This window comes from Flintibacter sp. SJQ-8 (assembly GCF_054108085.1).
The window spans coordinates 112,441-170,111 of sequence record NZ_JBPJWR010000001.1 but is presented as its reverse complement, the minus strand read 5'-3'; the positions used below and the strand labels follow the sequence as shown (position 1 = coordinate 170,111).

Genomic DNA, 57,671 nt, shown 5'->3' with positions numbered 1-57,671 from the left:
GTCTGTTCCAAGCAGCTCTACAAGGAAGCCTTGAACCATGCCTTTGACGAACCGAAGCAATGGGAAATCCGGGAAATCAACGAGATTATGAACCAGTGCATTTCCGGCTGGCGGTACTTCCCGAACCCAAGAATGTTTTCAGAATATGGCAGACAAAAGGGCTGGGAGCGTGAAAACCCGGCAACGGACTCCGGCAACCCGTCTGAAAAAACGATGGATGGTTTTGTGGAGGTCACAGAACAGATGGAGCTTCCATTCTGAAAATGACAGCCCGTTGCACCCCCTGTTGCTATCCCGTTGCCGAGCCGGTTGCCGGGGAAAACCCCTTATTTCCGGGCTTTTCTCCCTTATAACAACCAAAACAACAGAAAAATAAAAGAAAAGTATAAATAGTAACCATCGCCAGATTGAGATTGTTTGCAAGGTCTTTTGAAGCCCGTTGCCGGACTTCGTTGCCGACACCCTCTGTCTGGCTATTTTCATGTATGGAGGATAACTGCCTATGGCAAAAAACAAAACAGAGATTCATGTGACCACTGTATTTGACGGGGAGCTGGACGCAACCGATGTGTTCGTCAGCCTGATTTCCCAGAAATACGGAAAGACAAATACGAAAGAATATCTTGCTAAAAAGAAAGATTTGAAGTATAATGAAGATGAGGTTCAAAAGAGCCAGATACCGTCTGGATTGTGTGGGTAAATGGCTATGATGAATGAAATGGAATACAGAACAATAGGTTCGGCACTTGCCAGGGGTTATCGTGCAGCGGTCTATTGCAGACTGTCAAAGGACGATGACCTGCAAGGCGAAAGTGCCAGTATCGCAAACCAGCGTGATATGCTGGAAAAATACTGCGAAAAGCAGGGATGGGAGGTTGTGGCAGTCTATCAGGACGATGGCTTCACAGGTCTTAATATGGAGCGTCCTGATTTACAGAGAATGTTGAGAGCCATTGAGCGCAGGCAAATCAACCTTGTCATCACGAAAGACCTCAGCCGACTGGGGCGTAACTATCTGCAAACCGGGCATTTGATTGAGGACTTTTTCCCAAGAAACGGTGTCCGCTATATTGCCATGAATGACGGTATCGACACCCTGCGGGATAACAACGACATCGCCCCGTTCAAGAATATCCTGAACGAGATGTACAGTAAGGATATTTCCAAGAAAGTCCATTCCTCTTATCTTCTGAAAGCGCAGAAAGGACAGTTTACCGGGTGTCTTGCCCCGTTCGGGTATCGGAAAGACCCGGAGGACAAAAACCATCTGCTCATTGACGAGGAAACCGCCCCGATTGTGCGGCTGATTTTCGGATATGCCCTAAACGGTCATGGTCCGAACTATATCCGCAGACGGCTGGAGGAAGAAAAAATCCCCTGCCCCACATGGTGGAACCGGGAACGGGGGCTTCGCAATACCCGCACCAAATGGGAAAAGAAAGACCCGGAAAACGGGCGGTATATGTGGGACTTCTCCGTTATCAAAGACCTTTTGATGAATCCCGTCTACACCGGGGCGATTGCTTCCCAGAAAAAGGACTACCGTTTCAAAATCGGCACGATTGGGGAAAAGAAGCCGGAGGACTGGATTGTGGTGGAGGGACAGCATGAACCGCTGATTGACCGCATGAGCTTTGACATTGTGCAGAACAAGCTGAAATCCCGCCAGCGTCCGGGGCAGACCAATGAAATCAGCCTGTTTGCCGGACTGATAAAATGCGGTGAGTGTGGGAAGTCACTGACGGTACGCTACACAAACGCAAAACATCCCCAGCAGATTTACTCCTGCAAAACCTACAATGCCTTTGGAAAGAACCACTGCACCCAGCACCGGATTGATTATGACACCCTTTACAGCCATGTGCTGCGGAAAATCCGGGAATGTGCCAGAGCCGCCCTGATGGACGGGGAAGCGGTTGCCGACCGCTTGACCAATACCTGTGAAGCCGAGCAGCGGGAACAGCGGGAAGCAATGGAACGCTCCCTCACAAGGGACGAGGAACGGATTGAGGTTCTGGACAAAATGGTAATGCGGCTTTATGAGGATATGATTGCAGGGCGTATCAGTGAACAGAATTTCAACACCATGCTGGAAAAGACACAGACCGAGCAGACGGAGCTTAAAACCAGAGTATCCGAGGGCAGAAAGCGGCTGTCCGATGAAGTCCAACTTGCCAATGACGCAAAGCAATGGGTGGAAGCCATTCAGGAATACGCCAACATCACAGAGCTGGACGCAGCCACCCTCAACCGCTTAATCAAAGAAATCGTCGTGCATGAGCGCATTGACGAAGATAAAACAAGACACATTTCTATCGAAATTCATTTTAATCTCAAACCCATCCCGGAGGTGGAACAGGTCACTGCCTGACCTGTCCCGCCGGGACGGTTCTCTTAAAAACACCATATAGATTCTTTGTACGCCGCCGCCCGCCATCGAGCAGAGTTTTACACCTAATTGGGGATAAAACAGCTCATGGCGGGCGGCGGCGTTGCCCTCATCGGCATCACCCTGATCCCTCTGCTGTCCGGTCTGCTGTCCACCACCTAATGATTCTCCAAAACCGGCGGGGGCTTTCGCTTGATAGCGGGAGCCCCCGCAAAGGAGGTGATCTCCCTTGATATTGGATATGATCCAGGAGTGGTTCAAGGAACTGCTCATTGACGGTATCATTTCAAACCTGACCGGGATGTTTGATACCCTGAATACAAAGGTGGGCGAGATCGCCGGGGAGGTCGGCATGACGCCCGCCGCCTGGAACAGCAGCATCTTCAACATGATCCGAAACCTCTCGGAAACGGTGATTGTCCCCATCGCTGGCATCATCCTCACCTTCGTCATGTGCTACGAGCTGATCCAGCTCATCATCGAGAAAAATAACCTCCACGACTTTGACACCTGGATTTTCTTCAAGTGGATTTTCAAGACCTTCTGCGCGGTGCTGATCGTCACCAACACCTGGAACATCGTCATGGCGGTGTTCGATGTGGCGCAGAATGTGGTCAGTCAGTCGGCGGGGGTCATCATCTCGGACGCAGGCATCGACATTTCCGGCGTGGTGGGCAATCTGGAGACCCAGCTTGCCGACTGGAGCGTGGGCGCCCTGCTGGGGCTGTGGTTCCAGAGTGTGTTCGTGGGGCTGTGTACGCAGATTCTTTCCATCTGTATCTTCCTGGTGATCTACGGCAGAATGATTGAGGTGTATTTGGTCACCTCCATAGGGCCGATTCCCTTTGCCACGATGGTCAACCGGGAATGGGGCTCCACGGGGCAGAACTACCTTCGCTCCCTGCTGGCCCTGGGCTTCCAGGCCTTCCTCATTATGATCTGCGTGGGCATCTATGCCGTGCTGGTGGAGGGCATCTCCACATCCGGCGACAACATATCCGCTGCCATCTGGGGGTGCATGGGCTATACGGTTCTGCTGTGCTACACATTGTTCAAGACCGGCAGCCTTGCAAAATCCCTGTTCGGCGCCCACTAAAGGAGGCAGATATTTGAGAGTAGGCCTTATTGATGTGGACTCGCACAATTTTCCCAACCTGTGCCTGATGAAGCTCTCGGAGTATCACACCAGACACGGGGATCGGGTGGAATGGTGGGACCCTGCAAAGCAATATGACCTTGTTTATAAAAGCCGGGTATTTACAGACACCTATTCCAAAGACACCATACAGGTGAGCAATGCGGATAAGGTCATCCAGGGCGGTACAGGTTACGGCCCCGGCGAAAACCTCCCGCATGAGATCGAGCATATTCGGCCGGACTATTTTCTATATCCGCGGTTTTTAGGTACAGCCTACGGCTTTTTAAGCCGTGGCTGTCCAAGGAACTGCGGATTTTGTATTGTCAGCAAAAAAGAAGGGCGCAGGAGCGTCCGGGTGGCTGATCTTTCCGAGTTTTGGAATGGTGAGGAAGAAATCAAACTGATGGACCCGAACCTGCTTGCCTGTCCCGACCATGAAAGGCTCATTGAACAGCTAATTGAGAGCCGGGCGCTGGTGGACTTTACCCAGGGGCTCGATATTCGCCTTATCAGCCGTGATAATGTATCTCTACTGAACAAAGTGCGGACAAAAGCGGTGCATTTCGCATGGGATAACCGGACGAGGACCTGACGGAGTATTTCCGTCGCTTTCGTGAACTTACTTCCATAAAGAGCGACCGAAACCGCCGTGTCTATGTCCTGACCAATTACGGCAGCACCCATGAACAGGATTTGTACCGGGTAAACACCTTGCGGGCATTGGGATATGATCCCTATGTGATGATCTATGAGCGTCCCACGGCTCCACGCATTACCCGCCATCTGCAAAGATGGGTAAATAATAAACGGATTTTTCATTCCGTATCAGATTTTAAGGACTATGCGCCGATGAAGAAGGAGGTGTGAAACATTGGCTTATGTAACAATCCCGAAGGACCTGAGTCGGATACAGAGCAAGGTCCTGTTCGGGCTGACCAAACGACAAGTGATCTGTTTCGGAGCGGCGGCGCTGGTAGGCGTGCCGCTTTTCTTTTTGGCAAAGGCGAGCCTGGGAACTACCACGGCGGCGCTGTGCATGATCCTGGTGATGCTGCCCTTTTTCCTGTTCGCCATGTATGAGAAGAACGGGCAGCCGCTGGAAGTGTTCCTGGGGCATCTGATCCAGAACAAATTCATCCGGCCGAAGGTACGCATCTACCAGACAAACAATCTCTATTCCGCCCTGGTGCGGCAATCCCAACTGGAACAGGAGGTGAAGCGGATTGCGAGAAAAGGCAGAAAAACCGGCAAAGCGTAAGCTCACCCGTGCCGAGCGCAAGCAGATCGAGGCGGTGATCCGGCAGGCGAAGGGCGACGGAAAAGCCCATACGGTGCAGGACAGCATCCCGTTTCAGAATATGTTCCCGGACGGTCTGTGCAGGCTGGAGGGCGGCGCCTTCTCCAAGACCATTGCCTTTGAGGATGTGAATTACCGCCTGGCTGGGCCGGAGGACCAGCGGAGCATCTTTGAAAGCCTCTGCGACTTCTACAACGGCTACGACCCCTCCATCGGCGTCCAGGTCACTTTGGACAGCCGCAGCGGAGGCAGCGCCGCCGATGAAATGTTCGGCATCACCCGGCAGGGCAACGACCTGGACCCCATCCGGGACGAGGCGGTGGACATCCTGCGGATGCAGTACCGTCGGGGCAACAACGGCTATGTGAAAACCAAGTATGTCACCCTGACCATCGAGGCGGAGAATCTTCCTGCGGCCCGGGCGCGGTTTGCCCGCATTGAAACCGACACCCTCAACCGCTTCAAGGTCATGGGGGCGGCGGCTCATGTGCTGGACGGAAAGGAACGGCTGGAGCTGCTTTACAACATCCTCCACCCGGAGGGAGGGCAATTCGCCTTTGAATGGGACTGGCTCCCGGCCAGCGGCCTTTCGGTGAAGGACTTCATTTCTCCGTCCTCCTTCCACTTCGGGGAGACCCGCACCTTCCGCATCGGAAAGCGGTATGGGGCGGTGTCCTTCCTGCAAATCCTGGCGCCCGAGATGCACGACCGTATCCTCACCGACTTCATGGAGGCGGACGGAAATATCATGGTGACCATGCACATCCGGGGCATCAACCAGAACGAGGCCATCAAAATGGTCAAGCGGAAGATCACCGACCTGGACGCCATGAAGATACAGGAGCAGAAGCGGGCGGTGCGCAGCGGCTACGATATGGACATCCTTCCTTCGGACCTCTCTACATACGGCGGCGCGGCAAAGGACCTGCTCACCGACCTGCAATCCCGCAACGAGAGAATGTTCAACATGACCTTCCTGGTGCTGCACACGGCGGAGACCCGTCAAAAGCTGGAGATCGCCGTATCCCAGGCGGCCAGCGTCGCCCAGACCTATAACTGCCTTCTGACCCGGCTGGACTTCCAGCAGGAGGACGGGCTTATGAGCAGCCTTCCCCTGGGGCTCAACCGCATCAAGATAGAACGGAGCCTGACCACTTCGGCCCTGGCGGTGTTCGTCCCCTTCGTCACCCAGGAGGTGTTCATGGGCGGCGACGCCATGTACTACGGGCTCAACGCCCTTTCCAATAACATGATCCTGCTGGACCGCAAGCAATCCCGCTGTCCCAACGGTCTTGTGTTCGGCACCCCCGGCAGCGGCAAATCCATGAGCTGCAAGCGGGAGATCACCTTTATCATGCTGATGACCCAGGATAATGTCATCATCTGCGACCCGGAGGACGAGTATTCGCCCCTGGTGAAGCGATTGGGCGGTCAGGTGATCCGGCTGTCCCCGTCCAGCACCGACTATGTGAACCCTCTGGACATCAACCTCAACTACTCCGAGGAAGAAAACCCGCTGGCGCTGAAAAGTGATTTCGTCTTATCCTTCTGCGAGCTCATCATGGGCAGCAAGACGGGGCTGGAGGCCATCGAGAAAACCGTCATTGACCGGGCGGTACAGATGATCTACCAGCCCTACTTTGCCGATCCCCGGCCAGAGAATATGCCCATTCTGGGCGACCTGATGAACGCCCTTCTGTCCCAGCACATCCCGGAGGCCGACCGAGTGGCCCAGGCGCTGGACCTCTATGTGAACGGTTCGCTGAACTTCTTCAACCACCGTACCACCGTGGACATCTCCAACCGCCTTGTCTGCTTTGACATCAAGGGCCTGGGCAAGAACCTGAAAAAGCCGGGGATGCTCATTGTTCAGGATGCGGTGTGGAACACCGTTACCATCAACCGGGCTATCGGGCGCTCCACCTGGTATTTCGTGGACGAGTTCCACCTTTTGCTGAAGGAGGAACAGACCGCCGCATACAGCGCCGAGATTTGGAAACGGTTCAGAAAATGGGGCGGTATCCCTACCGGGGCGACCCAGAACCCCAAAGACCTGCTTTCCTCCCCGGAGATCGAAAACATCCTGGAAAACAGCGACTTCATCTATATGCTCAACCAGGCGGCGGGAGACCGGAAGATACTGGCGGAGCGGCTGAACATTTCATCGGAGCAGCTTGCCTATGTGACCAACTCCGAGCCGGGCCACGGGCTGCTGTTCTTCAACAATGTCATCCTGCCCTTTGCGGATGACTTCCCGAAAGACACCGAGCTCTATAAATTGCTCACCACCAAGCCCAGCGAGGTTGCACACGAAACTGTGGACGACGAAAAGGAGGACCAGAATGGATAACAAGATGGCGGTTTTCAATAACCGCGAATTTGGCAGCATCCGAGTGATCGAAGAAAACGGCAATTATCTGTTTTGCGGATTTGATGTTGCGAAAGCCCTGGGATATGCAAAACCGAGGAACGCCATCAATACGCATTGTAAGGGGGCCCTGAAACGGGGCGCCCTTACAGAAGGAGGCGTACAGGAATTGACATTCATCCCGGAGGGTGATGTGTACCGCCTGATCGTTCATAGTCGGCTGCCTGGTGCGGAACGCTTTGAAAAATGGGTGTTTGACGAAGTTCTCCCCATGATCCGCAAGACGGGCGGGTACATGACTGCCTCCCTTCTGGAGCAGGCGGCGGAAAAACCGGAAATATTGCTGGCTTTTGCCGACCAGCTTCTTGCCGAGCATGAGAAAAACCGGCAGCTCTCCGGCGAGGTGGAACGGCTGCGGCCGAAAGCAGATTTTTATGACGCCTTTGTCCATGAAGAAAACTGCACCAATATCCGAGCCACGGCGAAAGAACTGCAAATCGGGGAGCGTGCGTTTTGCCGTTTCCTGATGGACGCGGGATTTCTGTACCGCTGCCCGGCCGGATACCTTCTGCCCTATGCCAAGCCCTCCAATAACGGATTATTCCGTGTGAAGGACTTCTGGAAATATGGGCATTTTGGACAGCAGACCTTGATTACGCCCCAGGGCAAAAATGTGATCCGTCTGCTGCTGGATGATGGGCAAATGCGGCTGGAATGGAAGGAAAGGATGGGATAAGGATATGGAACAGGAAAAGCTGTATGTCATCGAGGAAAAGACCTATGAGGCACATATCGACGAGGAAGTGCATCTCTACGGGCTGCTTCATCAGCTTGCCTTCCTTGCCGGAAAAATCAAGGACCGGGAGGATGTGGAGGCGTTCATTGCGGCGGCGAAGCGGTACGGCCAGATCGCCGATGACAAGTTTGACGCCTGGAACATTCCCGGCCGTTACCTGGTGTTCGGCGACAAGGCGGACCTTGCCGGGATGAAGGCGCGGGAGCTGTGCGAGCTGGACGCCTTCTATGTGGAGTGTGAGGACGACGAACCCGAACCGGGCGGCGGCCGCCAGGAGGAACACTATCTGATCCCCGGCAGCGGATTCCGGCTGCTGGTGAGCGAACTGCACATGTTCCTGGTAACCTGGTACAGCATCGCCAAGTGTCTGTCGCAGGCACAGAACGAGAAAGATTTTCTCCGACTGCAAAAGAAATACGGGAACTATGAAAAGACGCTGAACAGGCTGCGCCGCAAGCTGGGTCTTTCCGCTGACAGCAACTTTTGTCAGGATGAATTGGAGGCGGCGGTCATCAAGCGGTTCCGGGCGGAGCTGATCCCTGGGGAGCAGATCAGCCATGAATAAGCTCACCCATGTCAGCCTGTTTTCCGGCATCGGCGGGCTGGACCTTGCGGCGGAGGCGGCGGGCTTTGAAACGGTCTGTCAATGCGAGTGGGCGGACTATCCCTATTCCATCCTGCAAAAACATTGGCCGGATGTGCCGAAGTTCCGCGACATCACCACATTCACGAAGGAGGCGTTTTTTGAAAAAACAGGACTTGAAACCATTACCATCCTCTCCGGCGGATTCCCGTGCCAGCCTTTCTCCACCGCAGGAAAACGGCGGGGCTTTGCGGATGAACGCTACCTGTGGCCGGAGATGTGCCGCGTTATTGCCGAACTGCGGCCCCGTTGGGTGCTTGGGGAAAATGTTGCTGGCTTCATCAATATGGGGCTCGACAAAACGATTTTTGACCTGGCAAAAGCGGGATACGCTGTTCTCCCATTCGTATTTCCGGCTTGCGGCGTCGGCGCATGGCATGAGCGCCAGCGAACTTTTATCGTCGCGGCTGATGTTTCCCACACCCCTTGCCTCCGACAAATCCACGGGGCGGGATGCTGCCAGCCTGGATGTGTTCCTGTCGGACAATGGGATATTCCGCAAGCGGAACAAGGACGGGTCGATCTGGAGCCTGTCCCTGTCGGCGGCGGTGTTCTATCTGACCCCGGCAGCATCGGAGGGCTACCGTTCCACCCTGAAACCGGCGGCCTTCCGGGACAAATCCCCGTCCTCCAACCTGTCGGCTCAGGTGATCCGGCAGGAGCAGCCCCTTTCCGAGAAAGCGGCGCTGAACCCGGACTGGGTGGAATGGCTCATGGGATTCCCCCCGAAATGGACGGACGCATCCTTTGGCGTGCCGAGCCCGAAGGAGTCCCCCGCATGACCGAGGACACGGACAACCGGGCGCTGCGGCTGAAAACCCTGGGGAACGCGGTCTGCCCGCCCCAGGCCTATCCCATTTTCCAGTACATCGCCATGATCGAAACCGGGGCGTGTGCCGACATCTGCCCCTATGGAACAGGAGGTGACGCACCTTGAAAGAATGGAAAGCCCCCGAAAAGGAGGCGCAGAAGATGACCCGTGACGGGGCAGTATCCGTCAATCTGGTTACGGGCGAGACGACCTATCCCTCTGACCGGACGCCGGAGCAGGACCATTCCGCCTCCGGCGACACGGCGGGTGCCGCTGGGAAAGTAGTGGATCGTGTGGAACTGCACCGGGAACAGGCAGCAGCCAAGAAGAAGCGCCGGAAACAGCGCAGAACCTATCGGGAGGGCGAGGCGGCAGCGGGCCGTCCATCCTCCCGATTGCAGTTTTCCGAGGCGGACCAGGCCAAGCCGGAGCTGCAAGGGGCCATCCGCAAGTCGGACAAGGCGGCGGACCGGCTGGACGCGGCAAAGACCGCTGTTCCATCCAAACTGCCATCCCCCCAACATGCCAATCCGCTGTCCCGCCCCATCCAGGAGGCAGGCGCAGCCATCCACGGCAAGGTCCGAGAGGTGGAGCAGGAAAATTCCGGCGTCCAGTCGGGCCACCTGGGGGAACGTAGCTTTGAGAAGGCTGTGGGCTACGGAAACCGCCGTGTCCAGAACTGGCGGGCGGAACGCAAGCTGAAACCCTGGCGGGACGCGGCAAAGGCGGAGCAGGCGGCGGTCAAGGCCAATGCGGATTTCTACTATCGGAAAGCCGTGGCGGAGAACCCCCAGCTTGCATCCAATCCCATCTCCCGCCTGTGGCAGAAACGGAAGCTGCAAAAGCAATATGCGGCGGCATACCGGGCGGCGGGCAAGACCGCCCAGGCCGGGAAAACAGCGGAGACCACGGCAAAGGCGGCCAAGAAAACCGCCCAGGAGTCCAAGCGCACCGCCCTTTTCCTGAAACGGCATTGGAAGGGCGCGTTGATCGTGGGCGGCATCGGTCTTCTGCTGGTAATGCTGCTGGGCTCCCTGCAATCCTGTTCCTCCATGTTCGGCGGCGGGGTGTCCAACATTATGGCGTCCTCCTATCTCTCCGAGGATGCCGACATGCTGGCGGCGGAAGAAGCCTACTGCGCCAAAGAGGATGAATTGCGGGAGTATCTGGATACCTACGAGGCCACCCACGACTATGACGAGTATCACTTTGATCTGGACGAGATTGAGCACGACCCCTATGTGCTGATCTCCATTCTGTCGGCACTCCATGAAGGGGTGTTCACCATTGACCAGGTACAGGGCGACCTTCAAACCCTCTTTGACAAGCAATACATTCTCACCGAAACCGTGACCACGGAGACCCGCTATCGGACGGAGACACGGACGGACAGCGAGGGCAACACCTATACGGTTCGGGTGCCCTATACCTGGACCATCTGCACCGTCACGCTGGAAAACTTCGACCTCTCCCATGTGCCTGTCTACATGATGGGCGAGGAACAGCTTTCCTTGTATGCCACCTATATGTCCACCCTGGGCAACCGCCCCGATCTGTTCCCGTCCTCCGGGTATGTGAACAAGTACATCGACAACCCTCCCACCGCCTGGGAGATTCCCGCTGAATACCTGACGGACGAGCGGTTCAACACCCTCATTACCGAGGCGGAAAAATACCTGGGTTATCCCTATGTGTGGGGCGGCAGCAGTCCCAGCACTTCTTTCGATTGCAGCGGATTCGTCAGTTATGTGCTGACCAACAGCGGCCTGTGCAATACCGGGCGGCTGGGCGCACAGGGGCTCTACAATATTTCCACCCCAGTATCCGACCCCCAGCCCGGCGATCTGGTGTTCTTCGTGGGCACCTACGACACAACCGGCGTATCTCATGTAGGCATTTATGTGGGCGACGGGATGATGCTGCATTGCGGCGACCCCATCCAGTATTCCAACCTGAACACGAGCTACTGGCAGTCCCATTTCTACGCATACGGCAGACCGCCGTACAACTGATGGAGGTGATGAAGCATCAATATGGTTTCCTATGGGGGCGGCGCCAACAGCACCGCCCTTTTGATCGGGCTGCACCAGCACCGTATCCCGGTGGACCTGATTCTCTTTGCGGATACGGGGGCAGAGCATCCCCACACCTACGCCTATCTGGAGGTGATGGACCGCTGGCTGAAGGACCACGGGATGCCTCCCATTATCAGAGTGTATAAGACCACCCGTGACGGGAAACGGCTGACGCTGGAGGATGAATGTCTGCAAAGTTGCAGCCTACCGTCCATTGCCTACGGCTTCAAGCGGTGTTCCCTGAAACACAAGATCGGGCCGCAGGAAAAGTTCTGCAACCATTATCCGCCGTGTCAAAAGGTGTGGGCGGCGGGTAAACGGGTGGTCAAATTCATCGGCTACGACGCAGGCGAGGGCTACCGCAGCGACAAGGTGCTGCTGGGAGACCTGGCCGACCGAAAATACAGCAAGTGGTATCCTCTGATGGAATGGGGATGGACACGGGACGATTGCATCCGGCAGATCGAGGCGGCAGGGCTGCCCCAGCCGGGAAAATCGTCCTGTTTTTTCTGCCCCAGCATGAAACCCGACGAGATCACCGCCCTGCGGGAGCAGCATCCCGATTTGTTCCGCCGCGCCCTGGCGCTGGAGGACAACGCCCGGAAAAACCTGAAAACGGTCAAGGGCCTGGGGCGGAACTATTCCTGGAGAGAACGATTTGGAAAGGAGTTTTGCACACATGGCAACGGTTGAGAAGATCCGCAAGGACATTGAAAAGACGAAGGAGAAGATCTCCGCCCAACAGAAGCGCCTTCGGGAACTGGAGGCGCAGCTCACCGAGGAAGAAAACCTGGAGATCGTCCGCATGGTCAAGGCGGTGCGCATGGACAACAAGGAGCTGACCGCCTTCCTGAAGGCCTACGCCAGCGGCCTTATCACCCTGCCCGACGGGATGATGGAGTCAGAGGCAGCGGCGGACCCCGACGACGATATGGAGGACAGCGACCATGAAAGAATAAGAAAGTGATCCGGCTGTTTACGGCGATGCTGGCGGTGGTCCTGTGCATGACGGCCCTCTCCGTCACCGCCTTTGCGAGCGGCGGGGATGGCGACTATTACACCGGGGAGCCCGCCGAGACGACGCCGGAACCCACCGAGGAATCCGCCACCGGGGGCATGGAGCCGGAGGGCCAACCCCTAACCCCAGAGGGCAACGCCACGCTGGTAGATGACTATTACGGCGACAAGCAGCTTATTACCGTGACCACGAAAGCGGGCAACTATTTTTACATCTTGATCGACCGGGCCAACGAGGACAAGGAAACCGCCGTTCACTTCTTGAACCAGGTGGATGAAGCCGACTTGATGGCGCTGATGGAAGATGGGCAGGCGGAGGAAAAACCTGTGGCTTGTACCTGCGCCGAGAAATGCCAGGCCGGTGCGGTGAATACCGCCTGTCCGGTTTGCGCGGTGAATATGAGCGAGTGCGCCGGGAAAGCGCCGGAGGTGGAGCCGGAGCCTGAACCGGAGCCGGAGAAGGAGTCCGGCAGCGGCGGCGCCCTGGTGCTGATCCTGCTGCTGGCGGCTCTGGGCGGTGGCGGAGCCTTCGCCTACATCAAGTTCATCAAGCCCAAGCAGGGCGCAAAGGTCAGCGCCGACCCGGACGACTATGAGTTCGAGGACGAGGAATACGAAAACGAGGACATTCCTGAACAGGGAGAACAGGAGGAGCAGAATTGAGCAAATTGGTGATCTGCGAAAAACCGAGTGTAGCAAAGAGTATCGCATCGGCCCTGGGTGTCACATCCAGGGCCGATGGCTATTTTGAAGGCGGCGGCTGGCTCATTTCCTGGTGCATTGGTCATCTGGTGGGACTGGCGGACGCGGCCGCCTACGATGACCGCTATAAGAAGTGGCGGTATGAGGACCTTCCCATCCTGCCCGCCCCCTTCCACTATGTGGTGTCCGAGGAAAAGGCTGACCAGTTCCACATTCTCCGTTCCCTGATGGAGCGCCCCGATGTGACGGAACTGGTCAACGCCTGCGACGCGGGACGCGAGGGCGAGCTGATCTTCCGGCTGGTCTATGAGGCTGCCGGATGTTCCAAGCCTTTCTCCCGTCTCTGGATTTCTTCGATGGAGGATGCGGCAATCCGGGAGGGCTTTGCCGACCTGCACCCCGGCGCGGACTATGACCCGCTGTATCAATCGGCGCTTTGCCGCCAAAAGGCGGACTGGCTTATTGGTATCAATGCCTCACGGCTCTTTTCGGTGTTGTATCATCGAACGTTAAATATTGGGCGGGTGCAGACGCCCACCCTGGCGATGCTGGCCGACCGGGACAGTAAGATCGTCCTGTTCCGCAAGGAGAAATACCATTATGTGCGGCTGGCGCTGGAGGGGGCCGAGGCGGTCAGCGACCGCATTGTTTCCCCGGAGGACGCCCAGGCCATCCGGGATGCCTGTGACGGGCAGCGGGCCGTGTGTGTATCCCTGGTGCGGGAGAAAAAGACGGAGAACCCGCCCAAACTGTACGACCTGACCACCTTGCAGCGGGAGGCGAACCGGGTGTTCGGTTACACGGCCAAGCAAACCCTGGACTACGCCCAATCGCTCTATGAAAAGAAGCTGCTGACCTATCCCCGCACGGACAGCCGGTATCTGACCGGCGACATGGCGGAGACCGCCTCCGTGGTTCTGCATCTGGCAGCACGGGTGACGCCCTTCGATGCCTGCCCGGAGTTTTTCCCCGATGTTCTGGCGCTGGTGAACGACAAGGAGGTATCTGACCATCACGCGATCCTGCCGACGCTGGAACTGGAGAAAGCGAACGTTCCGGGGCTGCCTGTGGGTGAGCGCAATATCCTTCTGCTGGTCTGCTGCAAGCTGCTGTGTGCGGCGGCGGAGCCTTTCGTGTATGAGGCGGTCACGGCCACCTTTGATTGCGGCGGACATACCTTCACGGCAAAAGGAAAGCAGGTGCTTTCCCAGGGCTGGCGCGCCATCCAGGAGGTGTTCCGTTCCTCCCTGAAGGAGAAGCCGGAGGATGAAGATGCCGAGGGTGTTCTTCCCGCCTTGACCGAGGGGCAGGTCTTTGAGCCGGTCTCCGCCTCCGTCACCGAGCACTTCACTTCGCCCCCCAAGCCCTACACGGAGGACACCCTTCTGTCGGCCATGGAGAATGCGGGCAAGGAAGATATGCCGGACGAGGCAGAACGCAAGGGCCTGGGCACCCCGGCGACAAGGGCGGCCATCATTGAAAAGCTGGTGTCCGGCGGGTTCGTGGAGCGCAAGGGCAAGAACCTGATCCCTACAAAGGCAGGCGTTAACCTGGTCACGGTGCTGCCGGAGCTGCTGACCTCTCCCAAGCTCACAGCGGATTGGGAGCAGCGGTTGAACGAGGTGGCAAAGGGCCAGGCGTCGCCGGAGGACTTCATGGACGGGATCGAGGCAATGGCGGCGGAGCTGGTGCGGAAATACTCCCACATTTCCGAGGATGGGCAAAAGCTGTTCCAGCCGGAGAAAGAGACGGTGGGCCTCTGCCCCCGCTGCGGCAAGCCGGTCTATGAAGGCAAGAAGAATTTCGCCTGTTCGGACCGGGCCTGCCAGTTTGTCATGTGGAAGAATGACCGTTTCTGGACCAGCCGCCGCAAGGAAATGACCCGGAAGATGGCGGCCGACCTTCTGAAAAAAGGCCACACTTCCGTCAAGGGGATGTGGTCGGAGAAGAAAGGTTCCACCTATGACGCCGTGGTGATCCTGGACGATACCGGCGGCAAGTATGTCAATTTCAAGTTGGAGTTTCCCAAACGAAAGGATGGTGTGCATGGCAAAAAGTAAAACCGAGGTCAACTTCATGGAGCATTTGAAGCCGCTGCTCCCCGCAGGCGGTGACGCAAGCGAACTGGAGGCAGCGGCCCAGGCGCTTGCCGGACTTTCCCCGGAGGACCGTGACCTCCTGGCCGCTGTCCAGGAGTCTCCCTTCCGACTGACCACCCTGGAGCAGTTCCGGGAGTTTCCCGCGAATACCGAGTATTTCATTCTGGAGCCCAACATCCGCAAGGTGGAGGATGTGGGCTGGCGCTATCTGGCGCAGCATTTGGATGTCCTTCTGCCCCCGGAGCTGCTGGACGCCATTGATCCCGTTCCTTTCGGCAACCACGCCATGCGGGAGGAACAGGGGTGCTTCACCAGTAAAGGGTATCTCACCCTTTCCGGCGACGAGTGGGAGCATGAGCGTCCCAGGGAGAGGCAGACGGAGAAAAAGCCCTCCATCAAGGAGCGGCTGGAGCAGAGCCGGAAGGAATGTGCCAATCAGAGCAAGGCGCAGCCCCATCGGGAAAAGTCTGCGCCGGAACTGTAAGGAGGTGTCGTTATGCCCCATTATGACTATGACAAAGATTATCCCTTTGCCGCTTTCATCACCAACCTGGGCAAATATAACGAGGGTGCCCTTGTGGGCGAATGGGTGAAGTTCCCCACCACGGCGGAGGAACTGAAAAAGGTCTTTGAGCGTATCGGGATCGGTGCGAAGGACGACTTCGGGCAGACCTATGAGGAATGGTTCATCACGGACTACGACTGCTATGTGGACGGCCTCTATGACCTGCTGGGTGAGTATGCAAACCTGGACGAGCTGAACTACCTGGCTTCCAAACTGGATGATATGAGCCAGGATGAATATGAGCGGTTTCAGGCGGCTATGGAGATCGGCGATCACACGGGCAGCATCCAGGAGCTTATCAACCTGACGGAAAACCTGGACTGTTACGATGTTTACCCCGACATCCATGACCACGATGATCTGGGCCGGTATTATATCGAGGAACTGGACGCCATGCAGGTGCCGGAGCATCTGCGCAATTACATCGACTATGAAGCCTACGGGCGGGACATCGCCCTGGAGGAAAGCGGCCAGTTCACCGACCTGGGCTATGTGCGGGATACCGGGGACAGCTTCCATGAGTATTACGATGGTGAGCGCGGTAGCATCCCGGAGGAATACCGAGTAATGACCTTCCAGGATGACATCCCCGAAGAAGAAATTTCGGAATGGGCCATGGACCTTGCCTACGATATGGACGAGTTTTTCCGGCAGAACGATCCGCAGTATGCCGCCGAGCACCCGGAGGAACACGCGGCAAAGGAAGAAATCTACGAAAACCTGATGGCCGGGCGCATCTCCGCCCTGGACGAGAAACTGGCCGCCCTGGGGCAGACCCAGGAGGACTATCTGCCTTCGGAGATCGAGAAGTTCAAGGACGCCACCGGCTATGAGGAATTTCTGGATGTGGACCCCCAGGCGATCCGGGAGGCCATTGAAAACCCGGATCAGTCCCATGTGGACGAGATGCTGTCCTTTGCGGAGCAGGCAAACCGGGAGTATGAAGCGGAGTTGTACGGGCAGCAAGCGGCGCCCACCCCGGATGACCGAGAGACCGGCGAGACGGTGCGGACTCCCAGGGGCACCTTCCATGTGACGGATATGAGCCGGGAACAGATGGAGGCGGCCGGATACGGTTTCCACCACGAGTCCGAGGACGGAAAGTATCTCATCATGGCCAACGGCAGCCGCGCCTTTGCCATCCCCAGCGGAGACGCACCCGAACATACCGCGCCGGAGAAGTTGACTGTCCTGGTGGTGGAGCCCATGAAGGAACCCTATGTGAAGGAAATCGACCCCGGCCTCCATGCGCTGCAAGCGGAGGTGGGCGGCGACATTGCCGCCTCCTATCCCTTTGACGATCCGGTGGGGCTGGTGCTGAACGACGAGGGCAAGCTCATCGGTCTGGACCTGAACCGCTCTCTCCGGGACGAGCATGGGGAGATTTACGACATTGTGGCGGGCACCTTCTTGGTGGTGGGCCTGGGGCCGGAGAGTTTTGCGTCCCTGCCCCCGGACATGATCCAGAAATACACCGAGCAATTCAAGCGGCCGGAGCTGTTCGCCAGCATCAACGGGCAGATCGTATCCGTTCCCGTGGAGCCGGAAAACCCGCTGCGCACGGCGGAAATGACCCTGGAGGATGACTACGGCATGATCGACGGGATCATCAACAACGGCCGCCGTGGTGAGGAATTGGAGAAAGCCCAGACCGAGGCGCGCAGGACCACGCCGGAGAAAAAGCCTTCCATCCGGGAGCGACTGGAGGACGCAAAACGGGAGTGCGCGGAACGGAAAAGCCCGGACAAGCCTGCCCCGCAGAAGAAGCCCCCGGAGCTGGGCGACTTATGAGCCGGAGCAAGAAATGGCGTCTGGAATGGGCGTTCTTCCTGGGCGAGAACGGCAGACGCCAGTATAACAAGCTATGCAAGGGCTGTATCCATCCCTGCAAGCAGAGTTTCCGGGCGGTGGTGTTGTCCTGTCCGCACTATCTTTCCCTCCGTTCCAAAAAGTGCGGGAATTAGGGTTCAAAACAGTCAAAGAAACCGGCTGTGACGGCTTTTCCGTGTAGGGGCAGTATGATTTCCCATGTGGAGCGGCAGGGCGTTTCTGCATAGGAAAAACGCCGGATTTTCACCTTTTATCAAGCAAAATGGGAGCGTCAACATCGGATGCAGTTATCCGAGGTTGGCGCTCCCATTCTTTTTTTGTTCTGGCTGCGTCGCAGTCGATCAGTCATCCTCTAACAGCTTGGAGGGCGGGATTTTCAGCACTTGGGCGATCTTGAACAATGTTTCAAGAGATACGCCACGAACCGTACCTGTTCCTTCTACCTGACCAACGAAGTTGACACTTTTCCCGATCCTCTCCGCAAGGACCTCCTGTGTCATCCCCGCCTTTTTTCTGTAATATGCGATCTTCAAGCCCAAAGTGATATAGCGTTCTGGAAACTCCGTTTGCATAATATCACCTCCTGATATTATGCTACCAACAAAACAGGTAAATTATAATTGAGACCAATTAAAGAATTATTTACTTTAAGTCAATGTTTGTATATAATGAGAAGTGGATTGTTTACTTTGTTGGAGGGACTGGCTTGAAAATGGCGAAGATAGAACCGTGAACATATTTACTGTTAGTTTTTTTGGACACCGGATCATCCCGGAGTTTCGTGAGGCGGAGGATCGTGTGGAGGCGCTGGTTCATGCGCTGCTTTTGGAAAAGGAGTATGTGGAGTTCCTGGTCGGACGGGACGGAGATTTTGACCAGATCGTTTCCTCCGCTGTCAAACGCCAGCAGCGACTTGTTCGGGATGACAACAGTTCCTTGATTTGGATACTGCCATATCCCACGGCGGAGCTGCGCAACAATATGGAAAACTTTGAAACCTATTATGATGAAATCGAGATATGCGGCAGCGCGGCCAGCAGCCATCCAAAAGGCGCTTTTCAAATTCGCAACCGGCAGATGGTGAAGCGAAGCAATCTCGTTGTATTCTATGTGGACCATACAGGCGGCGGAGCTTATCAGACCATGCGCTATGCGCAGAAAGAAAAAAAGAATATACTAAATCTTGCTGGGGAAGGATACGGAGAAAAAGAATGAGCGCCATCATCTTTCGGTGATGGCGCTCATTTTCAGTAGCAGTAGTAGGCGCTGTGGGAATGTGTGTAAACGGTCAAAGGGGCGGCGCTGTGGGAAACAGTGTTTGCGGGCTGTGGGAAAGCTGACAGCTTTTCCATCAGGTCGTAAATATTTGTTTTCCATCGGTGGAGCGGCCGTTTTCCACATTTCCATAGTGCTATTCTGGAATATAGGAAGTCCCTCTTGTTATGAACAGTCGATAGATGGTCAAGGGAATATACCAGGTAGACACCAGCAGTCGCCAGACCAGGACGAAACCGCCGATCACTCCGCCAATAATAAAGTTCAGCAGAAACAACGGAAGGGCGGTTCCCAAAGAGCCGCCCGGCACGATCCAGGCAAACATCCGTGGGATGCCAAAAGGCAGACCGCAAAGGATGAACAGCCATACATAGTCGGTGACTCCATCTTTTGTGCAGACGGATTTGAAAATGCAGTACAGCAAAGCCGCCACCGCCACTGAAGTGACCCCCAAAAGTTAGACAATATTTTGAAGTAAAAATTGTTCAAGCAGCCGAAAGGGCTTGCTGTCTGTGAATTGCAGGCGGCAAGCCCTTTAGCTTTGCCTTGATGCGGCGGTTGTTGTAGTAATCCAGATATTCGATCAGTTCCAGTTTGAAGTGTTCCATGGAGCGGAACTCCTGCAAATACAGCAGTTCACTTTTGAGTAAGCCGAAGAAATTCTCTATCACGGCGTTGTCCAGACAGTTTCCTTTCCGGCTCATGCTCTGGCGAACACCTTTCTCCCGGAGCATCTGTTGGTATTGTTTGTGTTGGTACTGCCAGCCCTGGTCAGAATGGAGAATCAGGTTTGTTCCGGCCGGGATCTTTGCAAACGCCTCGTCCAGCATGGTGGTTACCATGCTGAGTACAGGACGATCCGATATGGTGTAACTGACCAGATCGCTGCTGCACAGATCGAGAATCGGGGACAGATAGAGCTTCTCTCCAAACAGGCTGAACTCCGTCACATCCGTGACCCATTTCTGATTCGGCTTTTCGACATGAAAATCCCGATTTAGCAAATTTGGTGCAATTTTGCCTACTTCTCCCTTGTAGGAACGATATTTTTTCATCCTGACACGACAAACTAAGCCCAGCTTCTTCATGAGCCGCTGGACAGTCTTGTGGTTCACAGAGAATTTACGCTTGCGAAGTTCTGCCGTGATCCGGCGATAGCCGTACCGGCCCCTGTTTTCGTGGTAAATTGCTGCGATTTCTTCCTTAACAGATGCATATTTGTCTTCTCTCTGCATCTGCTTCAAATGATAGTAGAAAGTTGCACGGGGCAGCTGAGCGATTGAGAGCAGAATACTGAGTGCGTGTTTTTGCCTTAGCTTCTGAACTACCAGCGTTTTCTGCGCTGGCGTCGCTCGTCTTCCAAAACCAAGGCTTGCAAGTTTTTTAGGTAATCGTTCTCCGCACGCAGTCGCTGCACTTCGGCCAGCAGATCTTCTTCCACCTGCTTCGGCAGCTGCTTTGGCGGACGACCCTTACTGCTGCGGCCACGCCGTTCGATGGCTAACCCTTCCGGCCCTTCTTCCAGGTAGATTCGCTCCCATGATTTGATTCGATCTCTACTGTTTACCTCAAATCTACGGCAGGTTTCGCTGTAACTCAATTTCTCTTTCTGCATGGTTTCAATCACCAGTTTTTTGAATTCCGGCGTATATCGTTTGTTTGGTACTCCTTTTGGCATAGCAAAACACCCCACTTGTTAGATAGTATACCATACTGTCTAACAAATGGGGTGCAGTTCACACGGGCAGCACGCTCTTTTTGAAAAACTCTTTGATTACTTCGGATTTCGTCACAGTCAGCACCTCCATTCCTGGTTCCATTATATCAGCCGGATAACCATGCGCCCAGGGGTTTTGCAAAGACTGTCAAAAGCGCCCAATCCCCGTTACTCCAAGTCGTTGCTCCGCTGCCGCTGCTGTTCCTGTTCCTTCGGCCTTTCCAGCAGGGCGTCCACATTCTGGCGGAGGGTGTCATATTCCTTTTCCTCCCGTTGTATCTTCCGAAGTTCCGTTTGCAGGGCGGCCTTGCGGGCGGAGAGTCCTTCCAGTTCTGCTTTCACCTTATCGGAGGAAGGAAGTTTGGTGAGCCCGGCCTTTTTGATTTCCCTGGCGGCCGCCTCGAATAAGATAATCTCGCTCTCAAAGCCGCGCAGGAATTTTTCCTTGTCCTTTGATGCCTTGTATCGGTCATAGACAGGTTTCAGCTTGCGGTAGGTGTCGATCTGCTTTCCCAGGAGGGCAAGGTCGGCGATCCGCTGTTCCGTATCCCGCAGACTTTCCCTGGTACGGATGGAGGCGGCGGCAACGGCGTCACACCGTTCCACCAATTCCTCATAGCTGCCGATGCCGTGTTCGGTGAGAAAGTTCATGGTGGCGGCCGCCCGTTTCAGATTCTCGATGGTTGCCCACCGCTGGTATCCGGCACTCTGCTGGGCCTTGATATTGTTCTGAATGTCAATGAGCAGGCTGACCTTCCCGCTGCGCTGTTGGGGCTGTCTGGAGGGCCTGGGACCTCCGGCAATGCGGGAGACAACGGCTGCTTCCGTGTAATCGGCGCCCAGGGTTTTGAGCCGGGTGAACCTCTCCTGGTCCGGCGCCCTGGCGGAGATATACTTTCCCCGCTTGATTTCGTACCCTTCCCGCTGCAACCGGGCAAGCAAATCTTCCAGGCTGGAGGACACGGGGATCAGCCGGTCGATGGCGGCTTTCAGCTTTGCCTTGTAGCTGGTGCCGTTCTGTGCGGCCTGATGCTCAATGTAGCTCTTGCCCTTATCCCGGCCAGGGACGATGACGGACAAGCCGTGTTCTTTGCACAGCCGGTCGCTGGCCCGGCGTATCTCGTGATAGCTGCGCTTGTTGGAATGGTAGTGCTTGTGGTCGGTGAAGCTGACCGCATTGAAAATCAGGTGATTATGGACGTGATCCTTGTCAATGTGAGTGGTGAGGACAAATTCATATTTGCCGCCCAGGACCTCCCGTGCCAGTTCCATGCCGATCCGGTGGGCTTCCTCTGGCATGACCTCCCCAGGTTCAAAGGCTTGGATCAGGTGACGGCCCAGGTGTGTGCCCTTGTCGATGGAATGGCGGCGTGTCCATTCAAATTCAATGTCGGCGGTCTCGGCGGCGCAGCCGAAGGAGGACACCAACAGCTTCCCGTCCGTCTTGTCAGGATTGCAGATATAGTCAATCGCAGCTTTCAGCGTTGACTTAATAGGATGCGTCTTTGTAACTGCCATATCTGATCCAGCCTTTCCCGGATTTCCTCCATGTCGGCCTGATAGGTGGGGCCTCCGGCGTTGACCCGCTTGGCAATCTGATTGATGTTCCGGCCAATGGCGGACAGAAGTTTGTTCATCTCCTTAATGTCCCTGGTGTCCACCTGGATGATATATCCGTCAATCGCCATCTTCCGCAGGTAGGCGCCGATCCGCTTTGTCTGGAGCTGGGCCATCTTCTGTTCCATCAGTTCCTTTTCCTCGGCGGTCACATAGAACTTCACCTGGATATTTCGTTTTCGGTTTGCCATCGTGGTATCTCGCCTCTTTTCGTATCAGGGTTTGGGATGTTCCCAACAAGCATTTTTCGGGTTTAGGGAGAGGGTTCCCTAAAGCCAAAAATCGCAAGCGGGTACTCGTTTGCTGTGCTTGCTATCTACTCCATACCCCTACCGAAAGGCGGTATTTGTTGCGCGTTCCTTTGATTTTGGACGCAAAAAAAGATTGCAGCCGCCATGCGCTGCAATCTCCCGATTTCTCATATTGTGAGGTTAATCCTCTGCTTTTTCGACTTCCGTTATCTCCCTTGCTGTTGCGGTTACAATCCGTATGCCTTTATCGCTCATACCGTCCAGCAGCGCGTCAAGCTGCCGCCGCCCGGTGGATTTCTCCGCATTGCTGTTCGGGAAGAAAAATTGATCTACCGAAATATGATACCGGGTTACAAGGTCATAGAATACCTGTAAACTCGGCTGTTGTCCCTTGTTCTCGATATTCGCAAGGTAGCGCGGGGAAATATATAACTCGTCGCTTACCTTTTTGCGGCTCTCGCCGTATTCATTTCTCGCGGCTTTTATAGCTGCCCCGAAAGCCTTAAAGTCGTACAATGGTACGGGTCTTTTTGCCATTTTCATTCACCCTGTTACATTTTACAGTTCACCTTTCTTTTTGGATATGTCCACACAATTCATATCATTAGGTTAAATACTTCCTGTTGTGTATTGACAGTAGACTGATTTTCTGATAAAATAAAATTTATGTAAAAGGAGGCGGCGTTTATGTTGCATAGCATGCGTATTAGATAAGCATTGAAAAAAAGGATTTTCCCATTTTCAACATGGGCTTTTTTGTCATGCTTATTTTGCGGATGCTATACAAAAAACTAACGACGTATAGATATAGTATAGACATAGTGCAAGCTATGCCTTAGTTTTGTTGTACTGCTCTGTGCATTATAAATGCAGGTCAATGCTCATGTTGAGGATTGACCTGCATTTTGACGAGTGAAATATAATGCTTAAAAAATATTGGATAAAATGTCCGATTTGTAACGGAAAGACGAGAGTTCAAGTATTTCATAATACTGTATTAAAAGATTTTCCTCTTTTCTGCCCTAAATGCAAATTGACGCATATCATTGATGTAGAAAAATTAGAGATTGTAATCAAAAATACAGAAAAACAAACTTTTATTATTTAGAAGAAAGGATATAAAAATGAAACGTTTACCTAAATATACGCCTGCGGAAGTACGGAATGATCCATACGGATTTACTTACAAAGAAATGTCGGAAGTTATTGGCGAGAATGAAGCAAAAGCCTTATATGAAGAATTATATAAGCAATTACCACGCAAAAAAAATCTATCAATGTTGGTAAAAAATATTTGCAAAAGCAGTGATACTGAAAAGTATGTTTACGAACTGAAAGACAACAAATACATTGAAACGGTTTTTATCAAGCGGCGAGATGGTGGAACTGTTTGCGTGAGCACACAAGTCGGTTGTCCTGTTGGTTGTATTTTTTGTGAGTCCGGGCGAAATGGCTTTGTTCGTAATCTAACATCGTCAGAAATCGTACAACAGATTATATTGTTGCGTCGAAAAGTAAACCGTATCGTTTTTATGGGTATGGGAGAGCCTTTATTCAATTATGACAACTTGATAAAAGCAATCCATATTCTCCGAGATAGATATGGGCTCAACTTTCCAACCGACGGCATTACCATATCAACAGTTGGTCCGGTCGATCAATTAAAAAAATTGCGCGAGGAACATCTTAAAATTCAGTTGACAATATCTTTACACGCAGCAACACAATCTGCAAGAAATCGTATTATTCCTCACATGCGCATATATGCTATTGAAGATGTTGTTAAGCAAGCCTTATCCTATTCTGAAAGGCATAATCGCAAAATTGTCTTTGCGTATTTGCTTTTACCGGGTATAAATGACCGGCCCTCAGATGTAAGACAACTTGCAAAATGGTTTCGGGGCAAAAAAGTTATGATTAACGTGTTACAATACAACCCAACAAGCAATTCAAGAATTAAAGCACCACAGAAACGGGAAATAGTTGCATTCAAACATCAATTAGAGCAAGCAGGACTTGAAGTTACTATGAGAGTTTCTCATGGCAGAGAGATTAACGCGGCTTGTGGACAGTTAGCTAACACATATAATAAATTCAAAAAAAATGATTAAAAGTGCCAGACGCATAGACGCAGAGCCGATAACGCATTAGGTCAAAAAACCTATGTGTTATCGGCTTTTTTATTTAGGCTATGTCACAACAAACAGTTGATAAATAGCCATTTTTATAGGGGAGTATCAGAACTCCCCTACAAACTGTTATTTGCAGTTATCTATACTCATTTGGAATTTCGATATGAAGTGTCTCACACAATAACTTCACATCATGTGCATCATTTTCATCAAACTCGTATCCCAGATGGAACATTACTTGACTATATGGTTCAATACAGGAAACCTCTATTTCCTCAATTCTTCCTTTACCCGAAAAAGTTTCTACCGGAAAACAATCCCCATCATAAAGAATTTCACCTTCGTCCGTATATTCAAAACAATGCAAATCAATAATTCTGTTTTTCAAATCTTCCCATACAGTATGGTTCAATGTTGTATATTCCATCTTAATCTCATAAAAGCCATTAGCTTTCATTATTTCTATAAAGTTCTGATAATCGTTCTTTTCTACAAAAATGTCAATATCATTATGGGCTCTTGACTGATATCCAAGAAGAGCATCTACACCCCAGCCACCATCAAGAAAGACTTTAATCTCCGCATCTATTGCAAATTGAAGAATCTGTTTTACATCTGTTATATTGACCATCTTATCATCTCCACAAATTCTAATTAGGCGACCAGAGGAACTGCTGGTCTGTTTGATAAATCTCTGCATTTAGCAGTTTTCAATGTTGCCAAAACGAAAGTTAAGAAGATGTTCCTTTTCTCCATGTCGCTTTCTTTGGCGTAATTTACAAGGTTATTCCACACAAGATAGTTGTTCAGATACTTGGTAGAAACACCGTTAAAGCCACGCATAAACCTCTTTAGCTGGCTATGGTAGCTATTGATATGTTGGATATTATAAATGCCTTTCTTGGCTTTGCCAGTCTTTAACTGCACAAGGTCAATGCCATTGGCATTTGTAAATCTCACATAGGAGTTCATCTTGTCCGTAACAAGAGTGGAATTGGTCTTAATCCTACCATCATAAATATGATGTAAATCTCTTGTAGAAACTCTACCAGTATTCGTAATCTTGGAGATAGACAAGCCATTCCTATTAACCGCACAAGGAACACATACCTTTTCTTGGGACAAGCCTCTGATATGTGTAGAATGACCACGCTTATGAGCCTTGCGTGGCATAGCAAATGTCTTACTCTTGCTATGATTGCCCTTGTACGAGATGGCGAAAAAAGTTTCGTCAGCCTCAATAATGCCGTCAAGGGTAACATCGTCTGCCATATTCTGAAGTGCATCCAAAATCTTGTGTCTCCAAAGGAATGCGGTGTTTCTGTGAATCCCACAAGCAACAGCAGTCTTACGAATGGATAAGCCATTCATCATACAATCAATGTACTGCTCCCACACGGACAAGTCTTTTCTTGTACCAGACACAATGGAGTTCGTAGCAATCACGAAGGACTTGCCACAATCCTTACATACATATCGCTGTGTGCCATCTTTACGATGACCATTGCGAACCACATGGATACAGCCACAAAGAGGGCATACACGACCATTTGCAAAGCGTTCCTTTGCTACGAAATCTTCAATATTCAAAGACTTTACAAAGGCAGGACTTAAAAGCATTGTTTTAAGGCTTTCCTGCTCTGCGACAGTCAACTTACCGATAATATCTAATGCGTCTTTGATAGTAGGCATATCCAATTACCTCCTTCGGTGGTACTGTTTCTTACTATTATTATACGCTATTTCTCGTCAAAATCAACCATTTGTTGTGACAGAGCCTTTATTTAATATTGCGCAAAAGCCGCTGTTCCCTATTATAGAATGGATTGCGGGTAGTGTATTAAAGTCGCCCTTTTTTAAGGATACGGCGGTATCGGGGAGGTATCGCCGTGTCCATTTTTATTTACTGTAACCCGCCTAATGCTTTGCGGTCAAAAAAAGCTATGCTCCGCAAGCGGGATATTCCGGCTATGAATGTGAACTGTCAATACATTTAGCTACTGCTTACATTTCCTTTGCGCCCGTCCGCGTCTTGCGGACGGGCGCATTTTGCTTTTTTCAACTTTTTTCTGAAAAGCGCACTCAAGAGCCATCTCCCGAACGGGTACGGAGCGAAAGGGGCAGAGAGGACAAGCCCTTAACTCCCGTCCTCTACTCCACGCGGGAAGGAGGTGAACTCTATGGAGCTATCTTCTTCCGACAAGGAAAGAATACAACATCAGTACGACGCATTAGCAAAGAAAACTTTGGTCGGCGAAGCGAAAAGCCACCGCCGCACTCTTGCGAAACGCGCAGCACGCGAAGTTACTTTTTCGGATTTGAGCGAAAGCGAACTCGCGCAGCTTTTCACAACGGACGAATACGAAAGCGATTATTTCCGTTTTCAAGTGTCCGGCTTTGATGTACTCGTCAAAAATGAACTGCTTGCCGAAGCCCTTAACGCTTTGCCCGAAAGGAAACGCGACATTATCCTTTTGTCCTACTTCTTGGATATGAGCGACGCGGAAATTGGCGAACTGCTGAATGTTGTACGCACGACGGTTTTCCGGCACAGGAAATCCGCGCTTGCGAAAATCAAACAGTATTTGGAGGGAAAAGCAGATGATGAATACCGTTAGGAAGTCTGAAAATCTGTTGCCGTTCCCTGTCATTTCCGCAGCGGCAAACGGCGACACAACCGCCATGTGCGCGATCTTGAAGCACTACGAGGGTTACATAGCGAAACTTTGTACCCGCACGCTGAAAGACGACGCGGGCAATACCTATTCCTATGTGGACGAGGAAATGCGTAACAGGCTGCAAGTGCGCCTTATTACCCGCACCCTTGCTTTTCATGTAGGATAATCTTTTAGCCCATGCGGGGAGCGTGTCCCCTTTCCACGCTTCCCGTTATGGGCTATTTGTCGTTCCGCAAAAGCATATCCGCTGTTGATGTGCTTTTGCAGGCCGACAAAGCCTATTGTTCTTTGACAAAGAAAGCCTTCGGGCAGAATAAGGCAGACGGATACAATTTGTCTGTGTGGAGCCGGTCGGCCGGTGCGCCATGACCCTGTTGCAAGTCCGCAGGACGGGACCCCTACCAAACAGGTGAGCGACAAAACCAGGCCGCAAAACAGGTGTGGCAGCCTGTGGGCGAGGATACGCAGACAGGATAATGAGACTCCCGCGTTGAACGCCCTCAAAGCATTGCGCGGCGCACCCATCAGCATGGGCCGGGGTGAGATTCCCGTGGAGCTGCGGCCAGCAGCCGTCCGTTTTCTGCCTCTTTTATGGTTTTAATGAAATGGCATGAAAGGGGCCTTATTATGCAGAAAATTCAATCTGAAAATAAATATGCCCCGCCTATGCGGAGCAAAAAGAAGATCGGCAACACGACCTTTATCGTCAATTCTTTTTTCCCTCAAACGGGAAATCAGACGATAGCCTCCAAACTGGAGAACCTGATAAAAGCCGATGTTCAGAAACAAACTGTGACTTGAAAACCTCTTAACAGGCAGACAGGGAAAAGAAAGCGCGGTATAATGAAGTTGGACTTCAATATCGTGTTTGACTGCCAGATAGGAGGTATTTATGTATTATCAGTCAAACACCGCTGCCGCGCTTCAATTCCCTTACACGGCTATGAGCTCCGAAGAACTTACAGCTTTGTATTGTCGCTTATCCCGTGATGATGAATTGCAGGGTGACAGCAATAGCATTGTAAACCAGAAAAAAATCCTGGAAAAGTATGCCCGTGAGCATGGATACAGCAATTTCAAATTCTATGTTGATGATGGCATCTCAGGTACGACCTTCAACCGCCCAGGCTTTCAGCAGATGATTGCAGACATTGAGGCTGGCCTTGTCAAGAGGGTCATCATCAAGGATATGTCACGTTTCGGACGTGATTATCTGCAAGTCGGCATGTATACGGAAATCATGTTTCCCGAACATGATATTCACTTTATTGCGGTGAATGATGGTGTGGACAGCACTCAGGGTGACAACGAGTTTATGCCCTTCCGCAATATCATCAATGAATGGTACGCTAAAGACACCAGCAAAAAAATCCGTGCCGTTATGAAAGTGAAAGGCAATGCAGGAGAACATTTGACTGTTTTGCCTCCGTATGGATACATGAAATCGTCTGATGACAAAAAGCAATGGGTGAAGGATGAAGAAGCCGCCCAGGTAGTTTATGAAATTGGTCTCTATATCATGGATGGTTTGGGACCCTCGCAGATTGCAAGAAAACTGACGGAAAGAAAAATTCTTACTCCGGCTGCTTACTATGCGAGCAAGGGCAGAACAACCAATGTCACAAAGAAAGGTTCTCCTTACGCTTGGGATTCTTCTACGATTGCCGACATCATGGACCGCTGGCGTGAATACCTGGGGCACACAGTTAATTTCAAAACCCGTAAAAAATCCTACAAGAGTAAAAAGACCTTGCACAATCCAGAAAGCGAATGGAAGATTTTTGATAATACCCACGAAGCCATCTGGACGGAGGCGATTGCCGATGCAGCAAGGCTCGCAAGGCAGACGCGGCGCCGACCCACAAAGATGGGAGAAATGGGTATGTTCTCCGGCATGATGTTCTGTGCCGACTGCGGCTCCATTATGTACCAATGCAGGGCAACCAATTTCCGGCGCGATCAGGAATACTATCTGTGTTCCGGCTATCGGAAAAGCCGTGATGTATGTGGGCAGACACATTCTATCCGAACTGTTATCCTGGAAGAATTGGTTCTGCAAAATCTGCGCGAGATCGTTTCCTTCGCATCACAGCGCAAAGACGATTTTGTGAAGATGGTCATGGATGCGGATATGCGCCAACGTAACCAAGATTTGGCAAAACGGCAGAAAACATTGGCCGATGCCGAAAAGCGGATTGCAGAGCTGGACACCATTTTCAAGCGGCTCTACGAAGATACTATTTCGGGAAAACTTTCTGACGAGCGTTTTCAAAAGCTCTCTACCGATTACGAGAAAGAGCAGCATCAGCTTCAAGATGTAGCGGCTGCTCTCCGTGATGAAATCGAAGCAGAGGAACAAAAAAGCGCCAATGTGGAAAGGTTTCTCTCCGTTGTAGAACGGTATACGGAAATTCCTGAATTAACCCCATGTATCTTACATGAGTTTGTCGAGAAGATCGTTGTCCATGCCGCCAGCGATCCAAAGGGCAAGAACCGCACCCAGGAAATTGACATCTACTATAAGGGCATTGGAGCCCTGGAAGTATCGAAAGTTACTTCATCAAGGCAAGAATGAGAAAAACGGCATAGCCGAAGCTATACCGTTTCTCTCTTGCCCCACGATGTTTTCTTATCGGGAGGCACCTTTGTTGCGGAGCTGTTTTTTAACCACAACGCCACAGAAACATTCTCCGACAAGCTGCTGAAAACGATACTTGCCGACAGTCTGCGTTTTTCTGCGTCTGACGGTCAAGAGCCGGAAAAAACAGAAATCTTGCGATAACAGCCGCCCCGACGATACATTCCCCGTTTGGGCGGTTTTTATCGTCAAAAACGCAGTTTTCCCCAAGTCAAGAGCCGAGGAAAACACCCGAAAAACACCCCTATTGCGTAACAGGGACGCAGAAAGGAGCTTGCATGAGAACAGGGCTTACCAAACAGGAAAAGACCACCGATATATGGTTTGACGAGAAAGACCCCCTTATCCATATCCGCACCCACAACACCAACCTCAAAAAGCGGCTTGCCGCTTATGCCGAGCAGTACCCCGACGAGTGCTACCAGACCGACACAGACCACGAAACAGGCTGCATGGAGTTTGATATTGCAAAGGGGCGTTTCTCTTTCCGTCTGACCGCCCCATACAATGAGCAACGCCGGAGAGCCGCCAGCGAAGCGGCGAAAGCTAACGCAAGCAATCTCACGCGAAGTGTGGTATAATTTTTTGAAAAAGTTTGAGATTTGATGTAGTATTCGTCGTTAAAACCGTAGTATATAGGTGAAGCCGGAGAGGAGGCGGTGCAATGATAGAGGATGAAAAAATCATAGAAATGTTTTTTGAACGTTCAGAACAAGGCATACGGGAGTTGGATATAAAATACGGAACAGTCTGCCACAATCTTTCCTATCATATCGTAGGAAGTAGGCAGAACGCAGAGGAATGTGTAAACGACGCTTATTTAGGTGTATGGAACACTATTCCCCCTGCACGACCTAACCCACTTTTATCCTATGTTCTGAAAATCGTTCGGAACATTTCAATCAAAATTTATTGGAGAAAGGAAGCAGCCAAACGAAGCAGCCATTACACGATTGCTTTGGAGGAAATTGAAACCTATGTAGCAGATACTCACACAGTAGAAGCAGAAATTGAAGCTAAAGAATTAGCCCGTATCATTGAAAGTTTTTTAGATACGCTGACTACTGAAAACCGCGTTATTTTCATGCGCCGCTATTGGTTTTCTGACAGCTACAAAGACATAGCCGAGGTTGTGGGGCTTTCAGAGAAAAATGTCTCTGTCCGGCTGACCCGTATCCGCGAAAAGATGAAACAATATTTAATTGAAAGAGAGGTCTTTATATGAACGCAAAGAAGTTTTCCGACGCTATGAGCGAGCTTGACAACAAATACATTGACGAAGCCCTTAACTATAAGAAAAAGGTCAAGAAGCCCATTTGGATTAAATGGGGAGCTATGGTAGCCAGTTTGCTCCTTGTTTTTACCATGTCTGTTCCAGCATTAGCGGCAGCAGATTTTGGACCAGCTTATAATCTACTCTACAAGGTATCTCCGGCAATTGCCCAAAAGTTAAAGCCTGTTAGTATGTCCTGCGAGGATAATGGGATTAAGTTTGAAGTAATTTCGGCTTATGTTGAGGGTAGCGAAGCAAAGATTTTTATTTCCGTACAAGATATTGACGGAGATAGAATTGATGAAACGACAGATTTGTTTGATAGCTTTAGTATCAATACACCTTTTGATTGTAGCAGTTCGTGTGAAAATATAAGCTATGACACCGAAACAAAAACCGCCACTTTCCTAATTTCTATATCACAATGGAATGAAAAAGACATTATTGGTGAGAAAATTACTTTTTGTGTCCGAGAAATGCTGAGCAATAAGCAGGAATATGATGCGATATTGACAGATTTGGATTTGACCCAAATTAGTGCTACACCAAAAACAATTACCCCGACTCAAATTTGGGGTGGTGGGGGAACAAACTACAATGAAATGGAAAACAATTTTCAGGCATTGAAAACAACAGGTATTCTGTGTTCCCCTATTGCTGAGGTAGATATTACAGCCATGGGATATGTGGATGGGAAATTGCATATACAAGTCAAGTACGAGGATAGTTTAGAAACGGATAATCATGGCTATATCTATTTCAAAAATGACAAAGGAGAGGAAATCCACTGTATCGCAAATATTGCATTTTCTACTGATAGTGAACATCAAGAACGGTATGTGGAATATGTTTATGATTTGTCAGATGTTGATTTAACCCAATATAAAGTATATGGATATTTTGTTACGAGCGATACACATATCGAAGGAAATTGGAGTGTTACTTTCCCTTTAGAAAGCATAAGTCAATAAGTTTTCGTAGTTACCGATATAAATACAAACCAAATAATTCAATGAGAGCAGCCTTTTTCACACAAAAACGGCTGCTCTTTTCTATGCTATGAGCAGAAAGGAGCGATCAACCATGACAAAGCCAAGAGAGAAAACCCGCGAGGAACTGCAAGCCGAAATCGAGGACGGAAAAAAGAAAATCCGGCAGTTTGAGAACCGGGAAAAGGTGCTGCGGCAAAAGCTGTCGCAAGAGGAACGCCGGACACGCAGCCACCGCCTTATTGTCCGAGGCGCAGTCTTTGAAAGCATTGTGCCGGAAGCAAAGAACATGAGCGACGAGGAAGCCGCAGCACTTCTTAGGTTTGCACTGACGAGTGAGCTGGTACGGGAATATCTGAAAAAACGAGCCGAGAACGGGAACGCTGAATAAATCCCTTAGACACTAAGGGCGCACTTATACACCCTAACGGGCGTGTGCGCTCTGCCGAGGGCTTTATCTTAAGCACAGGGATTTTACCCCGCGCTACGATTGGCGGCTTTGCCGCAGACAGGGGACGCTACACTTCCCCTGCGACAGCTTGCGCTGTCTACCCTTTTGTGTACTTGCGGAAACCGAACACCTTGCTACGCAAGCTATTCATTTTCCACAAGTTTTATATCCGCTATACTGGAGGTGATACCCATAGCCATTTACCATTGTAACATCAGCATAGTCAGTCGGGGCAAAGGCAAATCAGCAGTTGCCGCAGCCGCCTACCGAAGCGGCGAAAAGCTGACAAACGAGTGGGACGGAATGACCCACGACTACACCCGCAAAGGCGGCGTTGTCCATACCGAAATCATGCTGCCGCCCCATGCCCCGCCCTCTTTCTCTGACCGTTCTACCCTATGGAACAGCGTGGAACTTTATGAGAAAGCCGGGAACGCCCAGCTTGCGCGTGAGATTGACGCAGCACTCCCCATAGAATTATCACGAGAGGAACAGATACGGCTTGTCCGGGAATACTGTTCCTCTCAATTTGTTTCTAAAGGAATGTGCGTGGATTTTGCTATCCATGACACCGACAGCGGCAACCCCCATTGTCATATCATGCTGACCATGCGACCACTTGACGAGCGCGGCGCGTGGGCGGCGAAGTCTAAAAAGGAATATGACCTTGATGAAAACGGGGAGCGCATACGCTTGCCGAATGGCAGATACAAGACCCACAAGGTTGACCTCACAGGCTGGAACGACAAAGGCAACGCCCTCTTGTGGCGCAAAGCGTGGGCTGATATTTCAAACAGCTATCTTGAACGCGCCGGAAGCACAGAGCGTATCGACCACCGCAGCAACGCCGAGAGAGGAATTGACGAGATACCTACTGTCCACATGGGCGTAGCCGCCTGTCAAATGGAGAAGAAAGGCATAGCCACCGAGAAAGGCGAACTGAACCGGGCTATCCGCAAATCAAACAGACTGATAAAGGAAATCCGGGCGCAGATCGGCAACCTCAAAGAATGGATTGCCGGACTGCTTGCGGCGTGGGAAACTTCCCCAAGAAAACAACAACCGCCAAAATCTCCGAACCTTGCAAATCTTCTGATGAAGTATTTGGGCGTTCAGAGGGAAAAGAGCCGGAAGTATTCGCAGAGCTGGCAGCACCAACACGCAGCCGACGAACTGAAAACCATATCACAGGCAGCCAATTATCTTGCGGAGCATGGTATCTCTACACTTGACGAGTTGGACGCTTCTCTTTCCTCTGTCAGTGATGAAGCCTTTTCTATCCGGGAGGGAATGAAAGCCGCCGAGCAGCGCATGAAAGAGCTGCAAAAGCTGATAGAGAACGGAGAGAATTATTTGCAGTATAAGCCCATTCATGCCGAACTAAAAAAGCTGAAAAACGGCTGGACGAACAAACGGGATAAGTATGAGGAAGCCCACCGCGCCGAGCTGACCTTATGGAACGCAGCAAGCCGCTATCTCCATGCAAATCTGACGGATACAAAGACGCTGCCTATCTCCAAATGGAAACAGGAATACGCCGACCTCAAAGAGCAGAGAGATACTGACTACACCAAACTGAAAGCTACCCGCGCCGAAGTTGCCGAGCTTCAGAAGATACGCAAGTGCGTCGATATTGCGCTGAAAGCCGAGCAGCCGGAGCAAACACAGAGCCGCACCAAGCGGCACGATATAGACCGCTGAAAGGAGTTGAAATTTTATGTATTACACCCAAGAACAAATAGACTGCGCCAACCAAGCCGACCTTGTTTCTTTTCTGCAAGGACAGGGCGAGCAGCTTACCCGCGCCGGACAGGAATACCGCTGGAAACGGCATGACAGCTTGACTATTCGGGGAAACAAATGGTACAGGCACAGCCAGAGCAAAGGCGGCGCACCCATTGATTTTGTCATGGAGTTTTTCGGAAAGAGCTTTACCGAAGCCGTAGAACTGCTGACAGGAGAAAAAGGCGCAGCACCGCCGCCGGACAGACCAAGCCCCGCGTCCTTTTCTGACTTTCGACTGCCGCCCCACAACACCGACAACCACATAGCGAGGAACTTCCTCACAGCCGCCCGCCACATTGATGAAGATGTGTCGGGCTTTTTCTTTTCCACCGGGGATATTTACGAGGAAGCCGCCCACCATAACGCCGTATTCGTAGGACGGGACGAGGACGGAGTACCACGATACGCCCACCAACGCGGCACAGCCGGGAACTTCCGGCTTGATGTGAAAGGCAGCGACAAAGCCTTTAACTTCTGCTATCGGGGCGAGGGCGAAAGATTGTTTGTCTTTGAAGCCCCTATTGACCTGTTATCTTTTCTCTGTCTGTTCAAAAAGGACTGGCAGAAGCAAAGCTATCTTGCGCTGGGTGGCGTGGGGGATAAAGCCCTTATGCGCTTTCTCTCTGACCGCCCGAACATCAAGACCGTATATCTCTGCCTTGACAGCGACCAAGCCGGAAACGACGCTTGTAGCCGCCTTGTGGAGCTTATGCCGGAGGGCTTGACCGTCCACCGCCTTATCCCTCTTTTCAAAGACTGGAACGAGGTGCAGACGCGCCGGGGCGAAATCACAGACGGGAAATATCTGCGGGAAGCTGTCTATGGATTGAAAGAACCGCCACAGGAAGAAACCGTTGAGATTATCCGCATGAGCGAGGTTGACACACAGACCGTTGAATGGCTATGGGAGCCGTATATCCCCTTTGGGAAAGTAACCATAGTACAGGGCAACCCCGGCGAGGGAAAGACCACCTTTGCGCTGCGCCTTGCCGCTGCCTGTACCACTGGCGGGACGCTTCCGGGCATGAAGCCCATACAGCCGTTTCAAGTTATTTATCAGACCGCCGAGGACGGTTTGGGAGATACCGTCAAACCCCGCTTGATAGAAGCCGCCGCAGACCTTGACCGGGTGCTTGTGATTGATGAAGCAAAACGGGAGCTTACCCTGTCCGACGAGCGCATAGAGAAAGCAATCATACAGAACGGGGCGCGTCTGATTATCCTTGACCCCATACAGGCGTATATGGGCGACAAAGCCGACATGAACAAGGCAAACGAGGTGCGCCCCATTTTTCGCCGCCTTGCCGAAGTTGCGGAGCGTACCGGGTGCGCCGTTATCCTTATCGGACACCTTAACAAAGCTGCCGGAGGACAGAGCGCATACAGGGGCTTAGGTTCTATCGACTTTAGAGCCGCAGCAAGGAGCGTCCTTTTAATCGGGCGCGTGAAGCGTGAGCCGAATGTGCGTGTTATCATTCACGACAAATCTTCCCTTGCGCCGGAGGGAAAGCCCGTTGCCTTTTGCCTTGACCCGGAAACAGGCTTTGAGTGGATAGGCGAATATGATATAACTGCCGACGAGCTGCTGTCCGGCGCGGGCGGCAACAACGCCACCAAAACCGAACAGGCTGAAAAGCTGATACTTGACCTACTGGCAGACGGAAAAGAACTTGCCAGCGAGGACATAGAGAAAGCCGCAGCCGACGCGGGAATTTCTGCCCGTACTGTCCGGGCGGCAAAGAAAAACCTTGACGGGCGCATTACCTCAAAGCGTATCGGCGCAGCATGGTATCACGCCCTAAAAAAGTGAACTGGCAAAATCCAAGTGGCAAAACCTAGATACCTTGCCACTTTGCCACTTCGCCACTTCAACCATAATCCCACAGCCCCATGTATGACCGCGTGGGGCTTTATCGTGGAAAAAAGAGCATATGTCGCGTCAATAACTCTAAAAAGCACTTGACAAAACGCTTCATGGGGAACCCGTGAGGATATTGCACCTTACGTTGATCCTGTATTTCAGAACAATGTGATTCTGACGAAAACGGAGAGCCTGACCATGAACAGCCGCCCCAAGGCCCCCAAGACTGCCAGAAACAAAAATGTACTGGTGATTGGCGGCTCCGGTTCCGGTAAGACCCGATTCTGGCTGAAACCCAACCTGATGCAGATGCACAGCTCCTATGTTGTGACGGACCCGAAGGGAACAATTCTGGTGGAGTGCGGAAAAATGCTCCAAAGGGGTGCGCCCAAGCTGGGGAAGGACGGAAAGCCCATGAAGGATAAGCATGGCAAGGTCATTTATGAGCCGTACCGAATCAAGGTCCTAAATACCATCAACTTCAAGAAGTCCATGCACTATAACCCTTTCGCCTATATCCATAGCGAAAAGGACATCTTGAAGCTGGTAACAACGCTGATCGCTAATACCAAAGGCGAAGGCAAGGCCGGAGACGATTTCTGGGTCAAGGCGGAAACATTGCTGTATTGTGCGTTGATTGGATATATCCACTATGAAGCTCCGGTGGAGGAACAAAACTTCTCCACCCTCATTGAGTTCATCAACGCCATGGAGGTCCGGGAGGATGACGAGGAGTTCAAAAACCCCGTGGACCTGATGTTTGATGCACTGGAAGCCGAGAAGCCAAATCACTTTGCGGTGCGCCAGTATAAGAAATATAAGCTGGCCGCCGGAAAAACAGCCAAGTCGATTCTTATTTCTTGCGGTGCGCGTCTTGCCGTATTTGATATTGCGGAGCTGCGCGAGGTTACATCCTACGATGAGTTGGAACTGGATACGCTGGGAGACAGAAAAACGGCTCTGTTTCTGATCATGAGCGATACGGATGACAGTTTTAACTTTCTCATTTCCATGTGCTACACCCAGTTGTTCAACCTGCTTTGTGAAAAGGCAGATGATGTGTACGGAGGCAGGCTTCCGGTTCATGTGCGCTGTTTGATTGATGAGTGTGCTAACATCGGGCAGATTCCGAAACTGGAAAAGCTGGTGGCCACCATCCGAAGCCGTGAAATCTCTGCCTGTCTGGTGTTGCAGGCGCAGAGTCAGCTCAAGGCGATCTATAAGGACAACGCGGATACCATCATCGGTAACATGGATACTTCTATCTTTCTGGGCGGTAAGGAGCCGACCACTCTCAAGGAGCTGGCCGCCGTGCTGGGTAAGGAAACCATCGACACCTACAACACCGGAGAGAGCCGTGGGAGGGAAACATCCCATTCACTCAACTATCAAAAATTGGGGAAAGAGCTGATGAGCCAGGATGAGCTTGCTGTTATGGATGGCGGCAAGTGTATCCTCCAGCTGCGCGGTGTGCGTCCTTTCCTTTCGGATAAGTACGACATCACCAAGCACCCCAATTTCAAGTACACTGCCGATGCGGATGATAAGAACGCTTTTGACATTGAAGCATTCTTGTCTGCAAGGCTGAAACTCAAGCCCGATGAGGTCTGCGATGTATATGAAGTAGACACAAAGGGCACTTAATTTCGTTCCGCTTTAGAAGGGAGTGATCTTATCTATTCGCCGCAACTGCCTCTGTTGAGGCCATTGGCGTACAAAGCGGACAATCGCAAGAAAAAATAATGAAAAAGGAGGACAGCCGGAATCATGCCCCCGGAAACCGGGCGGCAGATTGTTCCGGCTTTTGTATGCCTATGAAACATGACAAACCTATTTTTTAATCAGATTCCGGCTAACAAACTATATGGCATTTTTTGAACAGGCAATTACCGTTCTTCAGACTCTCGTTATCGCTCTGGGCGCTGGTCTTGGTATCTGGGGTGTCATCAACCTGTTGGAAGGTTACGGCAATGACAACCCTGGCGCCAAATCTCAGGGCATGAAGCAGCTTATGGCCGGTGCTGGTGTAGCCGTTGTTGGTATGGTTCTTGTACCTCTGCTCTCCGGGCTGTTCTCTGTCTAAGCGTTCCTGCATGAAATCCTTGCCGCTCCCGCAGTTCTGCGGGGGCGGCGGAAAGGAGGTTGACACCGTATGGATTTCTTACTTGAAGCCCTGACAAATTGGCTGAAAGAAATGCTGGTGGGCGGTATTATGAGCAACCTTTCGGGGATGTTTGACAGTGTAAACCAACAAGTCGCGGATATATCCGTACAGGTAGGACAGACCCCACAGGGATGGAATGGCAGTATTTTCAATATGATTGAGAATCTGTCAAACTCCATCATGGTGCCGATTGCAGGTGTGATCCTGGCTATCGTGATGACCGTAGACCTGATCCAGATGATTGCAGACAAGAACAACCTGCATGATGTGGATACCTGGATGATTTTCAAGTGGGTGTTCAAATCAGCTGCCGCCATCCTCATTGTCACAAACACATGGAATATCGTGATGGGCGTCTTTGATATGGCGCAGAGCGTGGTGGCGCAGGCGGCAGGGATTATCAATTCGGATGCGTCCATTGACATTTCCTCAGTTATGACCGATCTGGAACCGAGGCTGATGGAAATGGATTTGGGACCGCTGTTCGGACTGTGGTTCCAATCCCTCTTTATTGGCATTACCATGTGGGCGTTGTATATCTGTATCTTTATCGTTATTTATGGCCGTATGATCGAGATCTACCTTGTAACTTCGGTGGCTCCTGTTCCAATGGCTGCAATGATGGGCAAAGAATGGGGCGGTATGGGACAGAATTACCTCCGATCCCTGCTGGCACTGGGCTTTCAGGCGTTTCTCATTATCGTCTGCGTGGCAATTTATGCTGTGCTGGTGCAGAACATCGCTCTGGAAGATGACATCATCATGGCAATCTGGAGCTGCGTGGGCTACACCGTACTGCTATGTTTTACGCTGTTCAAAACCGGCAGTCTCGCCAAATCAGTCTTTCAGGCGCACTAAAACGGAAGGAGGTTTCCACATTGGCTTATGTACCCGTACCCAAGGACTTAACAAAAGTCAAAACAAAGGTCATGTTCAATCTGACCAAGCGGCAGCTTATCTGCTTCACGGGCGGAGCGCTTATTGGCGTACCGCTTTTCTTTTTGCTCAGAAAACCTACCGGAAACAGTGTAGCGGCTATGTGTATGATGCTGGTTATGCTGCCCTTCTTTATGCTGGCTATGTACGAAAAGCATGGACAGCCCCTGGAAAAGATCGTGGGCAACATTCTCAAAGTAGCTGTGATCCGTCCAAAGCAGCGACCTTACCAGACCAACAACTTTTATGCCGTATTAAAGCGGCAGGAAATGCTCGATAAGGAGGTGTATGACATTGTTCACCGCAATAAAAAAATGGCTGCATCGGATGTTCGGAAAAACCGAGGAAAAAACTGTGCGGCCGGTAAAGACAAAGAAAAAGCTGTCCCACGCCGATAAGAAGCAGATCGAAGCGGCCATTGCCCGCGCTAACCGCACGGACAAAAAAGGAAAATCTGCGCAGGACAGTATCCCTTATGAACGGATGTGGCCGGACGGAATCTGCCACGTATCGGACAGCCACTACACAAAGACCATCCAGTTTCAGGACATCAACTATCAGCTCTCCCAAAACGAAGATAAGACGGCAATCTTTGAGGGGTGGTGTGATTTCCTCAATTATTTTGACAGCTCGATTCATTTCCAGCTGTCTTTTTTGAACCTTGCGGCATCGGAGGAGACCTTTGCTAACTCCATTTCCATCCCGCCCCAGAGGGACGCCTTTGACAGTATCCGCGAGGAATACACCACAATGCTGCAAAATCAGCTGGCCAGAGGTAACAACGGTCTCATCAAGACCAAATACCTGACCTTTGGTATCGACGCGGACAGCATCAAAGCCGCCAAGCCCCGTCTGGAGCGTATTGAGACCGATATACTTAATAACTTTAAGCGTCTTGGTGTAGCTGCCAGAACGCTGGACGGTAAAGAAAGGCTTTTTCAGCTTCATGCGGTATTCCACATGGATGAACAACTCCCGTTTCAGTTTGAATGGGACTGGCTGGCTCCTTCCGGTCTGTCCACAAAAGATTTTATTGCACCAAGCTCCTTTGAGTTCCGCACCGGCAAGCAGTTCCGTATGGGTAAGAAATACGGGGCTGTTTCTTTTTTGCAGATTCTCGCACCGGAGCTGAATGACCGTCTGCTGGCTGATTTTCTGGATATGGAAAGCTCGCTCATTGTGAGTATGCACATTCAGTCGGTGGATCAGGTGAAAGCCATCAAAACGGTAAAGCGCAAGATTACCGACCTTGACCGCAGCAAGATCGAGGAACAGAAAAAAGCAGTCCGCGCCGGATATGACATGGACATCATTCCATCTGATCTTGCTACCTACGGCAGTGAAGCGAAAAAACTCTTGCAGGATTTGCAGAGCCGCAACGAGAGAATGTTCCTTTTGACCTTTCTGGTGCTGAACACAGCGGACAATCCCCGTCAGCTTGGCAACAACATTTTCCAGGCAGGCTCCATTGCCCAGAAGTATAACTGTCAGCTGACCAGGCTGGACTTCCAGCAGGAAGAAGGGCTGATGAGCTGTCTGCCCCTGGGACTCAATCAGATCGAGATCCAGCGAGGACTGACCACCAGTTCTACGGCTATCTTTGTACCGTTCACCACACAGGAATTATTCCAGAACGGCAAAGAAGCTCTGTACTATGGCATCAATGCTCTATCCAACAACCTCATCATGGTGGATCGAAAGCTGCTGAAAAACCCAAACGGCCTGATTTTGGGTACGCCGGGTTCCGGTAAGTCCTTCAGCGCAAAACGAGAAATTGCCAACTGCTTTTTGCTTACCAGTGATGATGTTATCATCTGTGACCCGGAAGCAGAGTACGCACCTCTGGTGGAGCGTCTGCATGGGCAGGTCATCAAGATCTCGCCTACCTCCACCAACTACATCAATCCGATGGATCTGAATCTGGACTATTCGGATGATGAAAGCCCGCTGTCACTCAAGTCTGACTTTATCCTCAGCTTGTGTGAGCTGATCGTGGGCGGTAAGGAGGGCTTGCAGCCGGTGCAGAAAACCATTATTGACCGTTGTGTGCGCTTGGTCTATCAGACCTATCTCAATGACCCGCGCCCGGAGAATATGCCCATACTGGAGGATTTGTATAATCTGCTTCGGGAACAGGAGGAAAAGGAAGCCCAGTATATCGCTACAGCTCTTGAAATCTATGTAACCGGCTCCCTCAATGTGTTCAACCACCAGAGCAATGTGGACATTGATAACCGGATTGTCTGCTATGACATCAAGGAACTGGGCAAGCAGCTTAAAAAAATCGGTATGCTGGTGGTTCAGGATCAGGTATGGAACCGTGTCACCATCAACCGTGCTGCGCACAAGTCCACCCGCTACTACATCGACGAGATGCACCTGCTTTTGAAGGAGGAACAGACCGCTGCTTATACGGTGGAAATCTGGAAGCGATTCAGAAAATGGGGCGGTATTCCGACAGGTATCACCCAGAATGTCAAAGACCTTTTGAGCAGCCGCGAGGTAGAGAACATCTTTGAAAACTCGGACTTCGTGTATATGCTTAACCAGGCAGGCGGAGACCGTCAGATTTTGGCGAAGCAACTGGGGATTTCCACGCACCAGCTTAGCTATGTGACCCACTCCGGTGAGGGCGAGGGCCTGCTGTTCTATGGCTCCACGATCCTGCCGTTTGTAGACCACTTCCCGAAGAACACCGAACTTTACCGCATTATGACCACCAAACCTCAAGAATTGAAAAAGGAGGATGAATGATTATGAACCCCAACATTTTGAATAAAAACCCGCTGATGTTTTTTGACAGGGCGGTAAATGCCCAGCGCAGCCAGCTGCTTACGGTCATGGCCGATGCGGTAAGTGAGTGCCGCACGGCGGCAGATCAGGCAGCCGAACTGAATGAGACCGGTCAGGTGGGGCTTCTCCGTCTGGCAGAGGTCTGGAGCGCCATTCGTGCTAAAGAAGGTATGGGCGGCCTGATTCTGGAAGGAACAGAGGCGAAGATCCTGTCCGATGTGGTGGCACAGTTTTATGCCTACCTGTCCGGCTGTATGTTCAACGATCCTGTGGGAATGGCCATTTATGCAGAGCTGCACTACATGATGTCTTCCCTCATGCTGGGAGAATGGTTTGAATAAAGAGCCGCGCCTGCGCTTTACTGATGAGGAACGGTCTGATCCTGCACTGGAAAAGCCGATCCGTAAAGCGGAGAAAGCTGCGGCCAGAGCAGATAAGGCGCAGGCCAATATCCCAAAGAAAAAGGTCAGGCAGACGGTCATTGACCCGGATACCGGAAAAAAGACCTCGAAGCTGACCTTTGAGGACAAGAAAAAGCCACATTCCAAAGTTTCTCAAGGAGTCAGGGAAGCTCCCGTCCATCTGGTTGCGGGCAAGCTCCACAAAGAGATCCGGGAAACAGAGCAGGACAATGTGGGCGTGGAAAGCGCCCACAAGTCCGAGGAGGCGGTGGAGACCGGCGCTTATCTGGTGCGGGAGGGCTATCGCGGCCACAAGCTGAAGCCGTACCGCAAAGCAGCACAGGCAGAGCGCCAACTGGAAAAGGCAAATGTAAATGTTCTGTACCAGAAATCTTTGCAGGAAAATCCCCAGTTTGCCAGCAATCCGCTTTCTCGCTGGCAGCAAAAGCAGGCCATCAAAAGGCAGTATGCCGCCGCCAAACACGCCGGTCAGACTGCCGGAAATACCGCCCAGGCTGCGTCCAAAACCGGAAAAGCCGCAAGGACGGTGAAAGAAAAGGCACAGCAGGCAGGGGCGTTCGTCATGCGCCACAAGAAGGGTTTCCTGATGGCAGGGGTTTTGTTTCTCATTACCTGTATGCTGATGAATACCATGTCCTCCTGCTCCATGATGGCGCAGAGCATCGGTTCCGTTCTCTCCGGCACCACTTATCCGTCGGATGACCCGGAAATGCTGGCAGTGGAGGCAGATTATGCAGCCAGAGAAGTCCAGTTGCAGGAGGAAATCGACAACATTGAAAGCAGCCACCCAGGGTATGACGAGTATCGCTATGACCTTGGTATGATCGGCCATGACCCTCATGAGCTGGCAGCATTTCTGTCTGCCGTCTTGCAAGGTTACACCCAGCAGAGCGCTCAGGCAGAGCTGGCGCGTGTGTTTGCAGCACAGTATCAGCTGACGCTTACTGAGGAAGTGGAGATTCGCTACCGCACGGAGACCTCCACCGACCCGGAGACCGGCGAGACCACCTCAGAAGAAGTCCCCTATGAGTATTACATTTTGAATGTGAAACTCACCAGCAAGCCCATTTCCGCTGTGGCGTCGGAGTTACTGACCCCGGAGCAGATGGAAATGTATCAGGTTTACCGGCAGACCATGGGCAATAAGCCGTTGTTGTTTGGCGGCGGTTCCCCTGATACCAGCGGCTCGGAAGATCTGTCCGGTGTGCAGTTCATTAACGGTACCCGCCCCGGCAATCCTCAGCTGGTGGAACTGGCCAAGCGTCAGGTGGGCAATGTGGGCGGCTATCCTTATTGGAGCTGGTATGGCTTTGACAGCCGCGTGGAGTGGTGCGCCTGCTTTGTATCCTGGTGTTATAACCAGGCTGGAAAAAGTGAACCGCGCTTTGCAGGCTGTGAGTGGCAGGGCGTTCCGTGGTTCCAGTCTCATGGACAATGGGGTGCAAGAGGCTATAACAATCTGGCTCCCGGAGATGCAATTTTCTTTGATTGGGATTTGGATGGGACAGCAGACCATGTGGGTATCGTGATCGGTACGGATGGCAGCCGTGTTTATACGGTGGAGGGAAATTCCGGCGATGCCTGCAAGATCAAAAGTTATGACCTGAATTATCAAAGTATTAAGGGCTACGGCCTGATGAACTGGTAACAGACTTTGTGGAAAGGAGTGAACGGTTATGGCAAAAAACAAAATTGAACGTATCGACCAGGAAATTGAGAAAACCCGTGAGAAGATTGCGGAATATCAGGAAAAGCTCAAGACCCTGGAAGCACAGAAAACGGAGGCAGAGAATCTGGAAATCGTTCAGATGGTTCGTGCGTTACGCATGACTCCAGCACAGCTGAACGCTATGCTTTCCGGTGGAATGAACCACGGCAGAGATACAGCACTGTCGGAATCAAATAATCAGGAGGTTACCGCTTATGAAGAATAAAAGAATTTGCAAAACACTTTCCGCCCTTTGCCTGACAATGGTTGTGGCATTTGGCTTTACGATCCCTGCTTTCGCACAGGGGTCAGAACAGGCTCCGGCGGCACCGGCAGAGGATTCTACCAATGACAGCAATGTGATTGTGGAAGAAACAGAACAGGCACCGGCACTTACACCGGAGGGGAATGCGGCATTGGTGGATGATTTTGGAGGCAATAAGCAGCTTATTACTGTTACGACCAAAGCTGGCAACTATTTTTACATTTTGATCGACAGGGCTAATGAGGATAAAAAGACTGCTGTTCACTTTCTGAACCAGGTGGATGAAGCGGATTTGATGGCATTGATGGAAGATGAAAATGTCAAAGAGGAGCCGGCTGCTGTGTGTAGCTGCACGACAAAATGTGAAGCAGGGGCAGTCAATACGGCCTGCCCGGTCTGCGCAACTGATAAGAGTAAATGTACGGGCAAAGCACCGGAACCTCCGGCAGAAACATCGGAGCCGGAAAAAGAGAAGCCTGCCGGATTGAACCCGGCTGCGCTGGCCCTTTTGCTGGCTCTGCTTGGTGGCGGTGGCGTATTTGCCTACTCGAAGCTCGTTAAGAATAAGCCTAAGACCAAGGGCAATGACAGTCTGGACGATTATGATTATGGCGAGGAAGATTCCGAGGAATGGGAAACCGAGGATGAGGAGTCGGACGAACCGAATGCTGACGGGGGCAGCACAGAAGAAGATGATGAGGACAGTGTGAAATGACCCGTTTCACAGACAGCCCCTACGAACGCATGATGACACGCAGGCCGGAGGGCGGGAAGGAAACTTCCCGTCCTCCTTCTTTACCCCACAGCCACCCCTGCTATGGTTGCGGGAATTATGGAAGACCATGCGTAGGTATCTGTCACCGGGAAATGTCCCGATGGCTCAAAGAGAGGAGGAACCATCATGGCTCAACATAAATTGGTAATTGCCGAAAAACCATCAGTTGCCCAGAGTTTGGCGGCGGTGATCGGCGCAACCGTCCGTAAGGACGGGTATCTGGAGGGCAACGGCTGGCGTGTCAGCTGGTGCGTGGGCCACCTGTCCGGTCTTGCGGATGCAGACAGCTATGACCCAAAGTATGCCAAGTGGCGATATGATGATCTGCCTATCCTGCCGGAACATTGGCAGATGGTGGTAGGAAAAGATAAGAAAAAGCAGTTTGATATTCTCAAAAAGCTGATGAATGCCCCGGATGTGACGGAAGTGGTAAATGCCTGTGATGCCGGACGCGAGGGCGAGATGATCTTCCGTAGCGTCTATGAGCTGGCAGGTTGCAAGAAGCCGATGAAAAGGCTCTGGATTTCTTCGATGGAGGACTCCGCCATAAGGGAGGGCTTTGCAAACCTGCGCCCAGGTGTAGATTATGATGGACTTCGGGATGCTGCTCTCTGCCGTGCCAAGGCCGACTGGCTGGTGGGGATCAATGCCACAAGGCTTTTTTCCGTGCTGTACCACCGCACCCTCAACATCGGGCGCGTGATGTCCCCAACGCTGGCACTGATTGTCCAGCGAGAAGCTGAAATCGACACATTTAAGCCGGTTCCTTTTTATACCGTGGCGCTGGAGCTGCCCGGTCTTACCGTATCCGGGGAGCGCATGAGTGACCGAGCAAGCGCAGAGCAGCTGAAAGAAGCCTGTCAGGGTGCAGCTGTCACAATCAAAAAGGTGGAGTGCAAGGAAAAGTCCGAAAAGCCGCCTGCCCTCTATGACCTGACTACTCTGCAAAGAGATGCCAACCGCCTGCTTGGATTTACAGCCCAGCAGACCCTGGACTATCTGCAAAGCCTGTATGAAAAGAAGCTCTGCACCTATCCCCGTACTGACAGCCGCTATCTGACCGGTGATATGGCAGACAGCCTGCCGGTGCTGGTGAATCTGGTTGCCAATGCTATGCCATTTCGCAAAGGGATCGCCATTACCTGTGATCCGCAGACAGTCATCAACGATAAGAAAGTAACCGACCACCACGCAGTAATCCCTACCAGAAATCTCAAGGATGCAGACCTTTCTGCCCTTCCTGCGGGAGAAAAAGCGGTGCTGGAGCTAGTGGCCCTGCGTCTGCTGTGTGCCGTGGCCCAGCCCCATATCTATTCGGAAACCGTTGTGATTGCAGCGTATGCCGGTAGGGAGTTTACCGCCAAAGGAAAAACGGTGAAGCACCCCGGATGGAAAGCACTGGAGGACGCCTACCGTGCCAAAATGAAGGATGCAGAGCCGAAAAAAGAGGGCGCAGAGAAAGCCCTGCCGGAACTGACCGAAGGACAGACCCTTTCAGTTGCTGCGGCAATCGTCAAAGAAGGCAAAAGCAGTCCGCCCCTGCACTTTACGGAGGACACCCTATTGTCCGCAATGGAGACTGCCGGGAAAGATGATATGCCAGAGGATGCTGAGAGAAAAGGTCTGGGGACACCGGCCACCCGTGCCAGTATTTTGGAAAAGCTGGTATCTGCCGGTTTTCTGGAGCGAAAAAAGAACAGAAAAACGGTGCAGCTTCTCCCTTCCCACGATGCAGTTTCCCTGATCACCGTTCTGCCGGAACAGCTGCAATCTCCGCTTTTGACTGCCGAGTGGGAGTACCGCCTGGGGGAAATTGAGCACGGGCAGCTTGCTCCAGAGGAGTTTCTGGACGGGATTAGCACCATGTTGAAAGATCTGGTGGGAACTTATCAGGTCATCAAGGGAACCGAGTACCTGTTTACCCCGCCCCGTGAGGTGGTAGGCAAATGCCCCCGCTGCGGCGGTGAGGTTGCAGAACTGCAAAAAGGCTTCTTCTGCCAGAGCAAAGAATGCAGATTTGCAATCTGGAAAAACAATAAATGGTGGACTGCCAAGAAAAAACAGCCGACCAAGGCGGTGGTGTCTGCGCTGCTGAAAGATGGCTGTGTCCGTGTGACGGGGCTATATTCGGAGAAAACCGGCAAGACCTACGATGCCACTGTGGTTTTGGAGGACGATGGACAGTATGCCAACTTCAAGCTGGAATTTGACCAGCGGAAAGGAGGCAGCCGATGAAGCTCTCTTTAGTGGAACGGGAAACCATTCTCCTGCTGTCCCTTTCACGATGATAAGAACCCAAGCATGAAGGTAGACCAGCGGTTCCACTGCTTTGGCTGCGGTGAAGATGGGGATGTGATCGACTTTACCGCAAAGCTCTTTGACCTCTCCCCAAAAGAAGCGGCGGAGAAACTGGCACAGGACTTTGGCCTGATCTATGACAGTCAGGCCCCGCCCCGCAGGAGATATGTCCGGCAAAAAAACGAGGCACAGAAGTTTCGGGAGAATCGACAGCGCTGTTACCGCGTACTGTCCGATTACTACTATCTGTTGAAAAAATGGGAAGCCGACCGTTCTCCCAGGACACCGGAGGAAGAACCGCACCCCCGCTTTGTGGAAGCAATCCAGAAGAAACCCTATGTAGAGTACCTGCTGGACCTTTTTCTTTATGAAAGTGAAGAAGAACAAAAGGCATGGATTGCAGAACACACAGCAGAAATCACACACTTGGAAAGGAGATTGAAAATCATGGCTGAGAACAAACCCACCAACCGAGAACGGCTAAGGGAAATCACAGATGGCATCGAGCAGGGCATCAAAGAACTGTTTGAGAGTGAAAAGTATATGCGCTATCTGTCCGTCATGTCCCGCTTCCACCGCTATTCGGTAAACAACACCATGCTCATCTATATGCAGAAGCCGGACGCCACATTGGTAGCCGGATACAATAAGTGGAAAGACCAGTTTGAGCGTCATGTAAAAAAGGGCGAGCATGGCATTACCATCATCGCCCCAACACCGTACAAGAAGAAAATCGAGGAGCAGAAGCTGGACCCGGATACCAAGGCTCCGATTCTGGATAAAGACGGAAAGATCGTCACAGAGGAAAAAGAAATCGAGATTCCCATGTTCCGCCCGGTCAAGGTCTTTGATGTGAGTCAGACCGACGGGAAACCTTTGCCGGAGCTTGCTTCCTCCCTTTCCGGCAATGTGCAAAATTATGAGGCATTCATGGAGGCCCTGCGCCGCAGCGCACCGGTGCCGATTACTTTTGAAGCAATGGCCGCCGATACGGACGGCTATTTTTCTGCCGATCATCAGAAAATTGCCATTCGTCAGGGCATGAGCGAGGTGCAGACGGTTTCGGCCACAGTACACGAGATTGCCCACAGCAAGCTCCATGACCCTAAAAAATATGAAATGCTACCGTCATGGAAGGTTGTGCAGGAGAGTGAAGGTGGAACCAAGCATGATTTCAAGTTGGATTTTGCCACAGAAAAAGAAGCCGAACAGTTTGCTTCTGATATGGATTGGCGTTATGTGGACGAAAATCAGTTTGAATGGCGTCTTGCAGTTGAGGAAGATGCAACCGCAGAAAAACAGGCAATCAAAAACCGTCACACGGAAGAAGTGGAGGCTGAAAGCATCTCCTATGCAGTCTGCAAATATTTTGGCATCGAGACAGGAGAAAACAGCTTTGGCTATATTGCCAGTTGGAGTCAGGGCAAGGAACTGAAAGAGTTGAGAGCCAGTTTGGAGACCATCAACAAAACCTCCGGCACTTTGATCTCCGATATTGAGCGCCACTATAAGGAAATCTGCAAAGAGCGCGGAATCGACCCTCATGCAAAGGTAGAGCCGGAAACCGCCCCGATAGAGCAGCCAGCAGATGCCATTAAGGTATCTGATAGGCTGCCGACCGGCGATCTGACCTACTATGTAGCAGAGTGCATGGAATTTCCAAACCTCGGAGAATACCACGATAACCTGTCTTTGGAGGAAGCAATCCGTATTTATCAGGAGATTCCGGCAGAACGAATGAACGGGATCAAGGGCATTGGTTTTGAACTGAAAGACGGAAGCGATTATGAAGGACCGTTTCCGATTTTGATCGGGCAGACCATTGACCTGGACACTATTCAGGCAATCGACTATTACCGTGACAATCCGCTGGTACAGAAAGCGGTAAAGGAACTGGCTGCGGCAATGCCGGAAATGGAAGTGCTGGGGGCGGACGCCAATCAGCAGGAGGCTTTGTTTCTGATCGACAATGCCATCTATCTTCATATCCAGTCCTGTGACAGCGGCTGGGGCTATACCCTTTACGATGCCGCATCCATGAAAGAGTTGGATGGTGGTCAGCTGGATATGCCGGAGATTTCCCGCATGAAGGCAGTTCTCCAGATTTGTGATGACAACGATTTGGACAGAGACTCGGTAAAATACGCACCGTTGTCCATGATTGAGACCTTGCAGGAAGCTGCCTACCAGCAGATGCAGGCAGAGGCCAGTCAGATGGCTGCTTCTTCCCAGCTGCCGGAAGCACAGGAGCAGGCGCTGGATGAATACCCAACGCCGGATGAGCAGGTCTCTACACCGGATATGCAGGAATACGGATACTCCTATGATGGGATGCTCCCTGTTACCAGAGAACGGGCGCTGGAACTGGATGCCGCTGGTTTGACTGTCTATGTGCTGCATGAGGACAATACGGAGAGTATGGTATTTGACTCGCAGGAAATCATGGATCATGGCGGCCTTTTCGGTGTGGACCGTGAGGAATGGGAGAAAAGCCCTCAGTTCCACGAAAAGGTCATGGAGCGCCAGGAACATCAGCAGGAACGGGAACAGGCATTTCTTGCTCAGAACAGAGATTGCTTTGCCATCTATCAGGTGAGCCGTGACGATCCACAGAATGTGCGCTTTATGAATCTGGACTGGTTAAAGTCCCATGCCATTTCCATAGACCGCAGCAATTATGATCTCATTTACACTGCTCCGCTGAGGGAGTCTGGCACGGTACCGGAGCAGCTGGAAAAACTATATGAGCAGTTTAATCTGCAAAAACCGGCGGATTTTCAAAGTCCTTCTATGAGTGTCAGTGACATCGTTGCGATCAAGCAGGATGGTAAGGTATCCTGTCATTACTGTGACAGTGTTGGTTTTACCCAGATCCCCGGATTCCTGCCGGAAAATCCGCTGAAAAATGCGGAGATGGCCGTGGAGGACGATTACGGCATGATCGACGGTATCATCAATAATGGCGCAAAAGAGCCTACGGTGGCAGAGCTGGAACAGCAGGCCCGCAGCGGTCAGCCTATCTCCCTCATGGACTTGGCTGATGCCGTTCATCGGGAGGAACGGGATAAGAAAAAATCCGTTGTGGATCAGCTGAAAAGCCAGCCCAAAGCGGAACACAAAAAGACAGCACCCAAAAAGAGTGCGGAAAGGGAGATTTGATATGGGAAACTTTACTTTTGAGGAAATGAACCTGATGTGCATTTACAATACCGGCAGCCGCACCGGACTGATCGACAGCCTGCGTGAGATGCGCGGCGAGCTTTCGCCGGAGGAAACAGAACTGAGAGAGCTAACCGACAGCGCCCTTACGAAGCTCTGTGCGATGACCGATGAGGACTTTGCCGAGTTGGAGCTGTACCCCGATTTTGACCAGTAAACCTAAAGCTGTTCTTTGTGGGGACAGAAAGCTATTTATTCTACTATTTTTTCAAGTAGAGTTTTACAAAAAAAGGATGTAACTCCTTGACAAGATGATGTATAATGTACTTTATGTAAATTAGAAAGCACTAGGGAGTTTTAGAAATATGAAAAAGCTAATAGAAGTATCATTAAAATCTATCATTTTCTTTGTTGGATGGGCAATTTGCGCATCAGTTATACCAATTCCTGAGATTGACAATGCAGCGCTGTGGAGATTTTTTGCAGAACTAATACCGTTTTTGGCGATTGTTGTTATGACCGTTATTTTTTGGTTTGTAGATCGTAAAAAAACCAAGTTACATCTCGCACAACGCCCCGTCTATAACAGTTTATTAGGAGGGGTAGTGGGACTAAGCTGGTTAGGTATATCTGTCGGTATTTTGCTTTTTGCCGGGTCTGCACGGATAGAAGATACTAATCATATTTCTATGCTCTGGCTCTGGATACTATCAGCCTTTATCAACACAATTATGCAGGAAATGTTAGTTCGTGGTTATCTATATCAGATGATAAAGAGAAACTACAATGTAGTTGCGGCAACTGTTGTGTCTACCATGCTATTTACTTTGGCACATGGAGGTGCTTTTGAAGCAGGAATTCTCCCTGTTTTGAATGTTTTGACAATGAGTTTGTTTATGACAGCAGTTTTGGAATATACAAATTCTTTGATTGCACCTATAATCATTCATTTTCTCTGGAATAGTGTAGGAGCAATTATTTTGGGAGGAGTATCACTTGCAGAGGACTATCCGCATTTGTTTAATATGACATTCGGTGGCGATCAACTGCTATCTGGTGGAATTTATAAAATTGAAGGCAGTGTTGTAGTATTTGTTTTGAATGTGCTTATGATAATTGGATTTATTGTGGCAAAGAAAAAGAAGAATATTGCATGAGAAGCCACAAAGTAGCAAGCAGGAAATCGTTCAGGTTTCCTGCTTTTCTTTTACCCAAAACCGAAAGGAGGACAGAATACCATGCCAACCAAAGCTGAACTATATGCACAGATGGCGGACAAAGTGGCAACACAGCTCACGGGGAGCTGGCAGGAATGGGCAGGGTTTCTCACTACTGCTTCCCGCCTTTACAAGTACCCGTTCCATGAGCAGCTGATGATCTATGCCCAGCGACCGGATGCCACCGCCTGTGCGGAGTACGATTTGTGGAATGAAAAGATGGGCCGTTATGTAAGGCGCGGTTCCAAGGGAATCGCTCTGGTGGATGATTCCGGGGACAGACCTCGCCTGCGTTATGTCTTTGACATTTCCGACACCGGAACCCGTGAACATTCCCGCACTCCCTGGCTGTGGCAGTTGGAGGAGCGCTATCTGGATTCCGTGCAGGCCATGCTGGAGCGCACCTATGATGTTTCCGGTGAGGATCTTGCCGGACAGCTCACCGAGGTAGCCGGAAAACTGGCCGAGGAATACTGGACGGAGCATCAGCAGGACTTCTTCTATATCGTTGACGGTTCCTTTTTGGAGGAATATGATGAGTATAACATCGGAGTGCAGTTCAAGGCAGCCGCCACCGTCAGCATCACTTACGCTTTGATGTCCCGCTGTGGACTGGAGCCGGAACGCTACTTCGACCACGAAGATTTCATGGCGATCTTTGATTTCAACACCCCGTCCACCATCGGGGCGCTGGGAACAGCGGTCAGCCAGATCAACCAGCAGGTGCTGCGGCAGATCGGCGTTACCGTCCGAAATGCAGAGCGCGAAGCCAACCAAGAAAGGAGCAAGCAAGATGAACAATCCCATGACCTACATCCAGAACGGAGACTATCAGATTCCCGACCTGAAGCTGAGCCAGCAGCCGGAGAAACCCCTGGGCAAGTACGGCAGGATGAGGAAAACCTACCTGAAGGAACACCGTCCCATCCTCTACAACCAGATGTTGCTGAGCGAGAAGCTGTACCCGCACCTCATCGAGATCGACGAGACCGCCCAGAGCAGACTGGAACAGATGATGCTCCAGCTGGCGAAGGAAGCGGGAGCCACCGAGGAACTGAAAGCCAGCGATCCCATGAAGTGGGTGGGCCTGATGAACACCTGCAAAGCCCAGGCAGAGGAGATCCTGATGGCGGAGCTTATCAACAGCTGACCCTAAACCTGTTCCTCTCCGAAGCGGAGCAGATCCAATCCATAGATGAAGCAGAGAATGTAGCGCATACATCCTCTGCTTTTTCTTTTGCCCAAAATGATATTGACCATGTGCTGCGTTTGGGAGGCAATACAGATCGTCAGAGGGAGCGTGTGGTTGCAGCATTTGAAAAGCAGAAAACCACCGCTGAGATTGCCGAGATACTGAAAACGCTGTACCACGGCGGCAACGGCCTTGGCAGCGTGAGCGTATGGTATGCCGAGGATGGCATCCATCTTTCCCACGGGAAGTCTGTCCGTTATGACAGGTCTGCCCAGGTCATTTCCTGGGAGAGTGCCGCAGAGCGCATCGGGGAACTTTTGGAAAGTGGCCAGTTTGCCTCCAATGTGGAGCTTGCAGAAGCGGCAGGCTATGAACGCTCCCTCCTTGCAGAAAAACTTTGGCATCTGTACCACGATTTCAGCGATAAAGCCAGAGATTCCGGGTATCTGTCCTGTCTGTCCGGTATTCAGAGAACCGGGTTCCCGGAAGAAACTGCATGGCTTGCCGAGCAGCTGAGTGACCCGGCTTTCCGCCAGACCCTCAAGGAAGAATACGCCGCCTTCTGGACTGCCTATCAGCAGGACCGTGACCTGTTGCGCTTTCATTACCATAGGCCAAGGGAAATTTGGGAGAACCTGAAGGATCTTGACCTGCCACGCAGAACTTTTTCTTCGGACCTTTCCCAAGTGCCAACCGTCCAGCATTTCATTACCGAGGATGAGATCGACGCCGCCATGACCGGCGGCAGCAGTTTTGCCGGAGGAAAGGGCCGTATCTATGCGTTCTTCATGGAAAACCATACGGATAAGGAAAAAGTGAGATTCCTTAAAGACGAGTATGGCATTGGCGGACGCTCTCATGCCCTGTCCGGCGCAACACACAGCGGCGAAGATCACGATGGGAAAGGACTGCACTATAAAAAGCAGGACTGCCCGGATGTTCACTTGAACTGGGAAAAGGTTGCCAAGCGCATTACTTCACTTGTCCAGAAAGGCCGCTATCTTACCGAACAGGAACAAGCGCAGTATGACAAGATCCAGGCTGAAAAGGATCTGGCAGAAGAAGATGCCATTCATGCCCAGCAGCCGGAGATAGAGGAAGAAACGCCAAAGCCTACCCTTCGGGAGCAGTTTGAGCAGTATAAGCCTGTGGTGACTGCCGCCATATCTGAGGATGTGGCATATCGAAATGCCTGCGGTCATTCCGACCGTGAAAATGCTGTCATCGAGGGCAATGCCGCTGTGCGCCGTGCGGTTCTTGGCTCTAAGGATATGGAGCTGATTCGGCTCTATTCCGATGTGCCGGAGTTCCGTCAGCGTCTGCACCGGGAAGTGATCGACGAGACCTATCCAAAGCTCCATGAGCTTCTGCGCCCTCTTTCTCAGGAGGATATTGATACCGCCCTTTGTGCATGGAACGGCAATATTGAGAGTAAACACGCTGTTGTCCGCTATATGAAAGACCATGCAAGAGAAAAAGATACCGCCGCATGGCTGGCTCAGGAATACGGCGGCAGTAACAGCAACAGCCTGTTTGTTGTCCGTGCCGGCAGCCCGGAGGAAACGCAGCTGCCCTGGCCGAAGGTACAGCGCAGGCTTGCCCAGCTCATTCAGGAGGAACGGTTCTATACCGAAGAAGAACAGGATCGTTTTGACAACATCGACCCAATCGCCATCCGGGAAGCTCTGGAGGAAAGAGGGATTGTCAACGGCCAGGTGGCAGACCCGGAAAAACTGGACAATGATCCGTTTATCCAACAGGTGAGGTCAGATGCAGAGCAGATTGCAGATGCCGAGACAGAGCAGACTTCCGAAGTTTCCATTTCCGATGAGGAATATGACGCAGTTCGCCGCCCAATTCCGCAAAGAACCTCCTATGACCCAGCCGCCCCGGTCTATGCCGTGGGCGATACCGTGTATATCGAGGATGACGCCTATCAGATCACCGAGCTGCGGGAGGACACCGTACAGCTTCTGCCCACCGGGATGGTATATCCCATCTACCGGGCAGAGCGCAAAGAACAGTTCGAGCAGCTGCTTCGGGCAGACCGCCGCAATGCTTACTATACCGAGTTTCTTCCTATTGACCCGGACAAGGCAGAACAAGACTTGCGGGATGTATTGGCTCATGGACTGATGGATGAAGCGGATAAAAAGCAGATTTCCACGCTGCTGCAATCCGGCAGGAGCAACAGCGAGATCGCCTACTGGCTGAGCAGAGCCTATTCCGGTGAGATTGAGACACTGAATCTGGAGACCGGCGATATTGTCGATTACCGTACCACGGCACAGGGCATAGAACTGGAAGTCATGGATGCAGAGGAAAAGCGTCTGGCTATGCTGTATTTCCGCTGGGATGAGGTTGCGTCTTTGCTGCGCGGGATGTATGCCCGTCAGCAGGACGGTTTTGGACAGGAACAGCCCCAACCGGCTACCGAATCCCCGACCTTCCATTCCGAGACCATGGCCGTCTATCCGGGCGATAAGAACAATCTGCCTTATGATGTGGTGGTGGAACGACTGCATATCGAGGAGCCGGAGCCGCCAGCCCCTGTGACTGAGCCGGAGAAAACCTTTGAGGAAGTGCTGGACGAACACCCGGTTTCCATTCAGGTCAATGGCCAGTGGCAGACCTTTCCCAATGCCAAAGCTGCCGAGGAAGCCTCCTATGAGGAATACAAGGCTAACCTGCGCCGCAATGCAAAAAACTTCCGCATTACAGATGAGCATTTGGGTGAGGGCGGTCCGAAAGCCAAGTTCCAGGCAAATGTCAATGCGATTCGTTTGCTGAAAGAGCTGGAAGCTGCCGGACAGCAGGCAAGCCCCGAACAGCAGGAGGTTCTTTCTCGATATGTGGGCTGGGGCGGTCTCTCTGATGCGTTTGACCCGGAGAAACCGGCATGGGCTTTAGAGTATGCCCAGCTGAAAGAGTTGCTGACCCCGGAGGAATATGCCGCCGCCAGAAGCTCTACCCTCAATGCCCATTACACCAGCCCTACGGTTATCCAGGCAATCTATGAAGCGGTGGGGCGCATGGGCTTTGAAACCGGAAATATTTTGGAGCCATCTATGGGTGTGGGCAACTTCTTCGGTATGCTGCCGGAGGAAATGAGAAACAGCCGTCTATGCGGTGTGGAGCTGGACCCGATTTCCGGGCGCATCGCAAAGCAGCTCTATCCCAAGGCGGACATCACAGTAGGCGGCTTTGAGACCACTGACCGCCGGGACTTCTTTGACCTTGCCATCGGCAATGTGCCTTTCGGTCAGTATCAGGTCAATGACAAAGCCTACAACAAGCTGAATTTCAACATTCATAATTACTTTTTCGCCAAAGCACTGGATCAGGTGCGTCCCGGCGGTGTGGTAGCTTTTGTGACCTCCCGCTATACCATGGACGCCAAGGATTCCACCGTGCGCCGTTATCTTGCCCAGCGTGCCGAGCTGCTGGGAGCGATCCGTCTGCCTAATGACGCGTTCAAAAAGAATGCCGGTGCCGAGGTTGTATCGGACATTATCTTTCTCCAAAAGCGGGACCGTCCGCTGGACATCGTGCCGGAATGGACCCAGACCGGACAGACGGAGAACGATTTTGCCATCAACCGGTATTTTATCGACCACCCGGAAATGGTGCTGGGCAGACAGGAGCCGGTAAGCACTGCTCATGGTATGGATTACACCGTGAACCCCATTGAGGGATTGGAGCTTTCCGACCAGCTGCATGATGCTGTGAAGTATATTCATGGCACTTATCAGGAAGCAGAGCTGCCGGAGCTGGGCGAAGGCGAAGCCATTGACACCTCCATTCCTGCCGACCCCAATGTGAAGAACTATTCCTATGCCATTGTAGACGGACAGGTGTACTACCGGGAAAACAGCCGTATGGTGTGCCCTGACCTCAACGCTACCGCCGAAGCCCGTGTGAAAGGTCTTGTGGGACTGCGGGATTGTGTGCAGGAACTGATCGACCTTCAGATGGACGCAGCGGTTCCGGACAGCACCATTCGGGAGAAGCAGTCGGAACTGAACAGCCTCTATGACAGCTTTTCTGCCAAATACGGTCTCATCAATGACCGTGCAAACCGTCTGGCCTATGCAGATGATTCTTCCTATTACCTGCTCTGTGCGCTGGAAGTCATCGACGAGGACGGAAAGCTGGAACGCAAGGCGGATATGTTCACCAAACGGACCATCAAGCCCCATCAGGCGGTGGCTGTGGTGGATACGGCAAGTGAAGCACTGGCGGTGTCTATCTCGGAAAAAGCCTGCGTGGATATGAGCTATATGAGCCGGCTGACCGGAAAAACAACAGAAGAACTGGCGGGAGAACTGCAAGGCGTGATCTTTCG

General features: G+C 51.8%; 55 protein-coding genes and 4 pseudogenes (2 of these 59 only partly in view). 48 read left to right on the top strand and 11 right to left on the bottom strand.

The genetic code is table 11. From position 1 onward, the window contains the following. Positions 1–261, top strand: partial view of a virulence-associated E family protein gene (locus ACSAMP_RS00860; protein ID WP_117567769.1) — the end only. Its footprint begins 1,077 nt before the window's first position; 261 of the gene's 1,338 nt are visible here — the last part of the coding sequence; its start codon lies off the left edge, out of view; its stop codon occupies positions 259–261. A 28-nt stretch (positions 262–289) separates the two neighbouring features. Here the strand turns inward: ACSAMP_RS00860 and ACSAMP_RS00855 are convergent, their stop codons facing one another. Then, positions 290–529, bottom strand: a complete 240-nt coding sequence (locus ACSAMP_RS00855; protein WP_021682886.1) for a hypothetical protein — start codon at positions 527–529, stop codon at positions 290–292. On the opposite strand from ACSAMP_RS00855, the gene ACSAMP_RS00850 reads away from it, so the two are divergent. From ACSAMP_RS00850 to ACSAMP_RS00770, 17 genes and pseudogenes are all read left to right on the top strand, one after another. Continuing rightward, positions 503–700 carry a hypothetical protein gene (locus tag ACSAMP_RS00850; protein ID WP_004612761.1) on the top strand — a complete coding sequence of 66 codons (198 nt, stop codon included), beginning with the start codon at positions 503–505 and terminating at the stop codon, positions 698–700. The genes ACSAMP_RS00855 and ACSAMP_RS00850 overlap by 27 nt on opposite strands. Further along, positions 701–2,371 carry a recombinase family protein gene (locus ACSAMP_RS00845; RefSeq protein WP_457799217.1) on the top strand — a complete coding sequence of 557 codons (1,671 nt, stop codon included), beginning with the start codon at positions 701–703 and terminating at the stop codon, positions 2,369–2,371. 90 nt (positions 2,372–2,461) lie between these two features. Beyond that, positions 2,462–2,551, top strand: a pseudogene (locus ACSAMP_RS00840) (Maff2 family mobile element protein); the annotation flags it as partial. 79 nt (positions 2,552–2,630) lie between these two features. Next, on the top strand, positions 2,631–3,485 hold the full coding sequence (locus ACSAMP_RS00835) for a VirB6/TrbL-like conjugal transfer protein, CD1112 family (protein WP_118235807.1): 855 nt from the start codon (positions 2,631–2,633) through the stop codon (positions 3,483–3,485). 13 nt (positions 3,486–3,498) lie between these two features. Continuing rightward, positions 3,499–4,394, top strand: a pseudogene (locus ACSAMP_RS00830) (radical SAM protein). Positions 4,395–4,398: 4 nt separating this feature from the next. Then, entirely contained in the window at positions 4,399–4,785 is a 387-nt protein-coding gene (locus tag ACSAMP_RS00825; protein WP_059004499.1) for a PrgI family protein, read from the top strand. After that, positions 4,751–7,174, top strand: a complete 2,424-nt coding sequence (locus ACSAMP_RS00820) for a VirB4-like conjugal transfer ATPase, CD1110 family (protein ID WP_118235785.1) — start codon at positions 4,751–4,753, stop codon at positions 7,172–7,174. Before ACSAMP_RS00825 ends, ACSAMP_RS00820 begins: the two co-directional genes overlap by 35 nt. Beyond that, complete coding sequence (locus ACSAMP_RS00815) at positions 7,167–7,928, top strand: BRO family protein (protein WP_117515655.1); 762 nt, start codon at positions 7,167–7,169, stop codon at positions 7,926–7,928. The genes ACSAMP_RS00820 and ACSAMP_RS00815 overlap by 8 nt, the downstream gene beginning before the upstream one ends. Before the next feature lie 4 nt (positions 7,929–7,932). Beyond that, positions 7,933–8,553, top strand: coding sequence for a hypothetical protein (locus tag ACSAMP_RS00810; protein ID WP_059004496.1), 621 nt, complete (start codon positions 7,933–7,935; stop codon positions 8,551–8,553). Continuing rightward, positions 8,546–9,568: a DNA cytosine methyltransferase gene (locus tag ACSAMP_RS00805; RefSeq protein WP_117515657.1), complete on the top strand. Its 1,023-nt coding sequence runs from the start codon at positions 8,546–8,548 to the stop codon at positions 9,566–9,568. The genes ACSAMP_RS00810 and ACSAMP_RS00805 overlap by 8 nt, the downstream gene beginning before the upstream one ends. Next, entirely contained in the window at positions 9,565–11,454 is a 1,890-nt protein-coding gene (locus ACSAMP_RS00800) for a C40 family peptidase (RefSeq protein WP_226973347.1), read from the top strand. Before ACSAMP_RS00805 ends, ACSAMP_RS00800 begins: the two co-directional genes overlap by 4 nt. Positions 11,455–11,469: 15 nt before the next feature. After that, complete coding sequence (locus ACSAMP_RS00795) at positions 11,470–12,210, top strand: phosphoadenosine phosphosulfate reductase (protein ID WP_457799224.1); 741 nt, start codon at positions 11,470–11,472, stop codon at positions 12,208–12,210. Further along, positions 12,197–12,484 (top strand): DUF4315 family protein, encoded by a 288-nt coding sequence (locus ACSAMP_RS00790; protein ID WP_457799216.1) that lies wholly within the window; start codon positions 12,197–12,199, stop codon positions 12,482–12,484. Before ACSAMP_RS00795 ends, ACSAMP_RS00790 begins: the two co-directional genes overlap by 14 nt. Positions 12,485–12,501: 17 nt before the next feature. Further along, entirely contained in the window at positions 12,502–13,197 is a 696-nt protein-coding gene (locus tag ACSAMP_RS00785; RefSeq protein ID WP_457799223.1) for a DUF4366 domain-containing protein, read from the top strand. After that, the gene (locus ACSAMP_RS00780; protein WP_118359290.1) at positions 13,194–15,296 is read left to right on the top strand and encodes a DNA topoisomerase 3; all 2,103 of its coding nucleotides are present in this window, start codon (positions 13,194–13,196) and stop codon (positions 15,294–15,296) included. Before ACSAMP_RS00785 ends, ACSAMP_RS00780 begins: the two co-directional genes overlap by 4 nt. Next, complete coding sequence (locus ACSAMP_RS00775; RefSeq protein WP_117515662.1) at positions 15,283–15,819, top strand: hypothetical protein; 537 nt, start codon at positions 15,283–15,285, stop codon at positions 15,817–15,819. Before ACSAMP_RS00780 ends, ACSAMP_RS00775 begins: the two co-directional genes overlap by 14 nt. A gap of 12 nt (positions 15,820–15,831) precedes the next feature. Further along, positions 15,832–17,691, top strand: coding sequence for an antirestriction protein ArdA (locus ACSAMP_RS00770; RefSeq protein WP_117515664.1), 1,860 nt, complete (start codon positions 15,832–15,834; stop codon positions 17,689–17,691). Positions 17,692–18,071: 380 nt separating this feature from the next. Here ACSAMP_RS00770 and ACSAMP_RS00765 read toward each other — a convergent pair whose 3' ends face one another. Then, the gene (locus ACSAMP_RS00765) at positions 18,072–18,302 is read right to left on the bottom strand and encodes a helix-turn-helix domain-containing protein (RefSeq protein WP_059004488.1); all 231 of its coding nucleotides are present in this window, start codon (positions 18,300–18,302) and stop codon (positions 18,072–18,074) included. A 226-nt stretch (positions 18,303–18,528) separates the two neighbouring features. On the opposite strand from ACSAMP_RS00765, the gene ACSAMP_RS00760 reads away from it, so the two are divergent. Continuing rightward, entirely contained in the window at positions 18,529–18,945 is a 417-nt protein-coding gene (locus ACSAMP_RS00760) for a hypothetical protein (RefSeq protein ID WP_442861165.1), read from the top strand. A gap of 196 nt (positions 18,946–19,141) precedes the next feature. Here ACSAMP_RS00760 and ACSAMP_RS00755 read toward each other — a convergent pair whose 3' ends face one another. From ACSAMP_RS00755 to ACSAMP_RS00730, 6 genes are all read right to left on the bottom strand, one after another. Continuing rightward, positions 19,142–19,444, bottom strand: coding sequence for a DUF6050 family protein (locus ACSAMP_RS00755; protein ID WP_457799215.1), 303 nt, complete (start codon positions 19,442–19,444; stop codon positions 19,142–19,144). Positions 19,445–19,490: 46 nt separating this feature from the next. Beyond that, on the bottom strand, positions 19,491–20,336 hold the full coding sequence (locus ACSAMP_RS00750; RefSeq protein ID WP_457799222.1) for an IS3 family transposase: 846 nt from the start codon (positions 20,334–20,336) through the stop codon (positions 19,491–19,493). Next, the gene (locus tag ACSAMP_RS00745) at positions 20,330–20,683 is read right to left on the bottom strand and encodes a transposase (protein ID WP_457799214.1); all 354 of its coding nucleotides are present in this window, start codon (positions 20,681–20,683) and stop codon (positions 20,330–20,332) included. Before ACSAMP_RS00745 ends, ACSAMP_RS00750 begins: the two co-directional genes overlap by 7 nt. A 207-nt stretch (positions 20,684–20,890) precedes the next feature. Beyond that, complete coding sequence (locus ACSAMP_RS00740; RefSeq protein ID WP_117515668.1) at positions 20,891–22,240, bottom strand: relaxase/mobilization nuclease domain-containing protein; 1,350 nt, start codon at positions 22,238–22,240, stop codon at positions 20,891–20,893. Continuing rightward, the gene (locus tag ACSAMP_RS00735) at positions 22,201–22,530 is read right to left on the bottom strand and encodes a plasmid mobilization protein (RefSeq protein ID WP_117515670.1); all 330 of its coding nucleotides are present in this window, start codon (positions 22,528–22,530) and stop codon (positions 22,201–22,203) included. The genes ACSAMP_RS00740 and ACSAMP_RS00735 overlap by 40 nt, the downstream gene beginning before the upstream one ends. Positions 22,531–22,770: 240 nt before the next feature. Further along, on the bottom strand, positions 22,771–23,127 hold the full coding sequence (locus tag ACSAMP_RS00730; RefSeq protein ID WP_002584957.1) for a helix-turn-helix transcriptional regulator: 357 nt from the start codon (positions 23,125–23,127) through the stop codon (positions 22,771–22,773). A gap of 385 nt (positions 23,128–23,512) precedes the next feature. On the opposite strand from ACSAMP_RS00730, the gene ACSAMP_RS00725 reads away from it, so the two are divergent. Next, positions 23,513–23,698 carry a cysteine-rich KTR domain-containing protein gene (locus tag ACSAMP_RS00725; protein ID WP_003431289.1) on the top strand — a complete coding sequence of 62 codons (186 nt, stop codon included), beginning with the start codon at positions 23,513–23,515 and terminating at the stop codon, positions 23,696–23,698. Positions 23,699–23,714: 16 nt separating this feature from the next. Continuing rightward, positions 23,715–24,701 carry a 23S rRNA (adenine(2503)-C(2))-methyltransferase RlmN gene (gene rlmN, locus ACSAMP_RS00720; RefSeq protein WP_006774449.1) on the top strand — a complete coding sequence of 329 codons (987 nt, stop codon included), beginning with the start codon at positions 23,715–23,717 and terminating at the stop codon, positions 24,699–24,701. A gap of 157 nt (positions 24,702–24,858) precedes the next feature. Here the strand turns inward: rlmN and lnu(C) are convergent, their stop codons facing one another. Beyond that, positions 24,859–25,353 (bottom strand): lincosamide nucleotidyltransferase Lnu(C), encoded by a 495-nt coding sequence (gene lnu(C), locus ACSAMP_RS00715; RefSeq protein ID WP_019543803.1) that lies wholly within the window; start codon positions 25,351–25,353, stop codon positions 24,859–24,861. 23 nt (positions 25,354–25,376) lie between these two features. Next, positions 25,377–26,414, bottom strand: coding sequence for an IS1595-like element ISSag10 family transposase (locus tag ACSAMP_RS00710; protein ID WP_002837184.1), 1,038 nt, complete (start codon positions 26,412–26,414; stop codon positions 25,377–25,379). Positions 26,415–26,902: 488 nt separating this feature from the next. Between ACSAMP_RS00710 and ACSAMP_RS00705 the strand changes: the two genes are divergently transcribed. From ACSAMP_RS00705 to ACSAMP_RS00585, 25 genes and pseudogenes are all read left to right on the top strand, one after another. Further along, a complete protein-coding gene (locus ACSAMP_RS00705) occupies positions 26,903–27,340 on the top strand; it encodes a sigma-70 family RNA polymerase sigma factor (protein WP_002604474.1) in 438 nt (145 codons plus the stop codon). Next, positions 27,324–27,566 (top strand): helix-turn-helix domain-containing protein, encoded by a 243-nt coding sequence (locus ACSAMP_RS00700; protein WP_002604473.1) that lies wholly within the window; start codon positions 27,324–27,326, stop codon positions 27,564–27,566. The genes ACSAMP_RS00705 and ACSAMP_RS00700 overlap by 17 nt, the downstream gene beginning before the upstream one ends. A 461-nt stretch (positions 27,567–28,027) precedes the next feature. Further along, entirely contained in the window at positions 28,028–28,201 is a 174-nt protein-coding gene (locus tag ACSAMP_RS00695) for a transposon-encoded TnpW family protein (protein ID WP_158565266.1), read from the top strand. 91 nt (positions 28,202–28,292) lie between these two features. After that, positions 28,293–29,975 carry a recombinase family protein gene (locus tag ACSAMP_RS00690; protein WP_199720393.1) on the top strand — a complete coding sequence of 561 codons (1,683 nt, stop codon included), beginning with the start codon at positions 28,293–28,295 and terminating at the stop codon, positions 29,973–29,975. Between the two features lie 36 nt (positions 29,976–30,011). Continuing rightward, on the top strand, positions 30,012–30,182 hold the full coding sequence (locus ACSAMP_RS00685) for a transposon-encoded TnpW family protein (protein ID WP_457799213.1): 171 nt from the start codon (positions 30,012–30,014) through the stop codon (positions 30,180–30,182). A gap of 134 nt (positions 30,183–30,316) precedes the next feature. Beyond that, positions 30,317–30,619, top strand: coding sequence for a hypothetical protein (locus ACSAMP_RS00680; protein WP_055304253.1), 303 nt, complete (start codon positions 30,317–30,319; stop codon positions 30,617–30,619). Positions 30,620–30,702: 83 nt separating this feature from the next. Continuing rightward, positions 30,703–31,263: an RNA polymerase sigma factor gene (locus tag ACSAMP_RS00675; protein ID WP_055304255.1), complete on the top strand. Its 561-nt coding sequence runs from the start codon at positions 30,703–30,705 to the stop codon at positions 31,261–31,263. Continuing rightward, positions 31,260–32,282, top strand: a complete 1,023-nt coding sequence (locus ACSAMP_RS00670) for a DUF4179 domain-containing protein (protein WP_055304257.1) — start codon at positions 31,260–31,262, stop codon at positions 32,280–32,282. Before ACSAMP_RS00675 ends, ACSAMP_RS00670 begins: the two co-directional genes overlap by 4 nt. A 112-nt stretch (positions 32,283–32,394) precedes the next feature. Further along, entirely contained in the window at positions 32,395–32,691 is a 297-nt protein-coding gene (locus tag ACSAMP_RS00665; RefSeq protein ID WP_117628576.1) for a DUF3847 domain-containing protein, read from the top strand. A gap of 243 nt (positions 32,692–32,934) precedes the next feature. Then, on the top strand, positions 32,935–34,452 hold the full coding sequence (gene mobQ, locus ACSAMP_RS00660; RefSeq protein ID WP_117628575.1) for a MobQ family relaxase: 1,518 nt from the start codon (positions 32,935–32,937) through the stop codon (positions 34,450–34,452). A 16-nt stretch (positions 34,453–34,468) separates the two neighbouring features. Beyond that, positions 34,469–36,346 (top strand): AAA family ATPase, encoded by a 1,878-nt coding sequence (locus ACSAMP_RS00655; RefSeq protein ID WP_117628574.1) that lies wholly within the window; start codon positions 34,469–34,471, stop codon positions 36,344–36,346. 156 nt (positions 36,347–36,502) lie between these two features. After that, a pseudogene (locus ACSAMP_RS00650) lies at positions 36,503–38,041 on the top strand (VirD4-like conjugal transfer protein, CD1115 family); the annotation flags it as partial. 220 nt (positions 38,042–38,261) lie between these two features. Further along, complete coding sequence (locus tag ACSAMP_RS00645; RefSeq protein WP_003525154.1) at positions 38,262–38,480, top strand: Maff2 family mobile element protein; 219 nt, start codon at positions 38,262–38,264, stop codon at positions 38,478–38,480. 69 nt (positions 38,481–38,549) lie between these two features. Next, positions 38,550–39,419: a VirB6/TrbL-like conjugal transfer protein, CD1112 family gene (locus ACSAMP_RS00640; protein WP_002576236.1), complete on the top strand. Its 870-nt coding sequence runs from the start codon at positions 38,550–38,552 to the stop codon at positions 39,417–39,419. A gap of 20 nt (positions 39,420–39,439) precedes the next feature. Next, the gene (locus ACSAMP_RS00635) at positions 39,440–39,895 is read left to right on the top strand and encodes a PrgI family protein (RefSeq protein WP_002576235.1); all 456 of its coding nucleotides are present in this window, start codon (positions 39,440–39,442) and stop codon (positions 39,893–39,895) included. Further along, positions 39,852–42,251: a VirB4-like conjugal transfer ATPase, CD1110 family gene (locus ACSAMP_RS00630; RefSeq protein WP_457799212.1), complete on the top strand. Its 2,400-nt coding sequence runs from the start codon at positions 39,852–39,854 to the stop codon at positions 42,249–42,251. Before ACSAMP_RS00635 ends, ACSAMP_RS00630 begins: the two co-directional genes overlap by 44 nt. Then, a complete protein-coding gene (locus tag ACSAMP_RS00625) occupies positions 42,248–42,631 on the top strand; it encodes a DUF3851 domain-containing protein (RefSeq protein WP_040005130.1) in 384 nt (127 codons plus the stop codon). Before ACSAMP_RS00630 ends, ACSAMP_RS00625 begins: the two co-directional genes overlap by 4 nt. Further along, positions 42,624–44,360, top strand: coding sequence for a C40 family peptidase (locus ACSAMP_RS00620; RefSeq protein ID WP_457799211.1), 1,737 nt, complete (start codon positions 42,624–42,626; stop codon positions 44,358–44,360). Before ACSAMP_RS00625 ends, ACSAMP_RS00620 begins: the two co-directional genes overlap by 8 nt. 28 nt (positions 44,361–44,388) lie before the next feature. Next, positions 44,389–44,646, top strand: coding sequence for a DUF4315 family protein (locus ACSAMP_RS00615; protein WP_009003366.1), 258 nt, complete (start codon positions 44,389–44,391; stop codon positions 44,644–44,646). Continuing rightward, on the top strand, positions 44,636–45,400 hold the full coding sequence (locus ACSAMP_RS00610) for a DUF4366 domain-containing protein (protein ID WP_457799210.1): 765 nt from the start codon (positions 44,636–44,638) through the stop codon (positions 45,398–45,400). The genes ACSAMP_RS00615 and ACSAMP_RS00610 overlap by 11 nt, the downstream gene beginning before the upstream one ends. Next, the gene (locus ACSAMP_RS00605; RefSeq protein ID WP_009003368.1) at positions 45,397–45,600 is read left to right on the top strand and encodes a hypothetical protein; all 204 of its coding nucleotides are present in this window, start codon (positions 45,397–45,399) and stop codon (positions 45,598–45,600) included. Before ACSAMP_RS00610 ends, ACSAMP_RS00605 begins: the two co-directional genes overlap by 4 nt. Then, positions 45,587–47,695, top strand: coding sequence for a type IA DNA topoisomerase (locus ACSAMP_RS00600; RefSeq protein WP_457799209.1), 2,109 nt, complete (start codon positions 45,587–45,589; stop codon positions 47,693–47,695). The genes ACSAMP_RS00605 and ACSAMP_RS00600 overlap by 14 nt, the downstream gene beginning before the upstream one ends. Before the next feature lie 30 nt (positions 47,696–47,725). After that, positions 47,726–50,917: pseudogene (locus tag ACSAMP_RS00595) on the top strand (YodL domain-containing protein); the annotation flags it as partial. Between the two features lies 1 nt (position 50,918). Continuing rightward, positions 50,919–51,134 (top strand): transposon-transfer assisting family protein, encoded by a 216-nt coding sequence (locus ACSAMP_RS00590; RefSeq protein ID WP_177675512.1) that lies wholly within the window; start codon positions 50,919–50,921, stop codon positions 51,132–51,134. Positions 51,135–51,282: 148 nt separating this feature from the next. Next, positions 51,283–52,074, top strand: a complete 792-nt coding sequence (locus tag ACSAMP_RS00585) for a CPBP family intramembrane glutamic endopeptidase (protein WP_177675514.1) — start codon at positions 51,283–51,285, stop codon at positions 52,072–52,074. Between the two features lie 99 nt (positions 52,075–52,173). Here ACSAMP_RS00585 and ACSAMP_RS00580 read toward each other — a convergent pair whose 3' ends face one another. Then, entirely contained in the window at positions 52,174–52,941 is a 768-nt protein-coding gene (locus ACSAMP_RS00580) for a hypothetical protein (RefSeq protein ID WP_457799208.1), read from the bottom strand. On the opposite strand from ACSAMP_RS00580, the gene ACSAMP_RS00575 reads away from it, so the two are divergent. Further along, complete coding sequence (locus ACSAMP_RS00575; protein ID WP_118615424.1) at positions 52,928–53,284, top strand: TnpV protein; 357 nt, start codon at positions 52,928–52,930, stop codon at positions 53,282–53,284. The two genes, ACSAMP_RS00580 and ACSAMP_RS00575, sit on opposite strands and share 14 nt — an antisense overlap. A 152-nt stretch (positions 53,285–53,436) precedes the next feature. Beyond that, positions 53,437–57,671, top strand: the 5' portion of a protein-coding gene (locus ACSAMP_RS00570; RefSeq protein ID WP_457799207.1) for a helicase-like domain-containing protein. Its footprint extends 3,274 nt past the window's final position; 4,235 of the gene's 7,509 nt are visible here — the first part of the coding sequence; its start codon is at positions 53,437–53,439; its stop codon lies beyond the right edge, outside the window.

Coding starts and splice junctions, on each gene's coding strand:
- ACSAMP_RS00680 (WP_055304253.1), top strand. CDS start 30,317: ATGAGAACAGGGCTTACCAAACAGGAAAAGACCACCGATATATGGTTT.
- ACSAMP_RS00590 (WP_177675512.1), top strand. CDS start 50,919: ATGGGAAACTTTACTTTTGAGGAAATGAACCTGATGTGCATTTACAAT.
- ACSAMP_RS00625 (WP_040005130.1), top strand. CDS start 42,248: ATGATTATGAACCCCAACATTTTGAATAAAAACCCGCTGATGTTTTTT.
- ACSAMP_RS00765 (WP_059004488.1), bottom strand. CDS start 18,302: ATGCAAACGGAGTTTCCAGAACGCTATATCACTTTGGGCTTGAAGATC.
- ACSAMP_RS00700 (WP_002604473.1), top strand. CDS start 27,324: ATGATGAATACCGTTAGGAAGTCTGAAAATCTGTTGCCGTTCCCTGTC.
- ACSAMP_RS00810 (WP_059004496.1), top strand. CDS start 7,933: ATGGAACAGGAAAAGCTGTATGTCATCGAGGAAAAGACCTATGAGGCA.
- ACSAMP_RS00615 (WP_009003366.1), top strand. CDS start 44,389: ATGGCAAAAAACAAAATTGAACGTATCGACCAGGAAATTGAGAAAACC.
- ACSAMP_RS00745 (WP_457799214.1), bottom strand. CDS start 20,683: ATGCCAAAAGGAGTACCAAACAAACGATATACGCCGGAATTCAAAAAA.
- ACSAMP_RS00640 (WP_002576236.1), top strand. CDS start 38,550: ATGGATTTCTTACTTGAAGCCCTGACAAATTGGCTGAAAGAAATGCTG.
- ACSAMP_RS00845 (WP_457799217.1), top strand. CDS start 701: ATGGCTATGATGAATGAAATGGAATACAGAACAATAGGTTCGGCACTT.
- ACSAMP_RS00770 (WP_117515664.1), top strand. CDS start 15,832: ATGCCCCATTATGACTATGACAAAGATTATCCCTTTGCCGCTTTCATC.
- ACSAMP_RS00585 (WP_177675514.1), top strand. CDS start 51,283: ATGAAAAAGCTAATAGAAGTATCATTAAAATCTATCATTTTCTTTGTT.
- ACSAMP_RS00605 (WP_009003368.1), top strand. CDS start 45,397: ATGACCCGTTTCACAGACAGCCCCTACGAACGCATGATGACACGCAGG.
- ACSAMP_RS00675 (WP_055304255.1), top strand. CDS start 30,703: ATGATAGAGGATGAAAAAATCATAGAAATGTTTTTTGAACGTTCAGAA.
- ACSAMP_RS00790 (WP_457799216.1), top strand. CDS start 12,197: ATGGCAACGGTTGAGAAGATCCGCAAGGACATTGAAAAGACGAAGGAG.
- rlmN (WP_006774449.1), top strand. CDS start 23,715: ATGAAACGTTTACCTAAATATACGCCTGCGGAAGTACGGAATGATCCA.
- ACSAMP_RS00665 (WP_117628576.1), top strand. CDS start 32,395: ATGACAAAGCCAAGAGAGAAAACCCGCGAGGAACTGCAAGCCGAAATC.
- ACSAMP_RS00855 (WP_021682886.1), bottom strand. CDS start 529: ATGAATCTCTGTTTTGTTTTTTGCCATAGGCAGTTATCCTCCATACAT.
- ACSAMP_RS00835 (WP_118235807.1), top strand. CDS start 2,631: ATGATCCAGGAGTGGTTCAAGGAACTGCTCATTGACGGTATCATTTCA.
- ACSAMP_RS00610 (WP_457799210.1), top strand. CDS start 44,636: ATGAAGAATAAAAGAATTTGCAAAACACTTTCCGCCCTTTGCCTGACA.
- ACSAMP_RS00705 (WP_002604474.1), top strand. CDS start 26,903: ATGGAGCTATCTTCTTCCGACAAGGAAAGAATACAACATCAGTACGAC.
- ACSAMP_RS00730 (WP_002584957.1), bottom strand. CDS start 23,127: ATGGCAAAAAGACCCGTACCATTGTACGACTTTAAGGCTTTCGGGGCA.
- ACSAMP_RS00735 (WP_117515670.1), bottom strand. CDS start 22,530: ATGGCAAACCGAAAACGAAATATCCAGGTGAAGTTCTATGTGACCGCC.
- ACSAMP_RS00775 (WP_117515662.1), top strand. CDS start 15,283: ATGGCAAAAAGTAAAACCGAGGTCAACTTCATGGAGCATTTGAAGCCG.
- ACSAMP_RS00600 (WP_457799209.1), top strand. CDS start 45,587: ATGGCTCAACATAAATTGGTAATTGCCGAAAAACCATCAGTTGCCCAG.
- ACSAMP_RS00740 (WP_117515668.1), bottom strand. CDS start 22,240: ATGGCAGTTACAAAGACGCATCCTATTAAGTCAACGCTGAAAGCTGCG.
- ACSAMP_RS00710 (WP_002837184.1), bottom strand. CDS start 26,414: ATGCCTACTATCAAAGACGCATTAGATATTATCGGTAAGTTGACTGTC.
- ACSAMP_RS00575 (WP_118615424.1), top strand. CDS start 52,928: ATGAACAATCCCATGACCTACATCCAGAACGGAGACTATCAGATTCCC.
- ACSAMP_RS00725 (WP_003431289.1), top strand. CDS start 23,513: ATGCTTAAAAAATATTGGATAAAATGTCCGATTTGTAACGGAAAGACG.
- ACSAMP_RS00815 (WP_117515655.1), top strand. CDS start 7,167: ATGGATAACAAGATGGCGGTTTTCAATAACCGCGAATTTGGCAGCATC.
- ACSAMP_RS00655 (WP_117628574.1), top strand. CDS start 34,469: ATGTATTACACCCAAGAACAAATAGACTGCGCCAACCAAGCCGACCTT.
- ACSAMP_RS00645 (WP_003525154.1), top strand. CDS start 38,262: ATGGCATTTTTTGAACAGGCAATTACCGTTCTTCAGACTCTCGTTATC.
- ACSAMP_RS00690 (WP_199720393.1), top strand. CDS start 28,293: ATGTATTATCAGTCAAACACCGCTGCCGCGCTTCAATTCCCTTACACG.
- ACSAMP_RS00805 (WP_117515657.1), top strand. CDS start 8,546: ATGAATAAGCTCACCCATGTCAGCCTGTTTTCCGGCATCGGCGGGCTG.
- ACSAMP_RS00850 (WP_004612761.1), top strand. CDS start 503: ATGGCAAAAAACAAAACAGAGATTCATGTGACCACTGTATTTGACGGG.
- ACSAMP_RS00785 (WP_457799223.1), top strand. CDS start 12,502: ATGCTGGCGGTGGTCCTGTGCATGACGGCCCTCTCCGTCACCGCCTTT.
- ACSAMP_RS00670 (WP_055304257.1), top strand. CDS start 31,260: ATGAACGCAAAGAAGTTTTCCGACGCTATGAGCGAGCTTGACAACAAA.
- ACSAMP_RS00695 (WP_158565266.1), top strand. CDS start 28,028: ATGCAGAAAATTCAATCTGAAAATAAATATGCCCCGCCTATGCGGAGC.
- ACSAMP_RS00580 (WP_457799208.1), bottom strand. CDS start 52,941: ATGGGATTGTTCATCTTGCTTGCTCCTTTCTTGGTTGGCTTCGCGCTC.